The organism is Nonomuraea sp. NPDC000554, assembly GCF_040300065.1.
Lineage (GTDB): Bacteria > Actinomycetota > Actinomycetes > Streptosporangiales > Streptosporangiaceae > Nonomuraea.
Genome location: NZ_JBEPDC010000046.1, coordinates 1 through 55,853, shown reverse-complemented (window position 1 = coordinate 55,853; position 55,853 = coordinate 1). Strand labels below are relative to the sequence as shown.

53 protein-coding genes and 1 pseudogene are annotated in these 55,853 nt (G+C 72.0%); 25 read left to right on the top strand and 29 right to left on the bottom strand.

The features are described from left to right. Positions 1-197: 197 nt before the first annotated feature. On the top strand, positions 198-1,166 hold the full coding sequence (locus tag ABT294_RS48240; protein ID WP_502912238.1) for an acyl-CoA desaturase: 969 nt from the start codon (positions 198-200) through the stop codon (positions 1,164-1,166). 184 nt (positions 1,167-1,350) lie between these two features. Continuing rightward, entirely contained in the window at positions 1,351-2,376 is a 1,026-nt protein-coding gene (locus ABT294_RS48235; RefSeq protein WP_350813273.1) for a M23 family metallopeptidase, read from the top strand. Between the two features lie 42 nt (positions 2,377-2,418). On the opposite strand, the gene ABT294_RS48230 is transcribed toward ABT294_RS48235, so the two are convergent. After that, positions 2,419-3,294 carry an AEC family transporter gene (locus tag ABT294_RS48230; protein WP_350813272.1) on the bottom strand — a complete coding sequence of 292 codons (876 nt, stop codon included), beginning with the start codon at positions 3,292-3,294 and terminating at the stop codon, positions 2,419-2,421. 152 nt (positions 3,295-3,446) lie between these two features. On the opposite strand from ABT294_RS48230, the gene ABT294_RS48225 reads away from it, so the two are divergent. After that, complete coding sequence (locus ABT294_RS48225; RefSeq protein ID WP_350813271.1) at positions 3,447-5,207, top strand: hypothetical protein; 1,761 nt, start codon at positions 3,447-3,449, stop codon at positions 5,205-5,207. 3 nt (positions 5,208-5,210) lie between these two features. Here ABT294_RS48225 and ABT294_RS48220 read toward each other — a convergent pair whose 3' ends face one another. Both ABT294_RS48220 and ABT294_RS48215 read right to left on the bottom strand, forming a co-directional pair. Beyond that, positions 5,211-6,047 carry a neutral zinc metallopeptidase gene (locus ABT294_RS48220; RefSeq protein WP_350813270.1) on the bottom strand — a complete coding sequence of 279 codons (837 nt, stop codon included), beginning with the start codon at positions 6,045-6,047 and terminating at the stop codon, positions 5,211-5,213. A 45-nt stretch (positions 6,048-6,092) separates the two neighbouring features. After that, complete coding sequence (locus ABT294_RS48215) at positions 6,093-7,427, bottom strand: aminotransferase-like domain-containing protein (protein ID WP_350813269.1); 1,335 nt, start codon at positions 7,425-7,427, stop codon at positions 6,093-6,095. A gap of 53 nt (positions 7,428-7,480) precedes the next feature. On the opposite strand from ABT294_RS48215, the gene ABT294_RS48210 reads away from it, so the two are divergent. Continuing rightward, entirely contained in the window at positions 7,481-8,254 is a 774-nt protein-coding gene (locus ABT294_RS48210; RefSeq protein WP_350813268.1) for an enoyl-CoA hydratase-related protein, read from the top strand. Positions 8,255-8,277: 23 nt separating this feature from the next. Here ABT294_RS48210 and ABT294_RS48205 read toward each other — a convergent pair whose 3' ends face one another. Further along, entirely contained in the window at positions 8,278-9,141 is an 864-nt protein-coding gene (locus ABT294_RS48205) for a LysR family transcriptional regulator (RefSeq protein WP_350813267.1), read from the bottom strand. Positions 9,142-9,221: 80 nt separating this feature from the next. On the opposite strand from ABT294_RS48205, the gene ABT294_RS48200 reads away from it, so the two are divergent. Further along, positions 9,222-10,010, top strand: a complete 789-nt coding sequence (locus ABT294_RS48200; protein WP_350813266.1) for an alpha/beta fold hydrolase — start codon at positions 9,222-9,224, stop codon at positions 10,008-10,010. A gap of 74 nt (positions 10,011-10,084) precedes the next feature. Here the strand turns inward: ABT294_RS48200 and ABT294_RS48195 are convergent, their stop codons facing one another. Genes ABT294_RS48195 through ABT294_RS48175 form a run of 5 tightly spaced genes read right to left on the bottom strand, consistent with a single transcriptional unit; the run spans position 10,085 to position 15,533 of the window. Beyond that, positions 10,085-11,194, bottom strand: a complete 1,110-nt coding sequence (locus tag ABT294_RS48195) for an ABC transporter ATP-binding protein (RefSeq protein ID WP_350813265.1) — start codon at positions 11,192-11,194, stop codon at positions 10,085-10,087. Positions 11,195-11,245: 51 nt separating this feature from the next. After that, the gene (locus ABT294_RS48190) at positions 11,246-12,256 is read right to left on the bottom strand and encodes an NAD(P)-dependent alcohol dehydrogenase (protein ID WP_350813264.1); all 1,011 of its coding nucleotides are present in this window, start codon (positions 12,254-12,256) and stop codon (positions 11,246-11,248) included. A 5-nt stretch (positions 12,257-12,261) separates the two neighbouring features. Further along, the gene (locus ABT294_RS48185) at positions 12,262-13,146 is read right to left on the bottom strand and encodes a carbohydrate ABC transporter permease (RefSeq protein ID WP_350813263.1); all 885 of its coding nucleotides are present in this window, start codon (positions 13,144-13,146) and stop codon (positions 12,262-12,264) included. Next, positions 13,143-14,069 carry a carbohydrate ABC transporter permease gene (locus ABT294_RS48180; RefSeq protein ID WP_350813262.1) on the bottom strand — a complete coding sequence of 309 codons (927 nt, stop codon included), beginning with the start codon at positions 14,067-14,069 and terminating at the stop codon, positions 13,143-13,145. The genes ABT294_RS48185 and ABT294_RS48180 overlap by 4 nt, the downstream gene beginning before the upstream one ends. After that, positions 14,070-15,533 carry an extracellular solute-binding protein gene (locus tag ABT294_RS48175; RefSeq protein WP_350813261.1) on the bottom strand — a complete coding sequence of 488 codons (1,464 nt, stop codon included), beginning with the start codon at positions 15,531-15,533 and terminating at the stop codon, positions 14,070-14,072. Positions 15,534-15,710: 177 nt separating this feature from the next. Between ABT294_RS48175 and xylB the strand changes: the two genes are divergently transcribed. After that, entirely contained in the window at positions 15,711-17,111 is a 1,401-nt protein-coding gene (xylB, locus tag ABT294_RS48170) for a xylulokinase (protein ID WP_350813260.1), read from the top strand. Positions 17,112-17,137: 26 nt separating this feature from the next. Here xylB and ABT294_RS48165 read toward each other — a convergent pair whose 3' ends face one another. Beyond that, complete coding sequence (locus ABT294_RS48165) at positions 17,138-18,622, bottom strand: mannitol dehydrogenase family protein (RefSeq protein ID WP_350813259.1); 1,485 nt, start codon at positions 18,620-18,622, stop codon at positions 17,138-17,140. A 386-nt stretch (positions 18,623-19,008) separates the two neighbouring features. Between ABT294_RS48165 and ABT294_RS48160 the strand changes: the two genes are divergently transcribed. The 6 genes from ABT294_RS48160 (at position 19,009) to ABT294_RS48135 (ending at position 23,545) form a co-directional block, all read left to right on the top strand. Continuing rightward, positions 19,009-20,490, top strand: a complete 1,482-nt coding sequence (locus tag ABT294_RS48160) for an ATP-binding protein (RefSeq protein WP_350813258.1) — start codon at positions 19,009-19,011, stop codon at positions 20,488-20,490. 7 nt (positions 20,491-20,497) lie between these two features. Beyond that, positions 20,498-20,953 (top strand): roadblock/LC7 domain-containing protein, encoded by a 456-nt coding sequence (locus ABT294_RS48155; protein ID WP_350813257.1) that lies wholly within the window; start codon positions 20,498-20,500, stop codon positions 20,951-20,953. Next, positions 20,950-21,300, top strand: a complete 351-nt coding sequence (locus tag ABT294_RS48150; protein WP_350813256.1) for a DUF742 domain-containing protein — start codon at positions 20,950-20,952, stop codon at positions 21,298-21,300. Before ABT294_RS48155 ends, ABT294_RS48150 begins: the two co-directional genes overlap by 4 nt. Continuing rightward, positions 21,281-21,859, top strand: a complete 579-nt coding sequence (locus tag ABT294_RS48145; protein ID WP_350813255.1) for a GTP-binding protein — start codon at positions 21,281-21,283, stop codon at positions 21,857-21,859. Before ABT294_RS48150 ends, ABT294_RS48145 begins: the two co-directional genes overlap by 20 nt. Next, a complete protein-coding gene (locus ABT294_RS48140; RefSeq protein ID WP_350813254.1) occupies positions 21,856-23,157 on the top strand; it encodes a cytochrome P450 family protein in 1,302 nt (433 codons plus the stop codon). Before ABT294_RS48145 ends, ABT294_RS48140 begins: the two co-directional genes overlap by 4 nt. A gap of 64 nt (positions 23,158-23,221) precedes the next feature. Beyond that, positions 23,222-23,545, top strand: a complete 324-nt coding sequence (locus tag ABT294_RS48135; RefSeq protein ID WP_350813253.1) for a hypothetical protein — start codon at positions 23,222-23,224, stop codon at positions 23,543-23,545. 71 nt (positions 23,546-23,616) lie between these two features. On the opposite strand, the gene ABT294_RS48130 is transcribed toward ABT294_RS48135, so the two are convergent. From ABT294_RS48130 to ABT294_RS48120, 3 genes are all read right to left on the bottom strand, one after another. Next, positions 23,617-24,267 (bottom strand): TIGR04282 family arsenosugar biosynthesis glycosyltransferase, encoded by a 651-nt coding sequence (locus ABT294_RS48130; RefSeq protein WP_350813252.1) that lies wholly within the window; start codon positions 24,265-24,267, stop codon positions 23,617-23,619. Next, entirely contained in the window at positions 24,264-24,929 is a 666-nt protein-coding gene (locus ABT294_RS48125) for a glycosyltransferase family 2 protein (RefSeq protein WP_350813251.1), read from the bottom strand. Before ABT294_RS48125 ends, ABT294_RS48130 begins: the two co-directional genes overlap by 4 nt. A gap of 89 nt (positions 24,930-25,018) precedes the next feature. Continuing rightward, positions 25,019-26,101, bottom strand: a complete 1,083-nt coding sequence (locus tag ABT294_RS48120; RefSeq protein WP_350813250.1) for an NAD-dependent epimerase/dehydratase family protein — start codon at positions 26,099-26,101, stop codon at positions 25,019-25,021. A gap of 112 nt (positions 26,102-26,213) precedes the next feature. Between ABT294_RS48120 and ABT294_RS48115 the strand changes: the two genes are divergently transcribed. Then, positions 26,214-27,809 carry a hypothetical protein gene (locus tag ABT294_RS48115; RefSeq protein ID WP_350813249.1) on the top strand — a complete coding sequence of 532 codons (1,596 nt, stop codon included), beginning with the start codon at positions 26,214-26,216 and terminating at the stop codon, positions 27,807-27,809. Positions 27,810-28,073: 264 nt separating this feature from the next. Continuing rightward, on the top strand, positions 28,074-28,877 hold the full coding sequence (locus ABT294_RS48110) for an alpha/beta fold hydrolase (protein ID WP_350813248.1): 804 nt from the start codon (positions 28,074-28,076) through the stop codon (positions 28,875-28,877). A 5-nt stretch (positions 28,878-28,882) separates the two neighbouring features. Here the strand turns inward: ABT294_RS48110 and ABT294_RS48105 are convergent, their stop codons facing one another. Continuing rightward, positions 28,883-29,671, bottom strand: a complete 789-nt coding sequence (locus ABT294_RS48105) for an SDR family NAD(P)-dependent oxidoreductase (protein ID WP_350813247.1) — start codon at positions 29,669-29,671, stop codon at positions 28,883-28,885. A 44-nt stretch (positions 29,672-29,715) separates the two neighbouring features. Here ABT294_RS48105 and ABT294_RS48100 point away from each other — a divergent pair, with 44 nt between their 5' ends. Then, positions 29,716-29,958 (top strand): hypothetical protein, encoded by a 243-nt coding sequence (locus ABT294_RS48100; protein ID WP_350813246.1) that lies wholly within the window; start codon positions 29,716-29,718, stop codon positions 29,956-29,958. Between the two features lie 87 nt (positions 29,959-30,045). On the opposite strand, the gene ABT294_RS48095 is transcribed toward ABT294_RS48100, so the two are convergent. Together ABT294_RS48095 and ABT294_RS48090 are read right to left on the bottom strand one after the other, a co-directional pair. Beyond that, positions 30,046-30,429, bottom strand: a complete 384-nt coding sequence (locus ABT294_RS48095; protein ID WP_350813245.1) for a hypothetical protein — start codon at positions 30,427-30,429, stop codon at positions 30,046-30,048. Between the two features lie 186 nt (positions 30,430-30,615). Then, the gene (locus ABT294_RS48090) at positions 30,616-32,175 is read right to left on the bottom strand and encodes a serine/threonine-protein kinase (RefSeq protein ID WP_350813244.1); all 1,560 of its coding nucleotides are present in this window, start codon (positions 32,173-32,175) and stop codon (positions 30,616-30,618) included. Positions 32,176-32,340: 165 nt separating this feature from the next. Here ABT294_RS48090 and ABT294_RS48085 point away from each other — a divergent pair, with 165 nt between their 5' ends. From ABT294_RS48085 to ABT294_RS48075, 3 genes are all read left to right on the top strand, one after another. Beyond that, on the top strand, positions 32,341-32,928 hold the full coding sequence (locus ABT294_RS48085; RefSeq protein WP_350813243.1) for a hypothetical protein: 588 nt from the start codon (positions 32,341-32,343) through the stop codon (positions 32,926-32,928). Between the two features lie 76 nt (positions 32,929-33,004). After that, positions 33,005-33,427, top strand: a complete 423-nt coding sequence (locus ABT294_RS48080) for an HIT family protein (protein WP_350813242.1) — start codon at positions 33,005-33,007, stop codon at positions 33,425-33,427. Between the two features lie 173 nt (positions 33,428-33,600). Then, complete coding sequence (locus tag ABT294_RS48075) at positions 33,601-35,835, top strand: ATP-binding protein (RefSeq protein ID WP_350813241.1); 2,235 nt, start codon at positions 33,601-33,603, stop codon at positions 35,833-35,835. 49 nt (positions 35,836-35,884) lie between these two features. On the opposite strand, the gene ABT294_RS48070 is transcribed toward ABT294_RS48075, so the two are convergent. Next, entirely contained in the window at positions 35,885-37,312 is a 1,428-nt protein-coding gene (locus ABT294_RS48070; RefSeq protein WP_350813240.1) for an MFS transporter, read from the bottom strand. Positions 37,313-37,413: 101 nt separating this feature from the next. Here ABT294_RS48070 and ABT294_RS48065 point away from each other — a divergent pair, with 101 nt between their 5' ends. Then, on the top strand, positions 37,414-37,911 hold the full coding sequence (locus ABT294_RS48065) for a winged helix-turn-helix transcriptional regulator (protein ID WP_350813239.1): 498 nt from the start codon (positions 37,414-37,416) through the stop codon (positions 37,909-37,911). A 7-nt stretch (positions 37,912-37,918) separates the two neighbouring features. Here the strand turns inward: ABT294_RS48065 and ABT294_RS48060 are convergent, their stop codons facing one another. Beyond that, entirely contained in the window at positions 37,919-38,596 is a 678-nt protein-coding gene (locus ABT294_RS48060) for a VC0807 family protein (RefSeq protein WP_350813238.1), read from the bottom strand. An 87-nt stretch (positions 38,597-38,683) separates the two neighbouring features. Between ABT294_RS48060 and ABT294_RS48055 the strand changes: the two genes are divergently transcribed. Beyond that, on the top strand, positions 38,684-39,472 hold the full coding sequence (locus ABT294_RS48055; protein ID WP_350813237.1) for a PaaX family transcriptional regulator C-terminal domain-containing protein: 789 nt from the start codon (positions 38,684-38,686) through the stop codon (positions 39,470-39,472). Positions 39,473-39,482: 10 nt separating this feature from the next. Here the strand turns inward: ABT294_RS48055 and ABT294_RS48050 are convergent, their stop codons facing one another. Genes ABT294_RS48050 through ABT294_RS48030 form a run of 5 tightly spaced genes read right to left on the bottom strand, consistent with a single transcriptional unit; the run spans position 39,483 to position 44,483 of the window. Beyond that, positions 39,483-40,448 carry a glycosyltransferase family 2 protein gene (locus ABT294_RS48050; protein ID WP_350813236.1) on the bottom strand — a complete coding sequence of 322 codons (966 nt, stop codon included), beginning with the start codon at positions 40,446-40,448 and terminating at the stop codon, positions 39,483-39,485. Then, positions 40,445-41,647 (bottom strand): hypothetical protein, encoded by a 1,203-nt coding sequence (locus ABT294_RS48045; protein ID WP_350813235.1) that lies wholly within the window; start codon positions 41,645-41,647, stop codon positions 40,445-40,447. The genes ABT294_RS48050 and ABT294_RS48045 overlap by 4 nt, the downstream gene beginning before the upstream one ends. Next, positions 41,644-42,429 (bottom strand): hypothetical protein, encoded by a 786-nt coding sequence (locus tag ABT294_RS48040; RefSeq protein ID WP_350813234.1) that lies wholly within the window; start codon positions 42,427-42,429, stop codon positions 41,644-41,646. The genes ABT294_RS48045 and ABT294_RS48040 overlap by 4 nt, the downstream gene beginning before the upstream one ends. A gap of 15 nt (positions 42,430-42,444) precedes the next feature. Further along, the gene (locus ABT294_RS48035) at positions 42,445-43,464 is read right to left on the bottom strand and encodes a hypothetical protein (RefSeq protein WP_350813233.1); all 1,020 of its coding nucleotides are present in this window, start codon (positions 43,462-43,464) and stop codon (positions 42,445-42,447) included. After that, entirely contained in the window at positions 43,461-44,483 is a 1,023-nt protein-coding gene (locus ABT294_RS48030; RefSeq protein ID WP_350813232.1) for a GNAT family N-acetyltransferase, read from the bottom strand. Before ABT294_RS48030 ends, ABT294_RS48035 begins: the two co-directional genes overlap by 4 nt. A gap of 153 nt (positions 44,484-44,636) precedes the next feature. On the opposite strand from ABT294_RS48030, the gene ABT294_RS48025 reads away from it, so the two are divergent. From ABT294_RS48025 to ABT294_RS48005, 5 genes are all read left to right on the top strand, one after another. Next, positions 44,637-45,587 (top strand): NAD-dependent epimerase/dehydratase family protein, encoded by a 951-nt coding sequence (locus ABT294_RS48025; protein ID WP_350813231.1) that lies wholly within the window; start codon positions 44,637-44,639, stop codon positions 45,585-45,587. After that, on the top strand, positions 45,584-46,786 hold the full coding sequence (locus tag ABT294_RS48020) for an ATP-grasp domain-containing protein (RefSeq protein WP_350813230.1): 1,203 nt from the start codon (positions 45,584-45,586) through the stop codon (positions 46,784-46,786). Before ABT294_RS48025 ends, ABT294_RS48020 begins: the two co-directional genes overlap by 4 nt. Next, positions 46,776-47,561 (top strand): hypothetical protein, encoded by a 786-nt coding sequence (locus ABT294_RS48015; protein ID WP_350813229.1) that lies wholly within the window; start codon positions 46,776-46,778, stop codon positions 47,559-47,561. Before ABT294_RS48020 ends, ABT294_RS48015 begins: the two co-directional genes overlap by 11 nt. Before the next feature lie 10 nt (positions 47,562-47,571). Continuing rightward, a complete protein-coding gene (locus ABT294_RS48010) occupies positions 47,572-48,279 on the top strand; it encodes a hypothetical protein (protein WP_350813228.1) in 708 nt (235 codons plus the stop codon). Between the two features lie 115 nt (positions 48,280-48,394). Then, on the top strand, positions 48,395-49,045 hold the full coding sequence (locus tag ABT294_RS48005) for a class I SAM-dependent methyltransferase (RefSeq protein ID WP_350813227.1): 651 nt from the start codon (positions 48,395-48,397) through the stop codon (positions 49,043-49,045). Here ABT294_RS48005 and ABT294_RS48000 read toward each other — a convergent pair. From ABT294_RS48000 to ABT294_RS47975, 6 genes and pseudogenes are all read right to left on the bottom strand, one after another. Next, entirely contained in the window at positions 49,034-49,444 is a 411-nt protein-coding gene (locus ABT294_RS48000) for a hypothetical protein (RefSeq protein WP_350813226.1), read from the bottom strand. The genes ABT294_RS48005 and ABT294_RS48000 overlap by 12 nt on opposite strands. Positions 49,445-49,501: 57 nt before the next feature. Continuing rightward, entirely contained in the window at positions 49,502-51,310 is a 1,809-nt protein-coding gene (locus tag ABT294_RS47995; RefSeq protein WP_350813225.1) for an APC family permease, read from the bottom strand. Positions 51,311-51,332: 22 nt separating this feature from the next. Beyond that, on the bottom strand, positions 51,333-52,001 hold the full coding sequence (locus ABT294_RS47990; RefSeq protein WP_350813224.1) for a response regulator: 669 nt from the start codon (positions 51,999-52,001) through the stop codon (positions 51,333-51,335). After that, positions 51,998-54,556, bottom strand: a complete 2,559-nt coding sequence (locus ABT294_RS47985) for a DUF4118 domain-containing protein (RefSeq protein ID WP_350813223.1) — start codon at positions 54,554-54,556, stop codon at positions 51,998-52,000. The genes ABT294_RS47990 and ABT294_RS47985 overlap by 4 nt, the downstream gene beginning before the upstream one ends. Continuing rightward, positions 54,553-55,407: a potassium-transporting ATPase subunit C gene (locus ABT294_RS47980; RefSeq protein WP_350813222.1), complete on the bottom strand. Its 855-nt coding sequence runs from the start codon at positions 55,405-55,407 to the stop codon at positions 54,553-54,555. Before ABT294_RS47980 ends, ABT294_RS47985 begins: the two co-directional genes overlap by 4 nt. Continuing rightward, positions 55,408-55,853: pseudogene (locus ABT294_RS47975) on the bottom strand (potassium-transporting ATPase subunit B); the annotation flags it as partial.

Below are 55,853 nucleotides of genomic sequence, written 5' to 3'. Positions count from 1 at the left end.
TCCCGCCTGAAGTCGGAACGAACAGAGATCATCACGGTGTGTAAACCCCAACAATCTAGGGACGTGATGCACGCTCCCCGATGACTACCGTATGGATTCTTTTGATTCCGTTAAGTGATTGATTCGTTACCCCCAGGCCATTGCCGTGGTCTGGGGACCCGGCCGTTCAATGAGGAGCCGGGCGGTCTCCGTCGATCATGGGAGGTAGCGTGAGCTGGTCATCCGTGCCGCGACCGGGCTCGGGCACGGCGGAGACGGTGGCGGTCACCACCGGCCGCCGAACCGCCTACCTGGTCGTCCTCGTGGTGCTTCCCGTGCTGCTGCCGGCCCTCGCCGTGCCCGCCGTCTGGGGGTGGGGCATCGGCCCGCGCGACGTGCTCATCGCGGTCGTGATGTACCTGGTCAGCATCTTCGGGATCGCCATCGGCTACCACCGGCTCTTCACCCATCGGGCGTTCAGGTGCCGCAGGCCGCTGCGCATCGCGCTCATGCTGGCCGGCGGCATGGCGGTCGAGGGCCCGGTCACGCTGTGGACGGCCGAACACCGCCGTCACCACAAGTACGCCGACCGTGACGGCGACCCGCACTCGCCGTGGCGTTACGGCGACGACGGCCTGGCCCTGCTGCGCGGCATGATGCACGCGCACGTCGGCTGGTTCTACACCGCGCGCCACCGCTCCAGCCGCCGGCACTGGGTGCCGGACCTGCTGGCCGACCCGGACATCCGGCGGTTCGACGCCGCCTACCCGGCCGTCGTGGCGCTGTCGTTCGCGCTCCCCGCCGCGGTGGGCGGGCTGTGGTCGATGTCGTGGACGGGCGCGTGGACCGCCTTCTTCTGGGGCGGACTGGTCCGCTACGCCGTGGTGCACCACGTCACGTGGTCGGTGAACTCCATCGCGCACACCTTCGGCGAGCGTCCGTTCCGGACCAGGGACCGGTCGTCGAACGTGTGGTGGGTGGCGGTGCTGACGCTGGGCGAGGGCTGGCACAACTGGCATCACGTGGAGCCGACCTGCGCCCGGCACGGCGTGCTCAACGGGCAGCTCGACCCGAGCGCCCGGCTGATCCGCTGGTTCGAGCGGGCGGGCTGGGCGTACGCCGTGCACTGGCCGGACCCCGGCCGCCTGGCCGCCCGCCGTACCGAGGAGCGCGACCCGCGCTCGTGACCGGCCCCGACCGCGGCGGTCTTGGCTGCTTACCGGCCACTCCCGCGGATCCTGTGCGGATTCTGGATGTTCTCTGTATGGATCACTCGCAACCTTGATCTACGGCAAGAGCGTTTCGAGAGAGCCAACAGACAGTGCGGGTGCCACCCGGGACGTGTCCCCGGCACCCACTGAAAGGATTCGTATGAGATCCAAAGGCATGCTCGCGGTGGGCTTCTTCCTGTTGGTCGGCCTCGCGTCGGGCCAGGCCGCGTCGGCGAGCACGGTCTTCGCCGGCCAGACGGCGACCGCCACGCCCACCCCCTCTCCGTCCCCGACGTCGTCGTCCGCGCCGGAGGACGAGGGCCCGGGCGGCGACCCGGAGAACACGGTGAACGTCCCGTTCGCGGCGACCGCCGCGGCTCCGAGCCTCCAGCTGCCCTTCCCCTGCGGCCAGTCCTGGACGGGTAACTCCAGCGGCAGCAGCGCCCACAAGTCGTGGGAGATCGACTTCAACCGGGGCAGCACCGCGAACGCCGACCTCGGCGACACCGTCGTGGCCACGGCGGCCGGCACCGTGGTCATCTCGGCCCACCAGGGCTCGACCAACGGCTACGGCAACCTCGTCAAGATCGACCACGGCGGCGGCTGGACGAGCTACTACGCGCACCTGCGCGTGCGTTCCGTCTCCGCCGGCGCCCGGGTCACCCAGGGCCAGAAGATCGGCGAGGTCGGCAACACCAGCAAGCCGGGCAACAACATCAGCCCGCACCTGCACTTCGAGGTCCGTCAGGGGACGAGCTACCCCTCCAACGTCCGCAAGGCCGTCTTCAACGGGGTCACGTTCGGCTACCCGATCCAGACGCTCACCTCCAGGAACAAGTGCGGCGGAGGCGGCGGCGGCACCAACCCGCACACCGCCGAGTCCGTGTGCGGCAGCGGCTACAAGGTGATCGACTCGGCCGCCCTGGGCACCGCCGGCACCGTCTACCTGACCTACAACAGCAGCAACGGCAACAACTGCGTGGCCACCATCAAGAAGACCTCCCTCGGCCAGAAGACCGCCACCAGCGCCTACCTGGAGGTGCAGGGCAAGGCCCGCGCCACTGACAGCGGCGACTTCACCTACTACGCGGGACCGGTGCGCGCCAACGCGTCCGGCAAGTGCGTCAGGTGGGGCGGCAAGGCCGGGTCGGCCACCTACAACAGCCCGTCGGAACACTGCGGTTGACGGACTTGGTGGTGGCCGGGCCCCGGCCACCACCACGTCGTCTCAGGCTCCGCCCAGCAGGGCGATCGCCGACAGCGTGGCCAGAGACAGGACGCTGGAGACCAGGATGGCGTCGCGCGGCAGGTCGGTCGGCCGGCCGTACTCGGCGGCGTAGACGTAGGTGTTCTGCGCCGTCGGCAGCCCCGCGAACAGGACGGCCGCGAAGAGCGCGGGGCCGTCGAGGTGGAAGAGGAAGCGGCCGACCGCGAAGGCCAGCAGCGGGTGGACCAGCAGCTTGAGCGTCACCACCAGGGCGACTCCCCGCCAGGCGACGGCCGAGCCGTTCAGCGACATGCCGAGGGCGAAGAGCGCCAGGGGCACCGCCGCGCCGCCGAGGATCTCCAGCGGCCTCAGCACGGGTGCGGGCAGGTGCCAGCCCAGGGCGGACATGCCCAGGCCGAGGACCGAGGCCACCACGATCGGCGTCCGCAGCGGGGCCAGGAAGGACGAGCGTTCGACGCCCAGGCCCACGAAGATCAACGGGGAGAGCACCAGGACCTGGAAGATCAGGACCGACACCACGAACGTCGCGTCCCGCAGGACGTACAGGCCGATGGGGATGCCGAGGTTGCCGGCGTTGACGTAGGCCGACGACATCGCCCCGATCACCCGGTCGGGCAGCTTGCCACGGAGGGTCACGAGCGCGATCAGGCCGACGACGACGGTGCTGATCGCGAAGGCGATCAGCGGGCGCGGCTGGATCTGGCTGAGCGGGGTACGGCTGAGCGTGGTGAACAGCACGGCGGGCATCGCGACGGTGAACGCGAACTCCGTGAGGGCCTGCTGGATCCGTCCGCTCGTCACGTGGAAACGGGCGGCCAGCCAGCCCAGCAGGCCGATGGCCCAGATCGGGGTAAAGGCCGCCAGAACCGTCTGCACTCGGCTCACCGTAGCCCGCCACGGGACGCACGCGGACGGCGGGCCACCTCGTCCGACCCGATCGGCGGGTTCGCGGCGCACCGTTCGCGGGGCATGAATACCGGCGTCGAGCCGGAGCGGCCGCGGGTCGCCGCACTCTCAGGAGGTAGCCGATGTGGGTGCGCCGCGTACCGGTGGCAGTGGCGTTGGGCCTCGCCGCCATCGCCCCACTACCGCAGCCGCACGGGCACGGCTCCACGGTGACCTACCCCGGTTGGACGTACGCCATGAAGGTCTGGCCGTTCGACATCCTCGGCCCGGACGACACCAGGGCGTCGATCCGCGAGCGCCTCGACACCGCGAAGGACAGCGGCGCGAACACCGTCATCTTCTACCTGGAAGAGGAGCAGATGTACGACTCCTTCGTCGACGAGACCGGCTTCCAGAACATGCTGACGAAGGTCCGCTACCTCCTGGACCAGGCACATGCACGCGCGCTCAAGGCGGTCTGCTACCTGAACGGCCTCGAGGTCATCACCCGCGACGCGGTGGACTCGAACGGCCGGCCGACCGGCAGGCCCACCCTGGCGAGCACACATCCGGACTGGCTGCAGCAGGACGTCTCGGGGCGGCCGATGGCGTTCACGACGAAGACCCGGGTCGACTGGGTTCCCGCGAGGGCCGCCGACGACTGGGCCTCGCCTTACAGCGGCTGGAGGGACTTCTTCAAGGGCCGTCTCACCGCGCTCGGCCAGGCCGGGCTCGACGGCGTCTACATCGACGCGACCAGCCTCCCGGGCACGCCTTTCGGGACCTTCTGGGCATCGTCCGATCCCGGCTTCGCGCGGGCGTTCAACCAGGCGTACGGCCTGGACGTGCCGCGGAACGTCGACTGGAACTCCCCCGCGTGGCGGAAGTTCGTCCACTTCCGGCACGAGGCCGTCCGGGACTACCTGGCCGACCTCGCCGGCACCGCTCGCGCCAACGGGGTCACGCCGTTCTTCGAGATGTCCTCGCTCGACAACGAGACCGGCACCGAACTGGGCAACGACAACCAGTTCACCGTCGGCGGCGGAATCGCCGTCTCCCCCGAGGTCGAACCGGCCTACCTCGACGGCGGGTACAGGGAGGCCTTCCGCGCCGCCAAGGCGAGCCGGGACGCCGACCAGACCTTCCCCCTGTGGTTCCTCGGCTGGCCGGAGACCGCCGCCCAGGCCCGGCGCGAGTACGCGATCACCGTCGCGCTGTCCGGCAACTACTACCCGACGGCCGACAGCCCGTACCCGTCGAACGCGTTCGCGTTGCTCGACGTCCTGCGGCCGATCCTCGACCGGCGGGTGCCGTACGCCAGGGCGGCGCTCCTCTACCCGATGCGCAGCAAGGACTTCACCTATCCCGGCTCGGCGGCGCTCTCGGACTACGACGCCGCCTTCACCGCGCTCGCGCAGCGGCACGTGCCGTTCCGGATCGTCCCCCAGGACGGGTTGACCGCCGCGGACCTGGCCTCCGCCGACACCGTGGTCCTCGGCGGCGCCCGGTCGATGAGCGACCAGGAGCACGCCCTGGTGGCCGCGAAGGCCGTGGCCCTCGTCGGCTCGGGCAACGCGACCAGGGACACCTGGTTCGAGCCGAAGGCCCGGTCGTTCCCGGACACCGTGCCCGTGACGGGCATCGGCCAGGGGCTGCCGTTCTCCGTCTCGGCCCCCGCCGGCTCCTTCATCGAGTACTACACCGACCGGAACGACCCGAACCGTTTCTACCTGTTCTCCTACAACGACACCCCTTCCGGCGCGATCGAACTCACCCGTGCCCAGGGAGTGAGCGTGCAGGTCTACAAGCTCGACCAGCCGCCCACCACCCGGAGCGGATCGACGGTGACGTCGAACATCGCCGCGAACGAGTACCTCACCGTCCTCGACGTGTCGCTGAGCTGAGCGCTAGGCCACCTTCGAGGAGGCGGCCGCCCAGGTGTTGCACGAGCCCGGGTCGCCGGTGGCGAATCCGCGCTTGGTCCAGGCGACGACGTTGGCCCTCTTGCCGTTCCAGCGCTCCGCACCGCGAGCGTCCCCTGAGCGGAGGCTCTGCAGGTACGTCCAGTCCTTCGTGGTCCTGCCCTCAAGCGGCCAGACGCTCTTCAGGAAAGCGGTGCCGAAACAGCCGAGTTGGAGACTGTTGCGCCGTTGCAGTTCCCTCACCTCGGCCTTGCTGTGGGCCGGCGCCGCGTCAAAGGCGTCGTAAATTCCGACGAGCTTCTGGACGTGGTTGCCGTACGCCTCGGCGGTCGTGCTGAACAGCCAGAGGTCCGAGGGGTCGCTGAGCCAGTCCTTGCCCAGTTGGAAGGCGAGCGTGTGGGTTTGTTCGCAGTAAATGACGTGGGAATCGTTGTCGGAGGGGTAGATGCCGCAGTACTTCTTGGGCATCTTGTCCATGTACCGCACCTTGACCTTGCTGAAAGGCAGGCCGGCCCCGGTGAGGTGCTGTTCCCAGGTGGTTTCCAGGCAGCCGATGATCGCGTTGATATAGGTCCGGGCCGCCTTGCGGTCGTTGCGCTTGAGCGGCGGCTCCGTGCAGGTGGACGTGGGCAGTGCGCCGGCTTCGTAGAGCGGGTTGGCAATGAGCTTCGGATGCTTGACGGGATATGCCGCCGTCGCGGCGGTGGCCGTACCCGATAAGGACAGGATCGAGGCGGCGGACAGCGCCGTGATCAGAATTTTCTTCACGACGCGTGACAATAGGGCCGCGCCCGCTTCCAGGCAAAGGGTTTCGGCGCCCAATGTTGTTATCGCCATAAGTCGTAATAAACGTCGGTGACTTTGAGGTCACGGCGGGATCGCCTCGATCGCCTCCCGGAGACGGCGCAGCGCGGGCCCGAGAACCTCCAACGCGGGCGTCCCCAATGCCAGCCGTAGCGCACGAGGACGGTATGAGCCGGTGGCGAACGCGTCCGCGGTGGACACGAGGATCCCTTCCGCCGCGAGCACCGCCGCCACCTGGTCGGGACGCTGGTGCGGCTCCAGCCCGAGCCACACCAGGTAGGACGCCGGGTGCGCCGTGACGTCCATCCCGGCCAGCTCGGCCCTGGCGATGTCCTGGCGAGCGGCCGCGTCCCTGCGGCGGTGCTCCTCCAGCCGCGTCACCGTCCCGTCGGCGATCCAGCCGGTGGCCACGGCGGTGACGAGCCCGGGCACGCCCCAGCCCGCCGTACGCAGACTCCTGGTGACGGCGCCGACGTGCCGGTCAGGCAGTACGGCGAAGCCGAAGCGCAGACCGGTCGCCACGTTCTTCGACAGGCCCGCGATGTAGCAGGTGCGTTCGGGGGCCAGGGCTTGCAGCGGAGGCGGCGGCGCGGCCTCGAGGAACGCGTACGTCCCGTCCTCGAGGATCACGCAGTCGTGGGCGCGGGCGATGGCCACCAGGCGGGCCCGCCGGCGCTCGTCCAGCACCCAGCCGAGCGGATTGTGCACGGTGGGGACGGCGTAGATCACGCGGACGGGCCGCAGGCGGCACAGCCTGTCGAGCGCGTCGAGATCCGGCCCGGTCGCCGTCACGGGGATCGCGGCGAGGTCGAGACCGCGTGCCGAGGCGGCGAGCTTGACGCCGGGGTAGGTGAGCGCGTCGGCGGCCAGGACGTCGCCGGGCCGGGTGAGGGCGCCCAGTACGGCGTCGAGCGCCTGCTGGGCGCCGCCGGTCAGCAGGACGTTGGCCGGCGCGGTGTCGATCCCGCGGCCCAGCAGGTGGGTGGCGACCACGGCCCGGTCGTGGCGGCGCCCGCCCGGCGGGTGCTGGCGCAGCAGCGACTCGATCTCACCTGAGGTTGCCAGGTCCCGCAGGGCCAGCCGTAGCAGGTCGGCCTGCCCGCGGGCCAGCGGCTGGTTGAACGACAGGTCGGCCACGCGCGCCACCGGCAGGGCGCGCGACGGCTCGGGACCGTCGTAGCCGGCCAGGTCCCGCACGAACGTGCCGCGCCCCGGCTCGCCCACGACCAGGCCCATCGCGGCGAGTTCGGCGTAGACGCGGGTGGCTGTGGCCAGCGCGATCCGCCGCTCCCGCGCCAGCTTGCGGTGCGTCGGCAGCCGGGTGCCCGCCGTGAGCTCGCCGGCGCGGATCGCCGCGGCGAGCTCGTCAACGATGGGCTTGTAGGTTGGTGGTCGCATGTATCTAGGACAATAAGTGGATTGTCGTAGTTTAGAGCTTCTAGCCTCGGGCCATGACGGTCCACCTTGCTCAGGACAACGGGCTCGCAACGATCACCATCGACAGGGAACGCAAGCTCAACGCCCTCGACTACCCGACGATCGACGCGCTCCTCGCGACCCTCGACCGCGTCGACGCCGACGACTCCGTCCGCGCAGTCATCCTGACCGGCGCGGGAAGCAAGGCTTTCAGCGCGGGCGCCGACATCCCGTCCCTCTCCGAGAGCATCTCGGGCGGTCCCGAGCGTGCCCTGCGCGAGATCGTACGGCGCGGCCACGGCCTGACCCGGCGCATCGAGGAATTCTCCAAACCAGTGATCGTCGCCGTCAACGGCCTGGCCTACGGCGGCGGCTGCGAGATCGTCGAGGCCGCCCCGCTCGCGATCGCCGCCGACCACGCGACGTTCGCCAAACCTGAGATCACGCTCGGCTTCCCGCCGCCCTTCGGTGGCTCCCAGCGCCTGCCCCGGCACATCGGCCGCAAGAGGGGCCTGGAGATGATCCTCACCGGCGACCCGATCCCCGCCGTCCGCGCCGCCGACCTCGGCCTCGTCAACGCCGTCGTCCCCGCCGCCGACCTCCTCACCGCCGCCCGCGACCTGGCAGCCAGGATCGTCCGGCACGCCCCGACGGCCGTGGCCGCCTGCCTGCGCGCCGTGACCCGAGGTCTCAACCTGCCGATCGACGAAGGCCTGGCCGTCGAGGCGGCCGCCTTCGCCGCCACCGTCCCCACCGACGGCGTCCAGGCAGGGTTGCGCCGCTTCCTCGACCGCTCCTCTGGCGCCTGACTTCCACGCCGCCGCGCGCGGGCTTACCGGGTCAGGTGCGCGACGAAGCGTGCCGCGGCCGCCGTGGGAGACGGCAGAGGATTCCAGGCGAGGCCGATGGGACGCTGTTGCGCCGGCACCAGGGGACGGTAGGCGGGGTCGTCGTGCTCCAGCGTGGCGGGCCGGGGCAGGATGCCCACGCCCAGCCCGGCGCCGATGAGGCCGCGCACGGTGGCGATCTCCTCGCTCTCGAACGCGATGACCGGTTCGAACCCGGCCTCGCGGCAGAGCCCGTCAATGGCCCGGCGCAGGTCCGTGGTGGGAGGGAGGGCGATGAACGGCTCATCGCGCACGTCCCGGAGGGTCAGTTCCTGGACGGCGGCGAGCGGGTGGTCGACGGGCAGGGCGATGCAGAGCTGCTGCTCGCGAAGCCGGTGCCAGCGCGCGCCGTCGCCCTGCGGGGGCGGGGTGACCAGGGCGGCGTCGATGTCGCCGCCGTTGAGCCAGGCGAACAGCTCTCGGGCGAACCCCTGGCGCAGTTCGAACCGGATGCCGGGGGTGACGGCCCGATAGTCGCGCAGGATCTCGGGGACCAGCCAGCGTCCCACGGAGTGCAGGAACCCCAGCCTGATCAGCCCGGTGTCGGGGTTGGCCAGGGCGTCGAGGCGCCGGCGCGCGTCGTCCACTTCGCCGACCGCGCGGGCGGCGTGCTCGCGGAACAGCGCGCCGAACCGGTTGACGGCGAGCCGGCGGCCGTGCCGGTGGAACAGCTCGACGCCGAGGTCCGCTTCCAGCCGGGCGAGCGCGCGCGACAGCGTGGACTGGTTGACGCCCTCGATCGCCGCCGTGTCGCGCATGTTCTCCGTGTCACACAGCGACAGGAACCAGCGCAGCGTTTGCACGTCCATCTTGCGATGATGCTCAGCGGGCATCAGCTTCGTCAAATGCTGCATTTTGAGCATCAGTGCTGATCAGGCAGGATCGAACCGTGCCAGTAGCCATCAGCCGGGACGGCGTCGCGCTGTCCTACCAGACCCGCGGCCGGGGCGAGGCCCTCGTCCTCCTGTCCGGCCAGGCCAACAACCACCACTGGTGGGACGGCGTCAGGACCGACTTCGAGAACGACCACCTCACGATCACCCTCGACTACCGCGGCACCGGCGCGAGCGACAAACCCGACCAGCCGTACAGCACGCGCGGGTTCGCCTCGGACGTGATCGCCGTCCTCGACGACCTGGGCGTCGAGCGGGCCCACGTCTACGGGACGTCGATGGGCGGGCGCGTCGCCCAGTGGCTGGCCGCCGACCACCCCGACCGGGTGCGGTCGCTGGTGCTGGGCTGCACCTCGCCGGGAGGCGGGCACGGCCTCGAACGCGACAACGCCGTCAGGAAGTCGCTGGCCCAGCCCGACAGGCGGGCGGCCCTCCAGGCCCTGCTGGAGCTGATGTACACCCCTGGATGGCTGGCCACCCACCCCGGCCCGCACAACACGGTCGGCGACCCCGGGATGCCCGCCTTCGCACGGCGCCGCCACCTCGCGGCCAGCGCCGGACACGACGCCTGGGACGCGCTGCCCGGCATCACCGCGCCGACGCTGGTCATCCACGGAACCGACGACCTCCTCAACCCCGCGGCCAACGCGTCCCTGCTCGCCGAACGCGTCCCGGGGGCGAGGATGGTGCTCATCGCCGGCGCCAGGCACGCCTACTTCGAGGAGTTCCGCGACTTCGCCGGCCCCGTCGTCCTCGACTTCCTGGCCGGCCTCATGCACGGGTGACCGGGGCGCGTCGCGGCTCCGGCCGGAGCGGCGGGGGAGCCTCGCCGCAGGCCACGATCGCCTGGTGCCGCCCGTCAGGTGGGGAGCCGCCGGCCGGTGAGCGCGGAGAAGAGCCGTTCCTTCCCCGGCGTGATCCGCAGCCGGACGCGGCCGCCCTTGGCCGGCGGCGCGTTCGGGTCGACGCGGGCGATGACCGTCTGGTCGAGCAGCGCCTGGTCGGTGGTGTCGGCGTACTGACCGTAGAGGAAGGCGTCCGAGCCGAGCTCCTCGACGACGGTGACCGTGATCGGGAAGCCGGCGTCGTCGTCGCCGCCCACCACCTCGACGCCTTCGGGCCGGAAGCCGAGGATGACGCGCTCGCCGCCCTCCTCCTTGAGCGCCTGGAGCGTCTCGCGGGTCAGCCGGATCCGCGTCCCGCCGAGCACCGCCTCGTCGCCTTCGACGCGGTACTCGGCGAGGTTCATCGACGGAGAGCCGATGAAGCCGGCGACGAAGACGTTGGCCGGGTGCTGGTAGAGCCGCAGCGGCGTGTCGACCTGCTGGAGGACCCCGTCCTTGAGGACGGCCACCCTGTCGCCCATCGTCATGGCCTCGACCTGGTCGTGGGTCACGTAGACCGTCGTCACGCCGAGCCGGCGCTGGAGGGCGGCGAGCTGGGTGCGGGTCTGCACGCGCAGCTTGGCGTCCAGGTTCGACAGCGGCTCGTCCATGAGGAACACCTTCGGCTCGCGGACGATCGCCCGGCCCATGGCCACGCGCTGCCGCTGCCCGCCGGAGAGCGCCTTGGGCTTCCGGTCGAGGAACTCCTCCAGGTCCAGCAGGCGGGCGGCCTCGCGGACCCGCCGGTCGCGTTCCTCCTTGGGCGTCTTCATCACCCGCAGCGCGAAGCCCATGTTGTCGGCGACCGACATGTGCGGGTAGAGCGCGTAGTTCTGGAACACCATCGCGATGTCCCTGTCGCGCGGCGGCAGGTGGGTGACGTCGCGGTCGCCGATGCTGATGCGTCCGCCGTCGACCCTTTCGAGCCCGGCGAGCATGCGCAGCGAGGTGGACTTCCCGCAGCCGGACGGGCCCACGAGGACGAGGAACTCGCCGTCGTCGATCGAGAGGTCGAGGGCGTCCACCGCGGGCCGTTCGGAGCCCGGGTAGACGCGGGTCGCCTCGTCGTAGCGAACTTTGGCCATCGGTCTCTCCTTAGGACTCCTTGACTGCCCTCGGATCGGCCTGCCATGCCGTCACTCCTGCGGTCGCACGACCGCCTTGACCAACTCGGGGTCGCGCGCGCCCGCCGTGAGCGCGTCCTCGACCTGGGCCAGGCCGTAGTGGCCGGTGACCAGGGGGTCCAGGTCGACCCGGCCCGAGGCGGCCAGCGCGATGGCCTGCGGCCAGGTGTTGGCGTAGCGGAACGTCCCCGTCACCTCGAGTTCGCGCCTCTGGACGTGGTTCAGCGGCAGCGGGATCTCGTCCGCGCCCATACCGACGAGGACGACGCGCCCGGCCCGTCCCATCTCGCGGATGGCCTGCCCGGTCGCGGCCGGATGGCCCGAGCATTCGAGCAGCACGTCGGGCTCGTAGGCGGCGTCGGCCAGGCGGTTCTCGCGGACGTCGAGGGTCGCGGCGCCCAGCTCGCGGGCCAGCCGGAGCCGGGCCGGGTTGACGTCGGTGACCAGGACGTCGGTGGCGCCGAACGCCCGCGCGGCCTGCATGCTCAGCAGCCCGACCGGCCCCGCGCCGGTGACGAGCACGCGGGCGCCCGGCCCGACCCGCGCCTTCCGGCACGCCCACAGGCCCACCGACAGCGGCTCGATCAGGGCGGCGGCGTCGTCGGACAGGGAGTCGGGGACGGGGTGGGCGAACTCCTCGCGCAGGACGACGTACTCGCGGAAGGCGCCGTCGATCGGCGGGGTGCCGAAGAAACGCATCCGCGGGCAGAGGTTGTAACGTCCGGCCCGGCACTGCGGGCAGGTGAAGTCGGGCACTCCCGGCTCCAGCGAGACGCGCTGCCCGAGGCGGTGGCGGCTCGCTCCCGGCCCGGCGGCGACCACGGTGCCGGACGGCTCGTGGCCGAGCACCAGCGGCGAGTCCACCACGAAGTCGCCGATCCGCCCGTGTTCGTAGTAGTGCACGTCGGAGCCGCACGTCCCCACCGACGCGACCCGCACGAGCACCTCCCGCGGGCCGGGTACGGGCTGGGGCCGCTCCTCCAGGACGATCTTGCCGACACCGTGCAGCACGGCTGCGCGCATGGCTCTCACTCTCCTGTGACGGCGCCGAGGGTCAGCCCGGTGACCAGCCAGCGCCGCACGGCGAGCCCGGCGAGCATCATCGGGACGACCACGATCGTGCCGATGGCGGTCAGCTGGCCCCAGTCGACGCCCGTCTGGGTGACCAGCTGCGACGCCGCGATGGGCAGCGTCTGGGAGTTCGGCCCGGAGAAGACCACGGCGAAGGCGTAGTCGTTCCAGGCGAAGACCAGGCACAGGACGAACGTGGTGACCAGCCCGGACTTCGTCAGCGGGAGGATGACCAGGTAGAACGCCTGCCAGCGGGTGCAGCCCGCGACGAGCGCGGACTCTTCCAGCGACGGCGGCACCTCGGCGAAGAACGCGCTCATCAGCCAGATGGCGAACGGCAGGTTGAAGGTCAGGTAGGCCAGCACCAGCCCGGGGATCGAGTCGATCAGGCCGAGCCCGCGGAAGATGATGAACAGCGGCACCACGACGGCGGCGATGGGTGCCATGCGGGTCGAGATGATCCAGAAGGCCAGGTGCCTCTTGCCGCGCATCGCGGTCCTGGCCAGGCCGTACCCGGCGAGCGCTCCCAGGCCGACCGCGAGCACCGCGGAGATCCCGGCGGCGAGCACGCTGTGCCAGATGTAGGGCGTGAGGTTGTTCGAGCCGGTGAACAGGCCGACGTAGTTCTCGACGGTCGGCGAGAAGACGAGCCGCGGGGTGGCCGCGGTGACGTCGGTGCGGTTCTTGAACGACGACAGCACCATCCAGACCAGCGGGACCAGCGTCCAGAGCATGGCCACCGCCAGGAGCAGCGCCACCAACCAGCGCGTGCGCCTGCTGCTCTCCTCCAGCGGCGACTGGGGTGTCCCCCGCGGCGCGGCGGCGACCGCTCGCCCGTTCATCGGGTCAGCCCCCTGACGTCCAGCAGGCGGACGAAGGTGCGCGCGATGAAGATCGAGAAGGCCAGCATCGCCAGGCCGATGGCGGCGGCGTAGCCGAGGTCGAAGAAGCGGAACGCGGTCTCGTACAGCCGGACAGGGACGATCTTGGTCGCGTCCGCGGGGCCGCCGTTGGTGGTGACCCAGATGATGTCGAAGTAGCGGATGGCGTCCATGGACCGGATGAGCAGGGCGACGAGCAGCACGTTGGAGATCGCCGGGAAGATGATGTACCGCAGCGTCATCCAGCCCGGGGCGCCGTCGACGGCGGCGGCCTCCCGCACCGACTGCGGCACGCTGGACAGGCCCGCCAGGGCGATCAGGGCGATCAGCGGGGTCCACTCCCAGACGTCCATCAGCACGACGGCGAGGAAGGCGCTGGTGGGGCTGCCGAGAATGTCGCCGCTGTAGCCGAGGCCGGCCAGCACCCACGCGTAGAGCCCGAAGGTCGAGTCGGTGAGGTAGCGGCCGAGCAGGCCGACGATCGAGGGCGCGGCGAACATCGGCAGCAGCAGCAGGCTGAGCAGGAGGTTGCGGCCGTGCAGCACGCGGAACAGCAGCAGCGCGACGCCCACGCCGAGGGCCATCTCCAACCCGACGGTGAGGACGAAGTAGACGATCGTCCGCAGCCACGACATCCACATGTCGGCGTCGGTGAAGAAGCGCGCCCAGTTGTCGAGGCCCACCAGGTCCAGCCGCACCCCGCCCAGCAGCCGGACGCGGGAGAAGCTCATGGCGATCAGGGCGAGGAACGGCACGATCGACAGCGCGGCCAGCAGGAGCAGGCCGGGTGCCATCATCCTGCCCTCGAAGCCGACGCGCGGCTCCCGGGGAGCGGCGGTCTTCCGCCTGGTGGCCTCGCCGAGCGCCGATTCGGCCTGCGTCATCTAGGCCACCCACCCTCGCGCCACGATCTGGTCCACCCGCGACTTGGTCGAACGCATCGTCTCCTCCGGCGACGCCTCCCCGCTGAGCATCCGGGACAGCTGGGTGAAGATCGCGGTGTTGCACTCGTTCCACATCGGGATCTTGGGCCGCAGGCCGATCCGGTCGGGCTGCCACGCCTGCCGGACCGCCGCGGCCGTGAGCATGTTGGGCATCGCCGAAGGCCGCTTCTCGGCCGCGCGCACCTCGGGCAGTTCGTACACGGACGTGCGCGTCGGGGTGCCCCCGCCGGCCTTGCTCCTGAGGTTGGCGAGCTGCGTCGCGGGCGAGGTCGCCCAGACGATGAACAGCCAGGCGGCGCCGCGCTCGTGCGGCAGCGTGTTCGCGCTGATCCCCACCCCGGTGCCGCCGTACATGTTGGCCGTGCCGGCCGGCCCCCTGGGCAGCGGCGAGTAGCCGACCTTGCCGGGCAGCACCTGCTCGTTGCCGGCGGCGAACTCGTGCCAGTTCGGGCACATCGCCAACCGGCCGGCGCGGAACGCGGCACCCAGGCCGTCCCAGTCCCACGTCTTCGAGGCGGGATCGGCGATGCCGAGCAGCCGCTGGTAGAACTCGGTGCCCGCGATCGCGGCGGCGGAGTCGAGGCGGCACGGGCCCGGGTCGCGCGAGCCCAGGCGGCCCACTTCCTTGCCGTGGTCGAAGTACTCGCCGCCGTAGGACCACAGGACGTTGCTGAAGTCGTTCATCAGGGAGTCGTGCTGGCGGGCCTGGTGGCCGGTGCCGTACCTGACGTCCGACTTCGCGTGTTCGTTGAACCACTGGGCGATCCGGAAGTACTCCTCCCACGTCCGGTCGCCGCTCGGGGTGGGGTCGAAGCCGAGGTCGTGCGCCATCCGCTCGTGGTACTTGGCGAACAGGTCCTGGCGGTACTGCCAGATCATCGTGGGCGCGTCGTACGGCAGGGCGTAGAACGCGTTCCGGTCGACGAACCGGCCTGCGGCGTCCATCTGGACGGGGATGAAGTCGGCCGTGCCGCCGGGCAGGTCGGGCAGGTTCGGGTCCGCCTGCAGGGTCCGCAAGTCCACCAGCCCCCGCTGGTACGGCGCGAGCACCTGGTAGGGGTCGGCGTAGATCACCTGGTACTGGGCGCGCCCCGAGGCCAGGTCCAGGGCGACCCGCTGGACCAGCGCGGTGAGTTCGAGCGTCACGATCCTGACGTCGATGCCGGTCAGCTCGGTGAACGGGCGGACGTTGGCGGCGATGGCCGCGGTGGGGGCGGTGTTCTCCGAGATGAAGTTCAGGGTGGCGCCCTGGAACTGACGCCACCGGTCGCCGACGGCGGCTCGTGGCGAGTCTTCGCGTGATCCGCAGGCGCTCAGGCTCCCGGACAGAGTAAGCGCCGCTCCGGCGGCCAGCGCGCGTCGAAGGACGTCACGCCTACTCGGCTCGGGCGGATGGCGGTCCACTGTCCCCTCCACCCCCCGTCCAGCAGGAATGGGCAATGAAGCCACGTTTATCCCGACGAAAGGCCGATGTAAACGAATATGTACGATTTTCTCGTAAATAATATGAAACTTTGGCTTTTCTCTGACCGGCTAAACTGGCAGGTGATCGGGCTCGTACGTCAATGCTGTGAGACAACAATGGCACTCGTCGCGGGCGTCGATTCGTCGACCCAGAACTGCAAGGTCGTGATCCGAGACGCCGACACCGGAAATCTCGTCCGCTCCGGCAAGGCCGCCCACCCGCCAGGCACCGAGGTGGATCCGGCGCGGTGGTGGGAGGCGCTGCGGGCGGCGGTCGCCCGCGCCGGCGGGCTCGACGAGGTCGCGGCGATCGCGATCGCGGGCCAGCAGCACGGCCTCATCCCGCTCGACGGCGACGGCCGCGTCATCCGTCCGGCGCTGCTCTGGAACGACACCAGGTCGGCCGCCGCCGCGCGTGACCTGGTGTCCGAGGTGGGCGCAGAGACCTACGCGCGCAGGACGGGAAGCGTCCCGGTGGCCTCCTTCACCGCCGCCAAGCTGCGGTGGCTGCGCGACACCGAACCGCACAACGCCGCCCAGGTCGCCGCCGTCGCGCTGCCGCACGACTGGCTGACCTGGCGGCTGCGCGGGTACGGCCCGGCAGGTTCGAGCGCGCTCGGGCCGGACCTCGGCGCGCTCGTCACGGACCGGTCGGACGCCAGCGGCACAGCCTACTGGGACCCGGCCACCGGCCAGTACGACCTGGAGCTCTTCGAGCGGGCGCTCGGGCACGCGGCGGTCGTGCCGCGGGTCCTCGGCCCGTCGGAACGCGCGGGCACGGTCTCCGGGACGTCAGCCGTCGTCGGCGCCGGCGCGGGCGACAACGCGGGAGCGGCGCTCGGCCTCGGCGCGGCCCGCGGCGACGTCGTCGTGTCGATCGGGACGAGCGGCACCGTCTTCGCCGTCACCGACCACCCGACACGCGACGAGACGGGCACCGTCGCCGGGTTCGCCGACGCCAGCGGCCTGTACCTGCCGCTGGTCGCCACGTTGAACGCGGCACGCGTCCTGGACGCCGTGGCGGGCATCCTCGACGTCGACCACGGCGAACTCGGCGAACTCGCCCTCGAAGCCCCTCCCGGTGCGCACGGCCTCGTGCTGCAGCCGTACTTCGAGGGCGAGCGCACTCCCAACCTGCCGGACGCCACGGCCACGCTCTTCGGGCTGACGCTCGGCTCGGCGACCCGGCCGGGCCTGGCGCGGGCGGCGATCGAGGGCATGCTGTGCGGACTCGCCGACGGTCTCGAGGCCGTCCACAGGCAGGGGGTCGAGACCGGCCGCATCCTGCTGATCGGCGGGGCGGCCCAGAACGCCGCCGTGCAGCAGATCGCCGCGCAGACGTTCGAGCCGCCCGTGGTCGTCCCGCGCCCCGGCGAGTACGTCGCGGACGGGGCCGCGATCCAGGCGGCATGGACGCTCACGGGGACGCGTCCGCACTGGCCGCCGTCGATCGCCGCCGAGCCCGCGCCCGACTACCGGCCGATCATCCGCAAGCAGTACACCCGGTACGCGCGCTGACCCGGCCGGCACGCCGCGCGCGGCGCTCAGCCGCGTCCGGCGAGGTCGCGTACCGTCGCGCGGGCGCCCCGCTCGTGCAGCGAGTCGAGCGTGCGCAGGTACGGCTCGACGAACCGCTTGTCGTCGACGAGGTCGCCGAAGAGTTCCCGGTTCTCCAGGAAGGCCGTGGGGTGGCTGTGCTGCGTCTTCGCGACGGCCGTCAGCTGGTCCTTCAGCCGGTCGACGATCGCGATCGGCTCGCCGGACTCGTCGACCCCCTCGGCGTAGCGGGCCCAGCTTGCCACCACGGCGGCCGCGCGGGTGACCTCGCCGTCGCCGGCCAACTGCTCGCGCACGACGGGGAGCAGCCACTTCGGGATCCGGTCCGACGACTCCGCGCACAGCCTGGCCACGGTGTCCCGCACCTCGGGGTTGGAGAACCGTTCGATGAGGGTCCGCTTGTAGGCGTCCAGGTCGACGCCCGGCACCGGTCTGAGCGTCGGCGTGGCCTCGATGTCCATGTAGTCGAGCAGGAACGCGGCGATCGCGGCGTCGGTGGCGGCCTCGTGGACGTACCGGTGGCCGCTGAGGTAGCCGAAGTAGCACAGCGCCTGGTGCGAGGCGTTGAGCAGGCGCAGCTTCATCAGCTCGTACGGCTCCACGTCCGGGACGACCTGCACCCCGGCCTCCTCGAAGGGCGGACGTCCGACAGCGAAGCGATCTTCGAGCGCCCACTGCGTGAACGGCTCGCAGACGACCGGCCAGGCGTCGCGGACGCCGAACCGCGCGGCCACGTCCGCGCGGTCCTCGTCGGTGGTGACCGGGGTGATGCGGTCGACCATGGAGTTGGGGAAGGCGACGGTCTCGTCGATCCAGGCCGCGAGCTCGGGGTCGAGGAGCCGGGCGAACGCGGTGAAGCTGCGGCGCGCGACGTCGCCGTTCCCCTGGATGTTGTCGCACGACATGATCGTGATCGCGGGGACGCCCCGGTCGCGGCGGCGGCACAGCGCCTCGGTGACGAGCCCGAACACCGTGGCCGGGACCGCGCCCGGCGCCAGCTCCGCCTGGATCGCGGGTGCCTGGGCGTCGAACTCTCCGGTTACGGGGAGAAAATTGTAGCCACCCTCGGTGACGGTGAGCGACACGATGCGTACGGCCGGGTCGGCGATCCGCTCGATGACCGCCTCCGGGTCGTCGGGGGCGAAGAGGTACTCGGTGATCGAGCCGATGACGCGGGCCTCGCGGGTTCCGTCGGCGTGCTTGAGGACGAGCGTGTAGAGGCCGTCCTGGGCGGTCAGCGCGTCTCGCATCCGCGCGTCGCCGGGCAGGAGGCCGACACCGCAGATCGCCCAGTCGTGCGCCTTCCCCTCGTTCATCAGCCGGTCGAGGTACATCGCCTGATGGGCGCGGTGGAATCCGCCCACCCCGAAGTGGACGATGCCGACCGTGAGCCCCGACCGGTCGTAGGACGGGGTCGCCACCTCCGCCGGGAGGCTCGCCACTGTCTCCTGCGTCAGCGCCGTCACCGCCATCGCTCTCCCCTTCGACGTTCCCGTTCCGGGCCCATGGCCAGGCATCGGCGGCGTCATACCGTCACTCTGAGTAATATCTCATGATCATTCGCGGCCTATCGGACAATTGCCAGGTGGTTGACTATCTACTCGCAACGGTAATACTGGTTTCCTGATCAGCCGCCGTTCACTGATTTCCGAGGATGTCCATGCCGTATGGCCCCACCGCGCCCGAGGGGAAGCCGCGCCAGGCGTGGAGCCGTTCCGGCAGCTCAGGGAGGCCGGGGCGGCATCGGCGCGGCCTGATCCGGCAGCCGCGGGCCAGCAACAGACCTCGCTAGCGCACCCCCTCTCCGGCGGACGGCATCCCGCCAGCTCTCTCCTTCCCCCAACCCCCCAGGATTGTCATGCCGCCAGACTCCTTCAGCGTCGCCGTCGTCATCGGCGTCGCCGTCATCGTCCTCGCGGGCGTGCTGCTCCACCACAACCGGGTGCGCCGCGATCTCGTCCAGACCCGCAGGCAACTGGCCCAGGCCCGGCAGGCGCAGGAGCACCTCTCCCGCGAGACCGGCGCGGGCGCGCAGCGGCTGGAGCGGGCGGAGCAGCAGGCCAAGAAGGCCGCGAAGCAGGTCCGTGAGGCCCGCGCCCAGGAGGACATGGTGCGGGCCGAGACCGCGCACCTGCTGTCCGCACGCATCCCCGCCCTGGTCTCGCACCTGCGATCGCCGCACGTGATCGTGCCGGGCCTGCAGAACCAGACGCTGGCCGGCACGGACGTCGACAAGCTGCACCGCGGCATCCTGGACGCGGTCGCCGGCGGGATCCGCGAGGAGGGCGAGCGCATCGACGAGGCCGCCCAGGCGGTCGTCCGGGGCGCGATGTCCCGCGTGCAGACCCAGGCGCTGCGAGCCCAGGACCTGCTCGCGGGCGTGCAGCGGCGCTACAGCGGCGACGAGCACACGGCGCTGCTGCGCGAGGTGCTGGGGCTCGACATGTTCAATGAGCTCGTCGTCCGCCGGGTGCAGGCCACCGGCATCGCCTGCGGCGCCACGCCCGGCCTGTCACGTGACGACACCTACCTGGTGGACCTGATGGTGGGCGCCATCTCCCGGGTGGAGAACTTCGAGCAGCGCATCGAGGGGCCGGCCAACCACCTGCGCCGCCGGATCGGGGTGGCCGCCCGCGCGGCGGAACCGATCCTGTTCATCACCTCCGAACTGCTGGCCAACGCGGTCCACCACTCCCACGGCACGCTCAAGGTGACCATCGCCGTGCACGAGACGAACACCGGCGCGGCCATCGTCATCGACGACGCCGGGGTGGGCCTGAACGAGGAGCAGTTCGCGCGGGCGACCCGCCTGCTGAGCGGGAAGGACCCCGTGCGGCTGGTCGACCTGGGCAACCCGCCCCGCACCGGCTGGGCGGCGATCGGCCGCCAGGTCGCGCACTACGGCATGCAGGTCACGGTCAAGAAGAGCGCCTTCGGCGGCGTCCAGGCCGTGGTCAGCGTCCCCGCCGGCCTGCTGGTCGAGATGGCGGAGAACACCCGGCCGTCGGTGCTGGCGCCCGAGCCCGTCAGGCCCGTCCCCGCCGCGCCGATCCGGCGCGAGCCCAAGGAGACGGCCTCGGACGCGCCGTCGGAAACCACCGCGGACACCGCCCCGGACACCACCGCGGAGTCGCCGCGGCGGGAGCCCGTGACGAACCTCGCCGGGCTGCCGCAGCGCCGTCGCCAGGCTCCGCGCGCCGCCGCCCACACCTCCGGCGACGAGGCGCTCACCACACCCGAGGAGGCCCAGAAGCGGTGGGGAGCCTTCCAGACCGGGGCTGAAGCCGGACGCCGCGAAGCCGTCCCGTCGCAGCCGTATGACGTTACCGAAGGGAACTGACCGCTCCATGGACGCCCACACGACCACCGCCGCCGTTCATGCCAAGGGCCGCCCGCTGGCGCTCGACGTGTCCTGGGTGCTGACGCCGCTGCTGGCACTGCCCGGCGTCGCCCGCGGCGTGGTGCTGAGCCGTGACGGGCTCATCCTCGGCGGCTCCGCCGACGTGAGCGTCGAGGCCGGGGAGCGCACCGCGGCCATGACGAGCTCCGTGCTGGGCGCCGCCCGCGCGCTGTGCGACGGCCTCAGCAACGGCGCCGACGGGGAAGTGGTGGACATCGTCATCTCCGCAGGCACCGGCTACTACTACATCGCCCCCGCGGGCGAGCGCGCCGCCATCGTGGTCGCGGCCACAGGCGCGGTCAACATCGGCACCCTGGCGTACGAGGTCCAGCTCCAGGTGCAGAAGCTGATCAAGGCTCTCAACGACGCCAGCGCGGCCAGGACACCGGACATCCCGACATGACCTCCGGACGGCAGCGGCGGCGGGTCGTCCCGGACTACATGGCCGCCGCCAAGTTGGCCGTGCCCGAGCACATCCACGTCGAGCGGACCACCCTCGTCTTCGTCGCGCCCGCCGTGGTCGCCAACGGGCTGAACCCGCCGGGGTCGCACCTGCTCGCCCTGCTGGAGGACGGGCCGCTGTCGGTCTACGAATGCGCCGCGCACCTGGGTCTCCCGTACTGCGTGGTGCGGCTGCTGGTGGCGGGGCTGGCCGCCACCGGAACGCTGGTGACCCGGGACCCGCCCCCGGCGGACCTGCCCGACATTGAGATCTTGGAGTTGGTACTCAGTGGCCTCCGCGCTCTCTGACAGCCGTATCAGTACCGATCACATACCGGTCAAGCTGGTCATCGCCGGGCCGTTCGGCGTGGGCAAGACGACCATGGTGGACGCCCTGTCGGAGATCAAGCCCCTCAACACCGAGGAAGTGCTGACCGAGGCGGGCACCCTGGTCGACGACCTCACCGGCGTGAACGAGAAGACGACCACGACCACCGCCATCGACTTCGGCCGCCTCACCCTGCCCGGCGTGGTGCTGTACCTGTTCGGAGCCCCCGGCCAGGCCCGGTTCCAGATCCTGTGGCAGGAACTGGTCCGCGGGGCGCTGGGGGTGCTGGTACTGGCCGACACCCGCCGTATCGACGACAGCTTCGCCGTCCTGGACCTGGTGGAGAGCGCCGGGATCCGCTACGCGGTGGCCGTCAACCACTTCCCCGACTCGCCGGAGTACCCGCCCGAGGCCCTGCGCCAGGCGTTGGACCTGGACCCGCGCACGCCGCTGCTCGTGTGCGACGCCCGTGACCCCATGTCCGCCCGCGCCTCGCTGATCGCGCTGGTGGAGCACATCAGAGAGCTGGTGCTGTCTTGACCCTGCGCTATCTACCCGACGCCGGCCGCCTGTACGGGCCCGACTTCGCCCGCGACCCGCAGGCGGTCTACGCCGCGCTGCGCGAGCGGCACGGCGCGGTCGCCCCCGTCGAGATCGCCCCCGGCATCGAGGCGCACCTGGTAATCGGCTACCAGGCCGCCGTGGACGTGCTCACCAACGCCGACGGCACCTGGAGCAAGGACGCCCGCGACTGGCAGGCACGCCTGCCGGACACCCCCGAGGCCGCGGCGATGATCGGCATGCTCGGCCACCGGCCCACCCCGGTGTACTCCGACGGCGCGGACCACGCCCGCTACCGCAAGGTGACCACCGACTGCTACAGCATGATCCAGCCGCACAAGCTGCGAAACATGGTGATCGAGGTCTCCGACTCGCTCATCCGCCGGTTCGCCGCCACCGGCAGCGCCGATCTGGTCGTCGACTTCGCCAAGCCCATCCCGCTGAGGATCTTCAACCGGCTCCTCGGACGGCCCGACGCCGACAGCGCCGACCTGATCTCCGCCCTGTCCGACATGATGGAGGCTGACGGCGAGGCCGGCGCGCGCGGTACCGAGGCGTTCAACCGCTATATCGGCGAGGTCCTCGCGTCGAAGTACGCCGACCGGGGCGACGATCTGACCTCCTGGTTCATCGACCATCCCGCCAAGCTCGACACCGAGGAACTGGTCCAGCAGGTCGTCGTCACCGTGGCCGCCGGCTTCGAGCCCATGGCCAGCCTGATCTCCAACACGATCTCGCGGATGGTCAGCGACGACCGCTACTACAACTCGCTCTCCAACGGCGCTCTGAGCACCTACGACGCCCTGCTGGAAGCGTTGCGCGCCGAGCCCGCGATCGCCAACTTCGGCCCGTACCTCGTGCGCAAGCCCATCGAGTTCCACGGCACCTGGATCCAGCCCGGCGAGCTCGTCCTGGTCTCCTACGCGGCGGCCAACACCGAGCCCACCGGCCTGCCCGACGAGCTGCGCTCCGACGGGGGCGCCTACCTGGGCTTCGGGGCCGGGCCGCACCGCTGCCCGGCCAGCGATCCCGCGATGCTCATCGCGATGACCGCGATCGAGCGCCTGACCGCGCACCTGAGTGACCTCGAACTGACCGTGCCCCGCGAGGAGCTGCCGTGGCGGCCGGGCCCGTTCCACCGGTCCCTGGCCAACCTGCCGGTGCGGTTCACCCCCATCCGTCCTGACCGGCCCGGGGAGTCCCCGTGGTCGGCGTCCTCGGCCGCCACCGACCAGGCCCCTTCCGGCTACGCGACCTCGGCCCCGTGGTCCTCGTAGGGCCGGCGGAGGCCGTCCCGATCACCGCGCCGACCGCCGCAGGACGCTGCCGTGGCTGGAACGCGTGGTCGGGGTCGTCCACGACGTCACCGCGGGGTACGGCTACCGGTCCTGGCTGGCCGGCATCTGGCTGGTCGCGTTCCTGGCGGCGGGCGGCGCCTACTTCCTCGCGTCTCCCCCGCCGCCGCTCAAACCCGCCGAGCACCCCGACTTCAACGCCCTCGCCTACGCGTTCGACCTGATCATCCCCATGATCGACCTCGGCCAGACCGGCGCCTGGAACCCGCACGGTCTCGACCAGCTCGTCGCCTACGTCCTCATCCTGGTGGGCTGGCTGCTCACCGTGTCGGTCGTCGCGGGCATCACCCGGGTCCTGGTCCGGGACTGACCGCGCTCCACGGCGGCGCATAAGCGCAGTCGGGGACGGGACCCGCGGCAGCGCCTACCGGGGTCCAGGTGTCAGAGCGTCGCGGTGAACTCGTTCAGCTTGGCGGCGAAGAGGGATCGCGGGGCGAGCGCGGCCACGGCGAACACGTCCTCGGCGGTGTCCACGTCGGTCAGGCAGGGCATCGAGGCCACGCTCAGCCCGGCGTCCTTGAGCCGCCGCAGCTGCGCCTCGCCGGTGGTCCGCTCCGACATCGGGACTCCGAGCAGCAGCGCCGGATCGGGCGCACGCAGGCCGAGCAGCCAGAAGCCGCCGTCCGTCGCCGGGCCGAACACCGCGTCGTGCGGGCCGAGCAGAGAGAGCGCGGTGACCAGCAGGTCCGCCGTTATCTGCGGGGTGTCCATGCCGATGAGCACGACGGGTGCGGGCAGGAGCCGGTGGGCGTCGTCGAAGGCCGCCGCGAGCCGCTCGTCCAGCCCGTCGCCGCGCTGTGGCAGCACCGTGAAGCCCTCGGGGAGCCAGGGTCCCGGAGTGCCGTCCAGCGCGATCACATGGCGGGCGGCCGGCACGCGGGCGACCGTCCGCAGGGTGTCCTGCAGCGCCGCGGCGGCCAGCGCGGCCGCTTCGCGCGGGGTGAAGGGCGGGGTCAGCCGGGTCTTGACCCGCCCCGGCACCGGCTCCTTGGCGATGACCACCACCTGGGCCGCGGGCGTCTCCCCGCTCATGCCCTGCTCTCCCGTCCGGCCATGACCCGGCGCATGTCGCCGATGGCGCGCAGCGTGCCGCGCACGGTGCCGGTCACCTTCGAGCGGCCCGCCCGGGGCAGGTAGTCCACGTCGGCCTCGCCGATCCGCCAGCCCGTGGCCGCCGCGCGCAGGACCATCTCCAGGGGGTAGCCGCAGCGGCGGTCGACCAGCCCGAGCGACAGCAGCCCGGCGCGCCCGCACGCCCGCATCGGGCCGAGGTCGTGCAGGGGGACGCCGGTCCGGCGGCGCAGCCTCCTGGCCAGCAGGGCGTTTCCCAGCCGGGCGTGCACCGGCCAGGACGCGCCGGGCCGGAGGACGCGGCGGCCGAGGACCAGATCCGCCTCGCCGGCCACCACCGGCCCGGTCACCCGCGGCAGCTGCTCGGGGTTCAGCGACGCGTCGGCGTCCATGAAGCACACGACGTCCGTGGTCGCGGCGGTCAGCCCCGCGTGGCAGGCGGCACCGAACCCGCGCCTGGGCTCGGTCACCACCGTCGCGCCGAGCTCGGCGGCGATCCGCGCCGATCCGTCGGTCGAACCGTTGTCGACCACGATCGGGTGGAAGCCGTCCGGCATCCGTTCGAGCACCCACGGCAGCGCCGCCTCCTCGTCGAGGCAGGGCAGCACCACATCGATCCGCATGGTCCGACGCTAGAGCGGTGGGCAGGCTCGACCCGTCCGCGAAGGACGCCTGCTTTCCGAGAAATAACCAGTTCAAGCCCGAAGCCGGGTCATCCGAGTGGTGCCACGGCGAACTCCCGCATCCCCTCGGCGAACCCGATCTCCGCCCGGAACCCGAGGTCACGCGCGGCGCGGCCCGCGGCGGCGACGATGTGCCGGACGTCCCCGAGACGGTACTCGCTGGTCGTGACCGGCTCGGGACCGCCGTGCGCGGCCGCGAGCGCGGCGGCCATCTCGCCGATCGTGTGCGGTTCGCCGCTGGCCACGTTGCAGGTCGTCAGCGCCGCCGGAGGGACGCCGGAGCCGAGGGCCAGGACGTTGGCGCGGGCGACGTCCCGGACGTGCACGAAGTCACGCCGCTGCCGGCCGTCCTCGAACACCCGGGGCGCCCTGCCGGACTCCAGAGCCGACCGGAAGATGGCGGCGACCCCCGAGTACGGCGTGTCCCTGGGCATCCTCGGGCCGTAGACGTTGTGGTAGCGCAGCGCGATCGCCGTGCCGCCCGTCTCCCGCGCCCAGTTGGCGGCCAGGTGCTCCTGGGCGAGCTTGGTGGTGGCGTAGGCGTTGCGGGGCTCGGGGGGCGCGTCCTCGTCGGTCGCGACGGGGGACGGCTCCGCTCCGCAGTACGGGCAGCGGGGCTCGAACGCGCCGCGGGCGAGATCCGGCTGCGCGCGAGGACCGGGCCGGACGCGGCCGTGCCGCGGGCAGTCGTAGACCCCCTCGCCGTACACGACCATCGACGAGGCCAGGACCAGGCGGCCCACGCCGTGCTCCGCCATGGCGGCGAGCAGCACCGCGGTGCCGTACACGTTCACGGACGCGTACTCCGGCATGTCGGCGATGCCGAGCCCGATCCCGACCTTCGCGGCCTGGTGGACCACCGCGTCGACGCCGCGCAGCGACCGGGCGAGCGTCTCCGCGTCGCGCACGTCTCCGACCACGTGCCCGGTGCCGGGACGTCCCCCCGGAGCCTCACCGGAGTGACCAGCCCCAGGACGTTCGCCTGGAGCCTCACCGGAGTGGCCGGCCCCGGGACGGCGGTCGAGGCCGGAGACCTCGTGGCCGGCGGCCTCCAGCGCCTCGACCACGTGGCTTCCGACGAACCCGGCCGCGCCGGTGACCAGCGTCCTCACCACGCCAACCCTAGGGCGGGGGCACCCGCGAATCTCGCTCCACGGCGGCCTTGACCAGATGGAGGGGATTTCCCGACCCGGCCGCCGGGAGTTCGCCGTTAGCGTGACCCGTGTGGGACGTCTTCCGATGATCCGGGACGAACCGTCGTCTCGCGGACTTCCACGCAGGTGGCCCGGCGCGGCGCGGCTTCCGGTTCCGCTGGCCGCGGGCGCGGGGCTCGCCGCGATCGCCGTCTGGGTCGGCACCGCCGCGAGCCGGATCGGCTACCCGTACGCCCTGGAATGGCTGGAAGGCAACTCACTGGTCGAGGTGGAACGGCTGCTCGCCGGGCAGCCGCTGTACACCGTTCCCACGGTCGACTACGTGCCCGACTCCTACCCTCCGCTGTACTTCGCCGCCTCCGCGGCCCTGGCGGGAGTGCTGGGGGTCTCGTATCTCCCGCTCCGGCTGGTCTCGCTGGCCGCCTGCCTCGGTTGCCTCGCCGTCCTCGCCCGGCTGGTCCAGCGCGAGACCGGGGACCTGGCCGCCGGGGTGGCCGCGGCGGGGCTCTACGCCGCGACCTACTTCGCCGCCGCCTCCTGGTTCGACTTCGCCCGGGTGGACTCACTGTTCCTCCTCCTCAGCCTCGCCGGGCTCTACGCGGCCCGGTGGATGCGCGGGCCGGGCGGCGCAGTGGCGGCCGGTCTGCTGCTCGCGGCCGCCTTCCTCACCAAGCAGAGCGCCCTCGCCGAGGCGGTGGCGATCATCGTGGCGCTGCTGTGCGGCGCCCGGCGCCGGCTGGCGGCGGTGCTCGCCGCGACGTTCGCGGGCGTGGTGGGCCTGACCACGCTGCTCTGGGACGTGACAAGCCACGGCTGGTACGTGTTCTACGTCTTCGAGCTGCTCGCCCAGCACCCGGTCGAGCAGGCCGCGGTCGCCGGGTTCTGGACCTGGTACCTGCTGCCCGCGCTCGGCGTCGCCCTGGGGGCGGCCCTGCTCGCGGCCGGGCGGGTCCCGCTCGTCCTCGGCCTGGGTTGCCTCGCGCTGGCCGTCGAGGGCTACGCCGGCCTCCTGCACACGGGCGGCGCGGTGAACAACATGCTCCCGGTGTACGCGGCGGTGGCCGTGCTGGCCGGCATTGGGATGGGCGGCCCGGCGCCGAGCCCGCGCCGGCACAGCACGCCGTCCTCGCCCGGCGCGCGACCGGGGCCGAGCCTGCGGCGGGCGCTGGCCGGCACGCTGGTGCTGGCGCAGCTCGCCGTCCTCGCCGTCACCACCTTCGCCGCCGGCCGGATGATCCCGGACGCCGCCGACCGCCGCGCGGGCGACCGGCTCCGCACGTGGCTGGCGGGGTTCGGCGGGCCGGTGGCGCTCGTCTCCGATCCGGGTCTGGTCGTGCTGGCCGGGCTGCCGCCGGTGGCGCACCGGGCCGCCGCCGGGGACGTCCTGCGGGGCACCGACCGTGCCGTCCGAGCCGGGCTGGAAGGGAGCATCGCCCGCGCGGTGGCCGGGCGGCGGTTCGCCGCGATCGTGGTCGCGCAGCAGGCCGATCTCCAGGGGTTTCCCCCCGACCTGGCGCGGTACTACCGCCGCTGCCCGCAGAGGTTGCTGGCGGACGTCCCCGACGAGGTGTTCCAGCCGATCGGCGGGGGAACGTCGCGGCCCTCGGCGGTGTGGCTCCCCGTGGGGCGGGGGTCCTGCTCGGAGAGCGTCGGCAGGCTTGGCTGACCATCCGGTCCCGGCGCACCCGCCTGCGACCGCCGCGAACCCCGCGGTCCTCGCCGCGCGGCTGACCCGTGAGCGCGCCACCCGCGACGCGACATCGCGGCCGCTTTCACCGGCCGATGGCGCCTTCCACGACATCGCGGCCTGTTCGCCTTCCGTGACACGAAATCGCGGCCTGTTCGCCGACCGATGTCGAGACGCGCGGGACGGCTCCGACTTCACTGCGCGAGGCGGCCCCCGCCTTCGTCCACAGACTCAGGAGGAAACATGACACAGCCCGCCTTCCAGACCGTGACCTCGGCCGACGGCACCCCCATCGCTTTCGAGCAGACCGGCCGCGGACGCCCGGTGATCCTCGTGGGCGGCGCCTTCAACGACCGCTCCACCGTCGCCGCGCTGGCCGCGGAGCTGGCCCCCGACCTCACCGCGATCACCTACGACCGCCGCGGCCGTGGCGACAGCGGGACGGCCGACGACGGTTACGCCGCCGAGCGCGAGATCGAGGACCTCGCCGCGCTGATCGAGCACGCGGGCGGCTCGGCCGCCGTGTTCGGGCACTCCTCGGGTGCGGTCCTGGCCCTGGAGGCGGCCCGGCGCGGCCTGCCGATCGACCGGCTCGCCGTCTACGAGCCGCCGTACGTCGTCGAGGGCACGCGTGCCCGCCCGCCCGTCGACCTGACCGACCGTTTGCGGACCCTGCTCGGGCAGGGCCGCCGTGACGAAGCGGTGGCGCTCTTCCTGACCGAGGCGGTGGACGTCCCGGCCGAGATGGTCGAGGGCATGCGGGCCGAGCCGGTGTGGAAGTGGTTCACCGGGCTCGCGCACACGCTGCCCTACGACACCGCGCTGTGCGGCCCCGGCAACGTCCTGCCTGCCGACCGGCTGGCGACCCTCACGGTGCCGACGCTCGCCATCGGCGGCGGCCTCAGCCCGCAGTGGCTCACCGCCGCCGCCCGCGCCGTCGCCGACGCCATCCCCGGCGCCCGCTACCTCACCCTCGACGGGCAGGATCACGGCGTGCTCAACCAGCCGGAGGCGCTCCGCCCCCTCCTGGTGGACTTCCTCACCTGACGTCCCTAGGCGCTGAACCCGCCGTCGCAGGGCAGCACGGTCCCGGTGGTCCAGCGGGACTCGTCCGACAGCAGGAAGAGCGCGGCGCGGGCCATGTCGTCCGGGTGGGCGATGTAGTTGAGCGGGAAGCGTCGGGCCATCTGGGCCCTCGCCTCCTCGGTGGACATCCACCGGTCGAACATCTCCGACCGGGTCGGGCCCGGGGCGATGGCGTTGACTCTGATCCCGTCCGCCGCGTAGTCGAGCGCCGCGGACCTCACCAGGCCTTCGAGCCCGAACTTGGCGGCCGCGTAGTCGGCGTTGCGCGTCGTGCCCGCCAGGCCGGCCACGGAGGAGGTGTTGACGATGGCGCCTCCTCCGCCGCCGAGCATGGCGCGGATCTCGTACTTCATGCACAGGAAGACTCCGCGCAGGTTCACCGAGGCCGTGCTGTCGAAGGCGGCCGCGGGGATCTCGTGCAGCGGCAGGTGCGCGCCTCCGACTCCCGCGTTGTTGAAGGCCCCGTCGAGCCCGCCGTACTCCCGCACCACCGTGTCCACCGCCGCGCTGACGGCTGCTTCGTCCGTCACGTCGCAGGTCACGGCGATCGCCTCGTGCCCGTCCTCGCGCAGTTCGGCGGCGAGCCGCTCCAGCGCGTCCGTGCGGCGGGCCGCCAGCGCCACCCGGGCGCCTTCGGCGCAGAAGCGTCTCGCCGCGGCGGCGCCGATCCCGCTGGACGCGCCGGTGACCAGGATGGCGCGGCCGGCGAGCCGGTGGCTGACGAGTTCCAGCGGTTCCGGGTGGCGATAGGTCACGGTGATCCCCCCTCGTGGTTGACGTTGTCAACCTAGGCTGGGGGGTGGACGGTGTCACCCGGGCTGGCCGAGCTGCGGGCGAGCTGCGTGACGGCGATCCCGACCGGCTGGCGGCCCTGCTGCTCGCCCTCGCGCACGGCGCGGTCGACCTGGCGCTGGCCGGGCACCTGTCCCGCGAGGGCAAGGGCCGCGCGCATCCGGACGACCTCGTCGACGATCTCTTCGACCACCTGACCCCGGCCGTCACGCGATCATCGGCGGACTCGCCTGAACCGACGCACCCCTGAAAAACGTCACCACCACGCCGTGCCGCTTTTCCGGCGCGGCCACCCGGTAATTCCCGGCCGGCTGGCCGGGGCTTTCCGAAATGCGATTCAGCGGCAACCCGCGCGGGTGCAGTCGGCGCTGTCGAGCAAGGTCCAGTCGCTGTTCTTGTTCGACTGGTAGAGGGAGACGGCGACTCTGGTGACGCCTCCCGGCTGGTCGTACTGGCGCCGGAAGCCGTGCCCCTTGGTCCGGGAGCAGGAGACGCGCTTGGCCTCGCCGACCTGGCTCGACCCGTGGAAGAACCGGTACTCCGCCATCGCGCAGTTGTCCTCGGTCGCCTTGAGCGAGGCACCGACCTGCACGGTGCGGTCGTACCAGATGAGATTTCCCTTGAGCGTGTACTCCCCCGTGCCGTAGGACAGGCTGTAGTGCGTTCTCGGATTCGTGGCCGCATGGACGGGCTGCGCGACGAAGAATGGAATCGCCGCCATCGCCGCAACGACCAAACCGGTTCCGAATTTCATCTCGATGAACCCTTCTGCCGTCTTGCTGCTTGCTGACCTCCCCCCTTTCGATGTGCATCCGTCCGGCGATGTTCGTGAACATTTCGTTGACTTTGCCGCACGATTCCGTGACTGCTTTTCCGCCGAAATTCGCGGCGTCAGAGGGGACCGGCGCTACGGCTTCGTCGGGCACATGGTGAAGCTGACGGACTTGGCCCTGGCGACCGGCGAGGTGAGGCGGAAGGTGACCGTGTGCCCCCCGTCCGACGGGGTGAAGACCTTCTTCGAGGCCAGGTAGTCGTCGCGGGCGTAGGACGGCAACCGCGACGAGCCGCTCTCGATGACCTTCCCGTCGAAGATCCATTGGTAGGAGTACGGCGCCCCCATCTTCGTGGACCCCAGCCCGACCGCGAAGTTCGCCGTTCCGACGTAGCAGGTCACGCCCTCCTGGTTGATCTTGCTACCTCCCTGGACACGCACGTAGTCGAGGGTGAACGAGGCGCTCCCCGTCGCGGTCCTGCTGGAGGTGGGAGTCGGGCGCTTCTTCGTGGGCGTCGGCGTGGGTGTCGGGCGCTTCTTCGTGGGCGTGGGCGTCGGCGTCGGGCGCGGCCGTGCGGTCGTGCGCCTCACCGACGGAGTGGGCGTGGAGGTGGGGGTGGGGCGTGGCCGGGCGGTCGTGCGGCGCGCCGAGGGCGTCCCCGGCTTCTTCGGTTCGGACGTCCCGCTCTTCGTCGGAGTCGGTTGCGTCGGAGTCGGCGAGGAGGCCTTCGACCCGCTGGAGTCGGCGGCCAGCACCGCCGGAGCCGCCTTGCCGGTGGAGGCGGACTTCCACACGGCGACGCCCGTCAGGGCCACGCCGACCGCTCCGGCCACGGCGACCGCGCCCACGACGCCCGCGACCAGCGGGAACCGGGTGGGCGCCGGCTTCCTGGCGGGCTTCGGCGCCGGGGATTCCTGCCCTCCGAGGAGCCGCAGGAGCACGTCCCGCATGGCCGGGCGCCGGTGCGGCTCCTTGTCCAGGCAGGCGTGGACGATCGAGCGCAGCGGCTGCGGCAGGTCCCCCAGCTGGGGCTCGTGGTGCAGGACGCGGTTGATGACCGCGGGGACGGTGTCCTGGCCGAACGGCGGCGAGCCGGTGGCCGCGAACACGATGACGGACGCCCAGGCGAAGACGTCCGCCGGCTGCCCGACGACGGCGCCCGCGAGCTGTTCTGGAGCCATGTAGGCGGGGGTGCCGACGATGCTGCTGGTGACGGTGGCCGAGGCGTCGGCGGCGCGGGCGATGCCGAAGTCGATGACGCGCGGCCCGTCCCGTCCGAGCAGCACGTTGGCGGGCTTGAAGTCCCGGTGCACGATGCCCGCCTGGTGGATGGCGGCCAGCGCCGTGGCGGTGCTGACGGCCAGGCGTTGCAGGTCTGCGCCGGTATGCCGGCCCGCCTGCTGCAAGGAGGGCCCTTCGACGTACTCGCTGACGATGTACGGCCTGCCGCCCAGGGACGCGTCCAGCACCTGGGCGATGCAGAACGGCTCGACCCGGCGGGCCGCGGCGATCTCCTTGGCGAAGCGGTCGTCGCCCGCGACTACCTCGCGCAGGACCTTCACGGCCACGGGACCGCCGTCGGGGGCCTGGCCGAGGTATACGACACCCTGGCCGCCCGCTCCCAGCCGGCCGACGATCCGGTAGGCGCCCACCGCCGCCGGATCACCGTCACGCAGAGGCTCGACATTCGGCATGAGGGAGTGACTCCTGAGGCGGCCGGGATCAACCTCATGCACCCTAGCGGGATAAATCCGGATTTGTGGGCGCGTTGGGCCGAAGCCACCGAGCCGGGGACGTCAACGCGGTCGATTCATCACAAAGGGCGATGGAGGCGCCCGCCAAGCACTATCTTCCTGATCATGCTTTCCTGGCACGCATCCGTCGACGACATGGCTCCCACGTTCCCGCACCCCGTCCAGCTGCTCGACCTGGCGTTCCTCGGCAGCCCCTTGCAGCCAGACGTGCAGGCCGACCTGGGGGACTGTCTCAGAGCGCAGTTGCAGGCCGCCGAGAACCTGCTCCGTCCGGGGCAGGGGCAGGCCATGCTCGTCCCCAGCGGCGTGACCATGGACGCCACCGGCGTGCTGTCCACCGCGGCCGACTACGAGGTCGACTACGCCTACGACGACGAGGCCGTGATCACCGCGCTCAACAACATGTCGGGCGAGATCCGCCGCCAGGCGGAGAAGCTGCGGTGCTTCGCCCTCGGCTACTACGTGCGGATGCGGCCGGAAGGCGGGCCACAAGAGGTCAGCCTGCGCAGGTCGACCGAGTGGCAGCAGAAGGACAGGACGCCGCCCCACGGCACCCTCGACGCGGTCGCCGTCGACCTGGAGCACCGGGCGGGAGTCGCGATCACCGTCTTCATGCCTTACGGGTGGCAGGAGTCGGCTCTCTTCGTCGGCCGCCCGCTCGCCATCCCGTCCCGGCGGCGCATCTGGGCCTGACCGGCGCGCCCTGCCCGTACGAAGGAGACCCCGCGCCAAGGCGCCGAGCCGTCCTGGAAATGAAAAAGGAGGCCAGATGGCCGACACGTGCACGTTCTGCGACATCGTCAACGGCGTGATCCCGGCGGAGATCTTGTACGAGGACGATCACGCCGTCGCGTTCCTCGACCTCGCCCAGGCGACTCCCGGGCACACCCTGGTCGTCCCGCGCGAGCACTGTCGCGATCTGACGGACATCGGCGCCGACCGGGCCGCCGAGCTGATGCGGGGCGCCGTGCACACCGCGGCCCTGCTGCGGCGCGCGCTGGAGCCGGGCGGGATGAACATCTGGCACGCGACCGGCCCCACCGCTTGGCAGACCGTGTTCCACTTCCACCTTCACCTGCTCCCCCGCTATTCGGCCGACGACCTCACGCAGGCGTGGACGCACCGCGAGGTGCCGCTGACGTCCCTGACGCCGCTCGCCGACCGCATCCGGCAGCACGACGCCCGGCGATGATCATCACGGGCTCAGATGCCCCGGAGCGGGCCTGACACCCCGGCTGACCTGGCGAAACATTTGACCGGGTTTGCGGCTGAAACCTACTGTTAACCATGGCAGTAGCGACGCGAAAGCGGCCCGCCGGTAACCTACCCGCCGACCTGACGGGGTTCGTAGGCCGCCGCAGGGAAGTGTCGGAGACCCGGAGGCTGCTGGGCGACACGCGCATGCTGACGTTGACCGGCCTCGGCGGGGTGGGCAAGACCCGGCTGGCGTTGCGCGCGGCGGCCGAGGCCCGGCTGGCCTTCCCCGACGGCGTGTGGCTGGTCGACCTGGCCCCGCTCCGGGACGGGGAGCTGCTCGCACGCACCGTGGCCGACGCCCTGGGCCTGCGTGACGAGTCGTCCCAGCGTCCGCTGTCGGGTCTGGTGGAGTTCCTGGAGGACAAGCGGCTGCTGCTGGTGTTCGACGGCTGCGAGCACCTGACGTACGCGTCCGCCATACTCGCCAGCAAGCTGCTGGGCGCGGCCCCCGGGCTGCGGATCCTGGCGACCAGCCGGGAGACGCTGGGCGTCGAAGGGGAGCATGTGCTGGCCGTGCCTCCGCTGGCCGTCCCGGAGCCGGGCCGGCCGCTGGCGGCCCTGACCCAGTCCGACGCGGTGAGCCTGTTCGCCGAACGGGGCGCGTCCGTGTTGAACGGCTTCACGGTCACGGAGGCCAACGGGGAGGCGGTGGCCGCGCTCTGCCGGCGCCTGGAAGGCATCCCGCTGGCCATCGAGCTGGCCGCGGCCCGGCTGCGGGCGCTGTCCGTGACGCAGATCCTCGACCGGCTCGACGACCGCACCTCGGCGTACCGCAAGCGGGCCTCGGTGCCCCGCCACCAGACGATGCGGACGGCGATCGACTGGAGCTACGACCTGTGCACCCCGCAGGAGCGGACCCTGTGGGCCCGGCTGTCGGTCTTCTCCGGCGAGTTCGACCTGGAGGCCGTCGAACACGTGTGCGCGGGCGACGGCCTGCCGCGGGAGCAGATCTTCGACCTGGTGGCGGCCCTGCTGGACAAGTCGATCCTGGTGCGCGGCGAGTACGTCACGCGCGCCCGGTACCGGCTGCTGGAGACCATCCGCCAGTACGGCCAGGACGTCCTGGCCGAGTCCGGGGACGAGATGGCGCTGCGCCGCCGGCACCGCGACCACTTCCGCGTCCTGGCCGAGCGGGCGGAGGCCGACTGGTTCGGCCCGCGCCAGGCGGAGTGGATCGCCCGGCTGCGGCACGAGCGCGCCAACCTGCGGGCCGCGCTGGACTTCTGCCTCCGCGAGCCCGGTGAGGCGCGACACGTCCTGGAGATCGTGGCGGCGTTGTGGAACTACTGGGTGTTCGTCGCCGGCTCCTTCGGCGAGGGGCGCCACTGGCTGGAGCGGGCCCTGGAGCTGGACGCCGAGCCCACCGCCGCCCGGGTCAAGGCGCTGTGGGCGGACGCCTGGTTCGCCCTCAGGCAGGCCGACCTGACCGCGGCCCCGCCGCTGCTGGACGAGTGCCGAGAGCTGGCGCGGCGGCTCGACGACCCGGTCGCCCTCGCGTTCGTCGCGCACTTCTCCGGGCTGACCGCCTACCTCCGGGGCGACACGGCCAGCGGGATCCGGCTCCTGCGCGAGGCGCGGGACCTCCACGCGGCCAACGGCGACCAGGACGGCGTGTGGATGACCCTGTTCCACCTGGTCATCGCCTACTCCAGCGCCGGAGACGGCGACCGCGCCGACGCGCTCGCCGCCGAGTGCCTGGCGATGTGCGAGGCCAGGAGCGCCTACCTGTCGAAGTCCAACGCGCTGTGGGTCGTCGGCCTCGCACGGTGGTTCAGGGGCGAGCAGGACCGAGCCTCCGCCCTGGTCAGGAACGGGCTGACGATCATGCGGTCGCTGGACGACCAGTGGGGCGTCGCCGCCTGCCTCGAAGTGCTGGCCTGGGTCGAGGCGGCCGACGGCCGGGACGAGCGCGCGGCCCGGCTGTTCGGCGCCGCCGGCACGGTCTGGCAGGTGATGGGCACGTCGCTGCCGGCGTTCCAGCCGTTCGCCGAATTCCACAACCTGTGCGAGACGCAGCTGCGCATGTCCCTGGGCCATGCCGGCTACACCGCCGCCTTCCAGCGCGGCGCCGAGCTCACCGCCGACCAGGCCGTCGACTACGCGCTGGACACCGGGGCGCGGGTCCCCGCACCCCGCCAGGCGGAGCCCGGGGAGGCGTCCGTGCTCACCCCCAGGCAGCGGGAGGTGGCCGACCTCATCGCCGCGGGGATGAGCAACAAGGACATCGCCGCGAAGCTGGTCATCGCGCAGCGCACCGCCGAAGGCCACGTCGAGAGCATCCTGACCAAGCTGGGCTTCACGTCCAGGGTGCAGATCGCGACCTGGGTCAGCAGCCGTCGGTGACGCGCGCGAACGTCGTCAGACCCGCCTGCGCCTGTGAGAAGACGGCGCGCTATCGAGCCGATGCGCCGACGGGGTCGGGGGCGGGGGTGGGCTCGGCGGCTGCGCGGGTGCGGAGGCCGAACGCGGTGATGACCGCGCCGAGCACCGCGGCGGCGATCGGGACGGCCAGGGCGGCCTGGATGGCGTCGAGCCCCGCCTCGCGCGAGTCGCCGGCGAGCGCCGCGACGTTGACGGCGGTCACCGCCGACAGGCCGATCGCCGTGCCGAACTGGATCGCGGTGTACAGCAGGCCGCTGGCCAGACCCTGCTCGTGCTCGGCGACGCCCTCGGTGGCGGCCATGGTCAGCGGGCCGTAGGCCAGGGAGAACGCCAGGCCGAGCAGCAGCATGGTCGGCAGCATGGCGGTGTAGGTCCAGTCCAGCCCGAGAGGCAGGAACAGCACGTACGCCAGGGCCGCCAGCACCACCCCGACGAACAGCACCGGGACGTTGCCGAACCGGTTGACCAGCCGCGGCGTCAGGGTCGGGGCGAGCACGGTGTCGAGGCCGATCAGCAGCATGGCCAGGCCCGTCTGCATGGTGCTCCAGCCGCGCAGCTCCTGTAGGTACAGGGTGGCCAGGAACTGGAAGCCGGCGAAGGAGCCGACGAACAGCAGCGCCCCGAGGTTGGCGCGGACGAGCGGGCCGGAACGCAGGATGCCCAGCCGCACGAGGGGGTTGGCCGACCGCCGCTCGACCGCGACGAAGACGGCCAGCAGCGCCAGCCCGGCCGCGAACACCCCGGCCGTGCCGGCCCAGCCGTTATCGGGGTGCTCCAGGCGCACCACCCCGTATACCAGCAGCAGCATCGCCCCGGTGACGCTGAACGCGCCGGCCAGGTCGAAGCCGCCCGCCGGGCGCTCCGGCGCCGCCGCGTCCCTGATGAGGGCGACGGCGGCCGCCAGGATCACCGCCGACAGGATGACCGGGGCGAAGAACACCCACCGCCAGCCGAGAGAGGTCAGCAGCCCGCCGGCGACCAGGCCGAGCGAGAACCCGCCTGCCGCCGTTCCCGCGTAGACGCCCAGCGCCTTGGTGCGCTGCGGCCCTTCGGGGAAGGCCCCGGTGACCAGCGACAGCCCGGCGGGGGCCATGAACGCGGAGGCGACCCCGGTGACGAACCGGGCGACCAGCAGCATCCAGCCTTCGGTCGCGAGCCCGCCCAGACCGGAGAAGACCAGGAAGACGGCCAGCCAGAGCAGGAACATGCGGCGGCGTCCGAGCAGGTCGGCGGTGCGTCCGCCCAGCAGCATGAACCCGCCGTAGCCGAGGACGTAGGCGCTGACCACCCCGCTCAGCATCCCGGTCGACAGGCCCAGGTCGGCCCGGATCGACGGCAACGCCACGTTCAGCATCGCAATGTCGATCCCCTCCAGGAAGATCGCGGCGCACAACACCAGCAACACGCTCCAGGCGCGCCCGCTCATGTGTGTGGACATGGGTCGGCTCCTTTCGGGAAAACGGAACCGGCCCTTGGTTCCCTAGATGACTGCCGGTTCCCTCTTGTAACCAGCAGCATCTTTCGGCACCATCGGGGAGCATGGAAGACGGCACTTCAAAGTCCCCCGATTACTGCGCGGATACCACCGTCGACTACGACATCTCCCAGTGGGACACCCGCGAGGACTGCGAGGTCCGGCAGATCCTCGACCGGATCGCCGACAAGTGGTCACTCCTGGTCATCGCCCTGCTCGACCAGCGCAAGCTGCGCTTCACCGAACTACGCAGAGAGATCGACGGGATCAGCCAGCGGATGCTCGCCAGGACCCTGCGCCACCTGGAGCGCGACGGCCTGGTGGGGCGCACCGTGCACCCGGCCGTGCCGCCGCGCGTCGACTACGAGCTCACGCCCCTGGGCGCGACCCTGCACCACACCATCCGCGCCCTGGTCACCTGGACCGAGGAGCACCAGGAGCAGATCGCCTCCGCCCGCGCGGCGTACGACCTCCGGGTGGCGGCCGAGCAGGAGGCGGCGGAGAAGGAGGCCGCCGAGCGCGACGCCATCGCCCGCGACGTCCTCGCCTCCCGCCACCGCTGACGGCGGGCTAGTGATCGGCGGGGGCCGCGCCCTGGGCCGCCGCCATGCGGGCGCGCCCCCGCTTGCCGACGGACACCGTCCAGGTGACCAGGGCCGCCACCACGACGAGCGGGAGCACGTTGTTGACCAGGACCATCACCGCGGTCGGCAGCAGGTACGTGAGCGCCACCCGGACGACGGCCTCCAACAGGAAGCCGACGCCCCACACCACGGTCAGCTGGTACTGGACGCGACGGAAGCCCGGGTACTGCCACAGGCCGTTCCAGCCGGCCAGGCCCTGCGGGGTGCCGTCGGTGCCGAACTTGCGCCCCAGGTAGAACATCAGCGGCCGGCGCAGTGCCAAGCTGCCGAGGAACGCCAGCCCGAGCAGACCGGTGATCGCCGAGTCCTTGATGAACACCAGCCTGGTGGTGTTGTAGGCGACCGCGCTCAGCGCGCCGAGGAGCAGCAGCACGAGCATCATCACGCCGAACTCGTCCACGCGGCGCTTGATCGCGAGGTACAGGACGTTCTCGACGGCGGGCCACAGCGAGATCAGCAGCAGCGCGTGCACCTCGCTCACCCCGCGGTCGGTGAGCAGCCCGTACGTGACGAACGGCAGGACGACGCCGAACAGGATCGCGGGCCCCCAGTTCAGCAACAGCGCCTTGGTCCTGCCGCCGTTCCGCTCCCGTGTCGCTTCCATCGCCGAGCCTTTCGTGTATCGCATATCCTCACGATCGTGAATAAAACAGTAACAGGACGGCCTGGCGGGGTAAATGTCTCGCGCGGGGTGAATGTCGGTCTGGTGCCGTTCCTGTACGGGGTCGCGGGCCGCGAGGAGATGCCCGGCGCCGCGCTGGTGCGGCTGCTGACCGTCCTCGGGCTCACCACGGGGGCGGCGCGTTCGCTCATCGCCCGCATGCGCCGCGACGGGCTCATCGCCGCGACCCCGCGAGGCCGCGGCGCCGACTACCGGCTCTCGGGCGCCTTCCTGCGGTCGTTCAGGCAGATCCGCGACGGCCGCCCGGAGCCTCCCGCCTGGGACGGCCTCTTCCACGCGATCTTCTACACGGTCCCCGAGGCCCAGCGGGCCTACCGCGACCAGCTACGCCGGGCCGCGACGCTGGCCGGATACGGCCTGATGCAGCCGGGCGTGCTGATCTCGCCGGCCGACCAGCGGGACCGTCTGGCAGCCGAACTCGGCTCGGCCCCCCGCGCGGGGACGGTGTACTTCGGCCGCGTCGAACTGTCCACCGCGGACGCCGCGACGGTCGCCTTTCGCGCCTGGGAGCTGGACGAGCTGGACCGCCGCTACCGCGAGCACGCCGCCCGGCTGCGCGCCGCCGTCAGGGACCGCCCGATCCCGCCGCCCAGCGCGACCGCGCTGGTGGACTACGTCCAGCTCTTCGGCGGGGCGCTGATCGACACGTTGCGCACACCGCCGGCGCTGCCGCCCGAGCTGCTGCCCGGCGACTGGTCACTGCCCGCGCTGCTGGCCGCGACCGGCGCGGCGTACGCGCACTTCGGCCCGCCGGCGACCGAGTACGTCCAGAGCGTGCTCGCCGGACACGGCGCGTGAACCGGCGGCGTCAGGCGTTCGCCGCCGTGCGGCCAGGCGGAGGCGGGCACGGCCGGCCGCCGGTCAGCGTGTCCTCGGGAAGCAGGGGCAGGTTCGAGTCACGGACGAAGTAGGGGCGCAGGCTTCCCGAGTCGCGCAGGAGCCGGTGCAGGTAGCGTCCCACCAGGGCGACCGCCGCGAGGGCCAGCCCGGCGAGCAGGAGCTGGGTCGCCCCCAGGACGGCCCCGTCCACCAGGCCCAGGTAGCCGAGCACCGCGAGCGCCAGGGCCAGGACGCCGCCCAGGGCGGCTGCCGCGTACACCATCGTGAGCGGTCGCCAGGAGAAGCCGAAGAACAGCTCGAAAGCGTGCCCGGCCAGCCTGACCAGGCGCAGCTTGGAACGGCCCGCCGTGCGCGGTCTGTGCGCGACCGGCGCGACGGCGTACCTGGCGCCGACGAGAGGCACCGCCGGAATGAACCAGGGCAGCCGCAGATCGGTGATCGTGCGGGCCACGCCGGTGCTCACCAGCCTGAAGGTGGACGCGCCCCTGGGCATGTCGATGCCGAAGACCCGCCGGGCCGCCCAGTGCAGCCCCGCCGAGCCGCCCTTGCGCACCAGCGGGTCGCGACGGCCCTGCCGCTCGCCGAACACCACGTCGTAGCCCTCTTCGGCCTTGGCGAGCAGGGTCCAGATCTCCTCGGGCGGCACCTGGAGGTCCGCGTCGCACTGGACCGTCCACGGCTGGCCGGCGTAGCGGAACCCGGCCGCCATGACCGCGTCGATCCCGAAGTTGCGGGTGAAGGAGAGGTACCGCACCCGCGGGTCCGTCTCCGCCAGGCGGCGGATCCGGTCGAGGGAGTCGTCGGTGCTGCCGTCGTCGACGAAGAGGATCTCCAGGTCGCCGATCTCCTTCAGCGCCTCGACCAGCTCGCCGTGGGCGACCTCCACCTGCGCTCCCTCGTTGTAGCAGGGAACCAGCACGGTCAACCCGGTCACATCCGCCTCCTCAGTACGAGTCCCAGCACGAACCCCTGCGCGCCCAGCGCGTACACCGCCCCGGCGGCCCCCGCGAACGGGATCACCATCGCGCCCAGCGCGCTCACCACGGCCCAGGACAGGACGGCCGCCTTCGCGCTGCCGCGCAGCTCGCTCTCGCCGGTGTTCTCCAGCACGAATATCCCGAAGCTCGCCAGCGCGTTGGCGGGGAGCAGCGACACCAGCAGGCCGCCGAGCGCGACCAGGGAGCGGGTCCCGGCCAGGCCGCCGACCAGCGCGGCTCCCGCGACGACCAGCCAGAGGGCGCTCACCCAGACGGACAGCCGCGCCACCCGCCGGGCCAGCGCGCGGACCTGCGCGGCGCCCTCCGACGCCATCCGCAGCGCCAGCCGGGGCTGGTAGATCCGCTGCAGCGTGTAGATGACGGACGCGGCGAACCCCCATCCGAGGGTCATCACGTACAGGTCGCCGCTCTGGCCGGCGTGGGAGGTGAGCGACAGTTCCACGAAGAGCGTGCCGACCATGGCGTTGCCCAGCACGTCGGCCGCGCCCATCAGCACCACCGTGCGGGCCAGGATGCCGCCCAGCGCCCGCCGCGGCGGCCAGGCGCCGCGCGGCAGCCCCCGCAGCAGCGCCAGGTTCAGCGCGGTGACCAGCACGAGCAGTCCGGCCAGGTAACCGGCCGGCCGGATGTGGACGGTGAACGCCAGCCCCGCCATGCCGAGCATCCCCAGACCGAGCAGCGAGAAGTGCACAGTGTCGCGGTTGTAGCGGCCGAGGGCCCGGTGGAGTGCCACGCCGAGCATGCCGCAGCCGAGGGAGATGTAGTAGGCGATGGCCAGCAGGTAGACGGTGACGGCCGAGCCGGGCGCGAGGACGAGACCGGCCACGGCGGCCACGGTGAAGGGCAGCGGCACGTGCGCGACGACCGCGCGCAGCATGCCGGCGATCTCGTCCCGGGTGCGGCGGGCACGCGGGATGAGCGTGAGCGCCGCCTTCTCCGGCCCGGACTGGACCGCCATGCACAGCCAGGCCGCCGCGCCGACCGCGGCCGCGTACCTGTTGAAGTCCTCGCGGCTCCACGCGGCGACCAGGACGGCCGCGGAGCCGTACAGCAGGAGGCGGAAGGTGGCGCGACCGCCCAGCAGCGTCAGCAGGCGGCGCGGGCCGATGCGGTGGGACGTGGCGGCGGCCGTCATGGCGCGTCCAACTCGTCCGAGACGGCCTCGCGCAGCGGGCGGGCACCGGTCTCCAGATAGGTGAGCAGGGCCTGGCGGATGCGCTCGTCGCCGAACCGGTCGCGCACCCCCGGGACGGACGGCCCCTTGTCGACGCCGAACAGCGCGGTGAACAAGGTTCTCACCTGGTCGGCGGTGAACGAGTCCGGCAGTGTCAGCAGCTCCTCGACCGCCGCGGCGGCGGGAGCCGGAGCCGGTGGGGCCTCCAGCCAGGTGGTGGACCGGCCCGCGGTGGCGAGCCAGTGCCGTAACCGGCTGACCCGTTCGACCACGAAGGCGGAGTCCTGCCCGCCCAGCCTGGACGCGGCGAGCCCGGCGTCGTAGCAGGTGGCATGCAGCGCGGCGCACACCTTGTTGAACGCGGGAGGTTTGCCGGGCAGCTGGTCCAGGGGGAGCTCGCTGACCCGTTCGACCACCGCACGCGCGTCGGGCGAGGTCCTGGCGCCGGCGACGAGCGCGTCGAACTCCTTGTACCAGCGCGCGAGCGTCGCCCGGTCGGGCTTGTCGGCGACGGTGGCCTGTCCGGCCTCCTCGCGCACCCAGCGGACCATGCGGTCGGGCATGAACGCTGACAGCGGGTCGCCGTCCGCCGGCGCGGGCCGCTCCTGGTCGGGGGCAGGATCGGGGGCGGGAGGCGGGCCGGGTCGGAAGAGCGCGCCGCAGGACCGGCAGGAGTAGCGCGCCGACCGCAGCCGTCTTCTGATCGGCACGGGGTGCGGGTGCCCGCATTGCACGCAGGTCATGGTCCTGTCCACAGGTCAGAGGGGTACGGCGAGAGCGGAGGAGGGGACCAGGTCCGCGCCGAGGTCGCGTTTGGCCTCCGCCTGCCCCTTGCCGAGGACCAGTCCGGCCTTGCCCGAGCTGATGGACCACTCCACCATGCGGACGTAGCCGTCGAAGTACAGGTGCTTGCGCCCGCCGTCCTCGGGCAGCAGGGCGCCCCAGCTCAGGCAGACGGGCCACGCGGGGTGGTCCAGGATCAGGGAGAGCCCGAGCAGCCGCCGCCCCGGTCTGTCGCGGTAGGCGATCGCCACGACCTCGTCGCCGCCGACCAGGGCCTCGAGGTAGGGCAGCGGGAGCGGGGCGAGCGGGAAGAGCCTGCTGCGGTGCTTGAGGTCGTTCTCGGCGCGCAGCGCGGCCGCCTCGGCCGCCGTCACCAGCTCGCGTGCCGGTCCGATCTCGACCGACAGGCTGGGGTCGGCGGTGAAGTTCCTGGCCCGCCGCCTGAGTGAGTCCCTGCGGGCGCGGTCGAGGAGGGCGTACCAGTCCTCGACGCCGGTCCAGGGAGTGGCCAGCTTGGCCAGCGGCGCCGTGGGGAGGCGGACCTTGACCGTGCCGGGCAGCAGCGCGGGTTCGCCGGGCGACACCTCCCGCCACACGACGCCGCGCCAGCCGGTGCCCAGCTCCCGGCGGATGCCGCGCACGTAGCCGTCCAGCAGGTCCCGCTGCCGCTGCGGCTCGGGGTCGCCGGTGAACCACCATCCCTTCTGGGAGCGGTTTCCCGGCGCGTGGACGTCCACGAGGCCCGCGGGGTCGCGGCCGGAGGCGTAGGCGCCCCGGTGCGGTCGTACGCCGCGTAAGGACGCCGACACCGCGCCGACCGCGGCGTCTTCCTCCCTGAGGACGGCGAGCAGGACCGGTGCCTGGGCGGCCCAGGCGTAGGCCCGCAGCAGGTCGTAGCGCCAGGTCACGCACTGGCCCGCGGCGGTGCGCAGCCGCTCCCAGTCGGAGGGCTCCGGGTCGTGGCGGGGGTCCAGGATCTGGAGGGTGAGGCTCATCCCATCACCCACCGGGGGACGACGACGAACTTCATCGGGACGTGCTCGAAGCCCAGTGACAGCTTGATGTCCACCCTGCCTCTGCCGAAGAGCACCTGCTTGGCGCCCGCCTCGATCGCCCGCCGGATGATGCGCACGTAGCTGTCGAAGTAGAGGTCCTTGCGTCCGCCCTCCTCCGGCCGCAGTGCCGCCCACGGCCCGCTCACCGGCGAGGTCGGATGCTCGTACACGATGGAGAAGGCCAGCAGCCGGTCGGCCTCGTGATAGGAGATCACCCGCACGTCGTCGCGTCGGAGCAGGTCGCGGAAGTAGGCGGCGGGCAGCGGCGCCCGGGGGTCGAAGCGGCTCGCCAGGCGGTCGGTGTGCCTGCGGTTCAGCTCGGCCAGCTCCGCCGGGTCGAGGTCGAGCCGGGCCCTTCCCTCCCGCACGGTCAGGTCCGCGGCCTCGTCGACCCTCCTGGTCTGGCGGCGCAGCGACTTCCTGCGGTCTCTGCTGAGCGAGCCGATCCAGCCCTCGACCGAGGTCCAGCTCAGCGGCAGCAGCGTGCTGCCCGGGGAGTCGCGGACGATCGCGCCGCGGCGGGCCACCAGAGGCAGGTGGGGTTCGGCGACCATGCGGTAGAGAGTGCCGGCGAGCCCCCAGCCGAGCAGGCGGGCCACGGCACGCTCGAACCGCAGGAGCAGGCTCCGGCGGGCCTCGGGCGGCACGTCGGCGCTGAAGTGCCAGGTCGGCCCGTTGGAGTGCCCGGGCAGGCGGACGTCGAGGATGATCGGCTCCCGTCGGGGACGTGGGGCTCGGTCGGAATCCGGCCATCGTAGGCCGAGGTAGACCGCGCCGACCGCCCCGGTGATGCGGTCGCCGTCGCGGAACACCGCCAGCAGCGGACGGGCCCACGATCCTTCGGACGACGCGGCGATGACGTCGTAGGCCCAGATGGCGGTCAGTCCCTCGCCCTGCCGGAAGTCCTCCCAGTCTGGCGGCTCCGGATCACGGCAGGGATCTAGTACTTCCAGGTGCACTCGATTGCCCTCGATGGCGAAATGATCACAACATGGCTACAACTGCTGATTCGTGAAGATTGTCGCAGAATATGTCTGCTGTGATCACCTCGTGCGTGTTCTGGACCCACCACGCGCGACCATTCATCGTGCGACTCACACTCAAGAGGTGGCATGAAGGTTGGAGTAACCGGCGGAAACGGATTCATCGGCCGCTACGTTTGCGAGGAACTCGCATCCCGTGGCCACGTTCCGCTCGTGTTCGATCACAGAGGGCGCGCAGAAAGCGGCCTCCCCTGGGAGGTCATGCGGGGCGACATTCGGGACGCTACCGTAATGACAGAACTCGCTGCGCATTGTGACGCAATCATCCATTTGGCGGCTGTTCTCGGTACTCAGGAAACCATCACCAATCCGCGCCCGGCCGCTGAGACCAATCTCATGGGCGGTCTCAACTTCTTGGAGGCCGTCGCCCAATACGACCTGCCGGGCGTCTACATTTGCGTGGGCAACCACTGGATGGACAACAGCTACTCCATCTCCAAAACGGCCGTGGAGCGCTTCGTCCGGATGTTCAACGCCCACCGCGGGACCAGGGTGAACAACGTCCGGGTCGTCAACGCCTACGGCCCCCGCCAGCAGGCCGCGCCGCCCTTCGCCCCCGGCAAGGTGCGGAAGATCACCCCTGCGGTCATCTGCCGCGCGCTCGCCGGGATGCCGGTCGAGCTGTACGGCGGAGGCACCCAGGTCTCCGACATGGTCTGGGTCGGGGACGTGGCGCGCGCGCTCGTGTCCTCCTTGGAGACGGCCGCCGCAGGAGAGGTCCTCGACCACGTCGTCGAGGTCGGGCCGACCACCTCGTCCACCATCCGCGAGGTCGCCGAGCTCGTCATCGACCTCTGCGTGGCCCGCGGCTACGAGCGGGTGCCCATCGCGGACCTGCCGATGCGGCCGGGCGAGACGCCCGACACGGCGGTCACGGCGCAGACCAAGACCCTGCTCTCGGTGGGCATCGAGCCCAGTTCGCTGGTGTCGCTCGAAGAGGGCATGGCCAGGACCGTGGACTGGTTCATCGAGAACCGCGGCGTCCACTGGAATGTGCCGGACGTGGCGGCCGGCGCGTGAAGCGCCTGGTGATCCTGGGCGGCTCGGACGGCACGATCAGCTCGTTCCGGGCCGCCCGGCGGCTCGGGCTGGGCACGATCTGCGTCGACATGCGCGCCGACGCCCCCGGCGTGCTGGAGGCGGACGAGTTCCTGCACCTCAGCACCCGTGACGTGGACGCCGTGACGGCGGCGCTGCGCGACCGGGACGACGTGGTGGGGCTGCTCGCCCCGGGAACCGACATCAACCTCCCGTCCCTCGTCGAGGTGACAAGACGGCTCGGGCTGCCCTGCGGGCTGTCGGATCGCGCCCTGCGGGTGTCGGTGGACAAGGCGTACTTCCGCGAGGTCTGCGACCGGCTGGGGCTGGGCGGGCCCGCCTACGTCAGCGGCGCCGCCGGCGAGGTCCTGCGCGACGCCGGACGACTGGACTTCCCCGTCATCGTCAAACCCGTCGACTCGGGCAGCTCCCGGGGCATCACGATCTGTGCCGCCCCGCCGGAGCTGGACGCCGCCGTCCAGGCCGCGGCCGACGCCTCCCCCTCGGCGACCGTGATCGTCGAGGAGCTGGTGACCGGCCGGGACCTGTGCGGGGAGGCGTTCCTCCAGGACGGCCGGGTGGCGCTGCTCGGACTGAGCGACCGGGTGGTGGCGGCGCCCCAGGTCGTCGCGATCGGGCACGACATGGCCCCGCGCGACGACCGGCTGACCAAGGAGGTCGTCCGGCAGCTCGAACTGGTCTGCGCCGAGGTCGGCTACACCGACGGCCCGCTCAACCTCGACCTGTTCGTCACCGGCGACACCGGCGACACCGGCGACACTGTCGTGCTGATCGAGATGGGCGCGAGGATCGGCGGCAACGGCATGGGCGAGGCGCTCGGCCTGATGTTCGGGGTCGACACCGTGGCCGCCGCCGTTCAGCTCGCCATCGGTGAACGTCCCGACCTGGCACCCCGGTGGACCAGGCACGCCTCCGTGCGCATGCTGCGCTCCGACTCCGCGGGCACGCTGGTGGCGCTCGACGGCCTGGCCGACGCGCTGGCGCTGCCCGGAGTGGCCGACGTGGTGGTCACCGCCTCGCCCGGCGCGCACGTCGTCCCCTACACCGAGTGCCGGGCGAAGCTCGGCTACGTGCTGGCCTCCGGGACCTCCGCCGACGAGGTCGCGCAGGTCCTGGCGGCCGTCGAGGACCTGGTCCGGGTCGACGTCGATGCCGGCTGAGTTCTCGCCGAAGCGCTGGGAGCGGGCCTACCGCCGGGTCGTCGCGACGGCCTTCCTGCGGGTGCCGTTCTACCGCGACCAGTGGGTGGCGGCGGGCCGGGCCCTCGACGAGCCGGAGCCCACTCCCTCCGCCGCGCTGACCGGGCAGCTCCACCGCCTGTGCCCGTTCGCGCGGCCCTTCGACGCCTCCCGGGAGCCGTCGCTGTGGATCGGCGACGGGCGGGACCTGCTGGACGCGCTCACCCTGGTGGGCGCGCCGCGCCGGACTCCCGTCCTGGAGGTGCGGCCGGCCGTGCTCGACCGGCGCGCTCTCGGGACGCCCTGGTCCGGCCCCCGTTACGGGGTGCTGCTCGCGCCGGACGCGCAGGTCGTCGACGAGCGGCGTCGCCGGGCGCTGAACGCCGTCGCGCTCGCGCTCGCGGCCGACGCCGGGCGGGCGGTCGTGGTGGGCGAGCGGGCGGCCCTCGACGCGATCCTGCCGGAACTCGACGGCGTCCAGGTGAGCGCCGTCGAACGCGTGACGGCCGCGCGCGCCGGGGACCCAGGTGTCGCGTACGACCCGCACCTCGGCTACCTGGGCGGGCGCGTCCCGGCCTGCGGCAGGACCCACCTGCTGTGGCGGCGCTTCCACGCCCGCCCGGCCGGGCGGGCGCTGGCCGTGACGGCGCTGCGCCGCGCAAGACCCGTGCTGGTCGACGTGGTCCCGGACGGCTCCGGGACGCTGACGACGGCCCTCTGCCCCGAGCACGGCACACCGACAGTCTCGACGCACTGACAGGGATTCCATGCTGTCCTCTTCGTCCACCCGACCGTCCGCCTCGTCGTTCTGGCGGGACAACCGGGTCGCGCTGCTGATGGGAGCCCTGGCGGTGGCACTGGCCGCCATGGTGCGTTTCGTCATCCCCTACGAGCGGGAGATCACCTCGGCCTGGATGCTGCTGGCCAAGCTGACCCCCCAGGTCGCCGCCTGCTTCGCCATCGCCTGGCTGGACGTCGCGTGGGCGCGGCGGCTGCGCCTGCACTTGGTCGCGCTGCCCGCGATCTTCCTGGTCTTCCTGCTCTACTTCGTCCCCAAGACGTTCATGACCGCGCTCGACATGGTGGACAAGTCGGCCGCGTTCGAGGATCTCTACCTGCACGTGGTCGTGTTCGTGCCGTTCCTCATCGTCGCGCTCGCCCTGTCCTACCGGCTCGGCGGCGGCTCCCGCGAGGGCGTGCTGCGCATCGGCGCGGCCATGACGATCCTGCAGATGTCGGGCCTTGAGGACCTGGTGGCGGTCCTCATGAACAGGCGGCTGGACGGGATCCCCGAGGTCTGGGACTGGGCGCACCACATGACGGTCCGGCTGGGGCACGTGGCGACGCGGAACGAGGCGTACGCCTTCATCGCGGTGCACGTCGTGCTCGCGGTGCTGGCCCTGGCGCTTCCCCGGCGGCTGTTCACCGCGCTCGGCCGCCGGCTACGTCCCGGCCGGGCCCGTTCCGAAGGCTGACCGGGTCGCATCAAGGAGGCGTGGCGATTGCGGCCGGAGCCGTATGGGTTCCGTATGGATCGCCGCAGGCGGGCCGGCGGGTGCCTGAGGCTGGAGGCAGTTCTCAGGAGGAGCCGTGGCCGTGCACATCCCGCAACCGAGCATCCCCTCAGCCGCCGTGGACGGCGTGGGCTGGGGGATGGAGCAGTTCCACCATCCCCGTCCCGTCCGCAACCGCCGGGAGGCGACGCCGCAGCGGAAACAGCTGGTGGAGGGCCTTTCAGGACGGGTGCTGGAACTCGGCGCGGGCGACGGCGTCAAGCTGACCTGCTACCCCTCCGCCGTCGGCGAGATCGTCCTGGCGGAGGCGGACCCCTTCCTGCGCGCCGCCGCCCGGCGGGTGGCGGACGACGTCGCCGCGACGGTGCGCGTCCTCGACGGGGACGCCACACGCCTCCCCGTGGAGGACGCGTCCTGCGACGCGGTGGTCTGCTCACTGGTGCTGTGCTGCGCGCCCCGGCTCGACCCGGCGCTGGACGAGGTGCGCCGGGTGTTGCGGCCCGGCGGCGAGCTGCGGTTCTACGAGCACCAGCGGTCCGGCAACCGGGCCGTGGCGTTGGCCGAGGAGATGGTGACGCCGCTCTGGTCGCGGGTGTGCGGCGGCTGTCACCCCGCGCGGGACGTGGTCGCCGCGATCGAGCGGGCCGGTTTCGTCCTCGACCGGGTCGAGCGGTTCACCCTCTGGCGGGTCTCCCATGTGACCGGCAGGGCCGGGCTAGCGCCGTGACGTCCCGGTCGGGGCGGGGTGGCTCAGCCGGCCGGCGAGGACGGGCGGACGACCCCTGTCACGCATGCGGCGGCGGCGCGGCCTCCTGGCCATCCCCCAGGCGCTTCCCGCCGCGCCGACGGCCAGGAACGCGACCAGCCTGACGCCGTCCGGGGCGGTGAACGTCAGCGTGCCCATGTCGTTGACCAGGAACCCGGTCGCGAAGCACCACGCCATCGCCCCGCTCGCCAGGCCCGCCACCAGGTGCCGCGACCAGATCGAGAAGGCCCCGACGACGGCGGCCAGCGCGACGACGCCCTCGGCGGCGGGCACGATCAGCGCCGCGACCGCGCAGGCCGCCACGACCAGCGCGAAGGCGCCCGCGATCAGGAACTCCAGCGGCGGCCTGGATGATCGCATCTGCCCTCCTCCGTTCCATGGTCACATAGCTGATCTCTTCACGACATAGCCAGACCTTCACGACGTGTCCCCCTGTGCCGCCGGGACCTGGCCGACGCGGAACCGCATCCGGCAGACCACCGCGCCGGTGCGGCGGCGCAGCGCCCTGGCCAGGACGGCGCCACGCTGGTTCTGCAGCATGCGCTGCCAGACGTGCTCCGGCTCGACCTCGGCGATGAGGACGAACACGTGCGCCTCCGGCACCCTCCTGAGGAACTCGAGCAGCGGCACGTCCAGCCGTCGATGGGCGTCGTAGAGCTGCACCAGTTCGACCTCCGGGTGCCAGCGTTCCCACTCGTCGACGAAGCGGCGCGCGTCCTCCTCGTCCTCCGGGTGGGTGATGTTGACGGCCACCACCCGGTGGCCGAGCGAGAGGGCGGCCGACAGGGCGTCGTGGGTCAGCCGGTTGACCGCGTGCACCGGGACGACCACCAGGGAGCGGCGCGGTCTGGGCGGTTCGGGGGTCCTGCCGAGTTCCAGCCGCTCGCCGATGCGGGCGTAGGAGCGGTTCACCCACTCCATGGCCAGCACCATCAGCGGCAACGCGATCACGATCAGCCAGCCGCCCTCGGTGAACTTCGAGATCGTCACCACGATGGCGGCCACGAACGTGAGCAGGGCGCCGAAGCCGTTGAGCGCCACCCGCCACCGCCAGCCGGCCGGGCGGTCGGCCGTCCAGTGCCTGACCATGCCGGCCTGGGAGAGGGTGAAGCCGACGAACACTCCGATCGCGAACAGCGGCACCAGCAGGTTCATGTCCCCGCGCGCGGCCAGGAGCAGCACGCCCGAGACGATCGCCAGGAAGGCGATGCCGTAGCGGTGTACGTGGTGGTCGGCGCGCAGCGCGAACAGGTGCGGCAGGTTGTTGTCCCTGGCCAGCAGCTGGGCCAGCACGGGCAGCCCGCCGAAGGACGTGTTGGCCGCCAGCGCCAGCAGCACGACAGTGGAGAACTGGACGAGGTAGAACAGCGGCCCGTCGCCGAGCGCGGCCTGGGTGACCTGGGCGAGCACGGTCACGCCCGCGCTGGGGGCGATCCCGAACTTCTCGATCAGCACGGCGATGCCGATCAGCATGACGGCCAGCAGGCCGCCCAGGGCCATCTCCGCGTTCTGCGCCCGCCTGACCCGTGGCCTCCTGAACGAGGGGACGGCGTTGGCGATGGCCTCGACCCCGGTCAGCGAGGCGCAGCCGTTGGCGAACGCCTTGAGCAGGAGCAGGACTCCGACCGTCTGCAGGCTCCGCGCCGTGTGCGCGACGTCGATGGCGGGCGAGCTCCTGAACAGCCCCACCGCGATCACCAGCACGATCGCGCCGACGTAGATCACCGTGGGGACGATGAACGCGCGGGCGCTGTGCGCGATGCCCTTGAAGTTGACGGCGGTGACCAGGGCCAGCACGCCGAGGCAGAGCCAGACGGTGTACGGCAGGAGTTCGGGGAAGGCCGAGGTGAGCGCCGCGACCCCGGCGGCCACCGAGACGGCCACGTTCAGGACGTAGTCGATGACCAGCGAGGCGCCGGCGACCAGGCTCGCCCGCCGGCCGAGGTACGTCCTGGCCACGCCGTAGGCGCCGCCGCCCTCGGGGAAGGCGGCGATGACCTGCCGGTAGGAGAGGGTCAGCACCGCCAGGAGCGCGGCGATGGTCAGCGTGACCGGGATGGTGAAGCCGAGCCCGGCCCCGCCCGCGAGGGCGAGGACCAGCACGATCGCCTCGGGGCCGTACGCCACGGACGCCATGGCGTCGAGGGAGAGGGCGGCCAGGCCGCCGACGACCGTCAGGCGGTGCTTGTCTCCGGCGTCGAGGGGCTGCTTCGGGACTGTTCTCACGGGTGTCGCCATTGGCGTGCTCTCAGGGGTTGAAGCGGTAGCCCATGCCGGGCTCGGTGATCAGGTGGACGGGGCGGCCCGGGTCGCGTTCGAGCTTCTTGCGCAGTTGCGCCAGGTACTGGCGCAGGTAGTGCGTCTCCTTCAGATGCTTGTCGCCCCACACCTCGACCAGCAGCTGACGCTGGCTGATGAGCTTGCCGGGGTTGCGCAGCAGGATTTCCAGCAGGTGCCACTCGGTGGGGGTCAGCCGGACGCCTCCCGAGATGGTCTTGCTGGTCAGGTCCACCACGTGCTCGCCGACCTGGACGCGCGCGAGCTCGGCCTCGCGGACGGCGGCGCGCCGGGAGACGGCGCGGACGCGGGCGAGCAGCTCCTCGATGCCGAACGGCTTGGTGATGTAGTCGTCGGCTCCGGCGTCCAACGCGTCGATCTTGTCGTGGTTGCCCGCCCTGCCGGACAGGACGATGATCGGGACCTGGGACCAGCCGCGCAGGCCGTGGATCACGTCCACGCCGTCGAGGTCAGGCAGCCCGAGATCCAGGATGACGAGCTCGGGCGACCAGTCGGCGGCCTGCCTGAGCGCGGAGCTGCCGTCGGCGGCCACGGCCACCTCGTAGTGGCGGGCGACCAGGTTGATCCGCAGGGCGCGCAGGATCTGCGGTTCGTCGTCGACGATGAGGACGCGGGTCATGCGCTCTCCTCGACGGGCCGGGACCGCGCCGGGGTGGCGAGCGGCAGCGTGAGCGTCATGGTGAGTCCTCCTCCTGGGGTCTCGTCCGGGACGAGGGTGCCGCCCATGGCCTCGGCCAGCCCGCGGGACAGCGCGAGGCCGAGCCCGACACCCGAGTGGTTGTCGCGGTCGCCCAACCGCTGGAACGGCAGGAAGACCCGGTCGTGCGCCTCCGGCGGAATGCCGGGGCCGCGGTCGATGACGCGGACCTCCACGTTCTCGCCGTGCCAGCTGGCGGTGACGACGACCTGCTGGTCCGGCGGGCTGTAGCGGACGGCGTTGGACATCAGGTTGACCAGCACCCGTTCCAGCAGGGCCGGGTCGGCGACGACCTCGGGCAGGTCGACCGGGATGTCGCCGTCGATGCGGTCGCAGAACGGGCCGAGGTCGTCGACCGCCCGGGGCACGACCTCCTCGAGCGCGACCGGCTCCAGCGCGAGCCCCAGCACGCCGGCCTGCAGGCGGCTCATGTCGAGCAGGTTCGCCACCAGGCGGTCGAGCTTGGCCAGCGACTCGTCGGCGGTCTCCAGCAGTTCGGCGCGGTCCTCGTCGGACCAGTCGACCTCGGTGTTGGCCAGGCTCTCGACGGCCGCCTTGGCCGAGGCGAGCGGGGTGCGCAGGTCGTGGCTGACGGCGGCGAGCAGCGCGGTGCGCATCCTGTCGGCCTCGGCGAGCGGCTTGGCCAGCTCGGCCTCCTCCTCCAGCCGCTGCTGCCGCAGCGCGATGGCCGTCTCGGCGGCGAACGCCTCCAGCACCCTGCGGTCCGAGGCGTCGAGCAGGCGGCCCCGCACGGCCAGGACCAGGGTGTCGTCGATGGTCACGTCCGTGTCGCCGCTGGACGGGCTGGTGCACGGCGCTCCCCCGGACGTGGCGACGATCCGCCAGGACTCCGGCTGGGCCTGGTCCTCCGGGCCCGGCTTGCCGACGTGTTCGAGCAGCGTGACCGACGACAGCCCGAACGTCTCGCGCAGCCGCGACAGCAGCGACGGCACGGCCGCCTCGCCGCGCAGCACATGCCCGGCCAGCGTGGACAGCACCTCGGCGTCGGCTCGGGCTCGGGCCGCCTCTCTCGTACGGCGGGCCGCGATGTCCACGATGGTGCTGACCGCGACCGCGACCACGACGAAGACGACGAGCGCGAAGAGGTTCTCCGGGTCGGAGATGGTGAACTCGCCGATCGGCGGCGTGAAGTACCAGTTGAGCAGGAGCGACCCGCCGACGGCCGCGGTGATGGCCGGCCACATGCCGCCGGCCAGCGCCACGCCGACCGTCATGACCAGGAAGAACAGGATCTCGCTCGGCAGGCTGAGCTCGTCCCTGAAGACGCTCAGGATCGCGGTGAGCAGCGGCATCCCCGCCACCGCCATCGCCCAGCCGGTCAGCCGCCGCTTGCGGGTGAGCGCGGCCCGCGAGCGGGACGGGCGGCGGCGGCCCTTCTTGGCCTCGGCGTGGGTGATCATGTGGACGTCGATCGAGCCGGACCGGGCCGTCGTCTCCACCCCCACGCCCCGGGAGAGGATCTGCGCGAACCGGCCGCGCCTGGACGCGCCGAGCACGAGCTGGGTGGCGTTGACCCCGCGGGCGAACTCCAGCAGCGCCCCGGGGATGTCGTCGCCGACGACCTGGTGGTAGGTGCCGCCCATGTTCTCGACCAGCGTCCGCTGGCGGGCCAGGGTGGCCGGGTCGCCTCCGGCCAGCCCGTCGGAGCTGGTCACGTGGACGGCCAGCAGGTCGGCGCCCTTGCTGCGGGCGGCGATGCGCGCCGCGCGGCGTACCAGCGTGTCGCCCTCCGGCCCGCCGGTCAGGGCGACCACGACCCGTTCGCGCGCCTCCCAGGTGGCGGCGATGCCGTGGTCGGCGCGGTAGCGGTCGAGCTGGTCGTCGACCTTGCCCGCGACCCACAGCAGGGCGAGCTCGCGCAGCGCGGTCAGGTTGCCGACGCGGAAGTAGTTGGCCAGGGCCGCGTCGACCTTCTCCGGCGCGTACACGTTGCCGTGCGCCATCCGCCTGCGCAGCGCCTCGGGCGACATGTCCACCAGCTCGACCTGGTCGGCCCGCCGGACCACCTCGTCCGGGACGGTCTCCCGCTGCGGCACGCCGGTGATCTCCTGGACGACGTCGTTGACGGACTCCAGGTGCTGGATGTTGACCGTGGAGATCACGTCGATGCCGGCGTCGAGGATGTCGTCGATGTCCTGCCAGCGTTTGACGTTGCGCGAGCCCGGCACGTTGGTGTGGGCCAGCTCGTCGATCAGCGCCACCCTGGGCGCGCGGGCGATGACCGCGTCCACGTCCAGCTCGGTGAAGGTGCTCCCCCGGTAGAGCATGCTCTGGCGCGGGATCACCTCCACGCCGTCGAGCAGAGCCGCGGTGCGGGTGCGGCCGTGGGTCTCGACGAAGCCCACGACCACGTCCCTGCCGCGCTCCAGCCCTCTGCGGCCCTCGCACAGCATCGCGTACGTCTTGCCGACCCCGGGCGCGGACCCGAGGTAGACCCGCAGGCGGCCCCTGGTCATGGCCGGTCGAGCGCCAGGTTGAGTTCGAGCACGTTCACCACCGGGTCGCCCATGAAGCCGAGCGCCCTGCCGGTGGTGTTCGCCGCGATCAGGCTCCGCACCCGCTCGATGGGAAGGCCGCGCTCCCTGGCCACCCTGGGAGCCTGGAGGTCGGCGTAGGCGACGGAGATGTGCGGGTCCAGGCCCGAGCCGCTCGCCGTCACCGCGTCGGCGGGGACGGCGGGGGTGCCCGCGCCGCCCCTGACCGGGACGGTCCTGCCCGCCGCGTAGTCCTCGCCTGGCTTGCCGCACTCCACCTTGAGGCCCTTGTAGGTGGCGACGAACGGGGTGGCGGGGCAGGCCTGGTTGACGCTGACGGCCCGGTCGGGGAAGACCTTCAGCACCGCGCCCACGCCGTCGGCGGTGCAGTACGGACGGGCGCCGCTGACGCCTTCCAGCTCTCCGACCGCCTTGGAGCGGGCGCAGACCTGCGTGAGCAGCGACTGCTTGCCCTCCTTCGCGGCGGCGTCGGCGCCCTGGGGGTTCGGCAGGACGTCCAGGACGTCCTCGGGGCCCAGGTTGCTGGCGGCGCTGGACAGCGGGTCGTAGCCGTCGCCGGCGGCCGACGGGCGGCTCTGGAAGTACTTCTTGAGCGGATTGCCGTCCTTGTCGGTGAACTTCTGGCCGATGATCGCGCTGCCGACGGTCTTGCCGTCACGCTCGACCAGCGAGCCGTTGGCCTTGCCGTTGAACACCGCCTGGGCGACCCAGGTGGTGACCAGCGGGTAGACGACGCCGGTCACCACGGTCAGGACGAGCAGCGCGCGGAGCGCGGCCACGTGCTGACGGATCCAGCTGGGTAGACGGTCCATTTATGACATCCCCGGGAGGAACTGAATGAAGAGGTCGATGAGCTTGATGCCGATGAACGGGACGACGATCCCGCCCAGGCCGTAGAGGTAGAGGTTGCGGGAGAGCAGCTTGGACGCGCTGGACGGCCGGTAGCGGACGCCCCGCAGAGCGAGCGGGATCAACGCGATGATCACCAGGGCGTTGAAGACGACCGCCGACAGGACCGCCGACTGCGGGCTGGACAGGCGCATGATGTTGAGCGCGTCCAGGCCGGGGTAGACCGCCGCGAACATGGCCGGGATGATCGCGAAGTACTTGGCGATGTCGTTGGCGATCGAGAACGTGGTCAGCGCACCCCGCGTGATCAGCAACTGCTTGCCGATCTCGACGATCTCGATCAGCTTCGTCGGGTTGGAGTCGAGGTCCACCATGTTCCCGGCTTCCTTGGCAGCGCTGGTGCCGGTGT

Coding starts and splice junctions, on each gene's coding strand:
- ABT294_RS48240 (WP_502912238.1), top strand. CDS start 198: ATGGGAGGTAGCGTGAGCTGGTCATCCGTGCCGCGACCGGGCTCGGGC.
- ABT294_RS48235 (WP_350813273.1), top strand. CDS start 1,351: ATGAGATCCAAAGGCATGCTCGCGGTGGGCTTCTTCCTGTTGGTCGGC.
- ABT294_RS48225 (WP_350813271.1), top strand. CDS start 3,447: ATGTGGGTGCGCCGCGTACCGGTGGCAGTGGCGTTGGGCCTCGCCGCC.
- ABT294_RS48215 (WP_350813269.1), bottom strand. CDS start 7,427: ATGCGACCACCAACCTACAAGCCCATCGTTGACGAGCTCGCCGCGGCG.
- ABT294_RS48210 (WP_350813268.1), top strand. CDS start 7,481: ATGACGGTCCACCTTGCTCAGGACAACGGGCTCGCAACGATCACCATC.
- ABT294_RS48205 (WP_350813267.1), bottom strand. CDS start 9,141: ATGGACGTGCAAACGCTGCGCTGGTTCCTGTCGCTGTGTGACACGGAG.
- ABT294_RS48195 (WP_350813265.1), bottom strand. CDS start 11,194: ATGGCCAAAGTTCGCTACGACGAGGCGACCCGCGTCTACCCGGGCTCC.
- ABT294_RS48190 (WP_350813264.1), bottom strand. CDS start 12,256: ATGCGCGCAGCCGTGCTGCACGGTGTCGGCAAGATCGTCCTGGAGGAG.
- ABT294_RS48185 (WP_350813263.1), bottom strand. CDS start 13,146: ATGAACGGGCGAGCGGTCGCCGCCGCGCCGCGGGGGACACCCCAGTCG.
- ABT294_RS48180 (WP_350813262.1), bottom strand. CDS start 14,069: ATGACGCAGGCCGAATCGGCGCTCGGCGAGGCCACCAGGCGGAAGACC.
- xylB (WP_350813260.1), top strand. CDS start 15,711: ATGGCACTCGTCGCGGGCGTCGATTCGTCGACCCAGAACTGCAAGGTC.
- ABT294_RS48165 (WP_350813259.1), bottom strand. CDS start 18,622: ATGGCGGTGACGGCGCTGACGCAGGAGACAGTGGCGAGCCTCCCGGCG.
- ABT294_RS48160 (WP_350813258.1), top strand. CDS start 19,009: ATGCCGCCAGACTCCTTCAGCGTCGCCGTCGTCATCGGCGTCGCCGTC.
- ABT294_RS48155 (WP_350813257.1), top strand. CDS start 20,498: ATGGACGCCCACACGACCACCGCCGCCGTTCATGCCAAGGGCCGCCCG.
- ABT294_RS48150 (WP_350813256.1), top strand. CDS start 20,950: ATGACCTCCGGACGGCAGCGGCGGCGGGTCGTCCCGGACTACATGGCC.
- ABT294_RS48130 (WP_350813252.1), bottom strand. CDS start 24,267: ATGAGCGGGGAGACGCCCGCGGCCCAGGTGGTGGTCATCGCCAAGGAG.
- ABT294_RS48125 (WP_350813251.1), bottom strand. CDS start 24,929: ATGCGGATCGATGTGGTGCTGCCCTGCCTCGACGAGGAGGCGGCGCTG.
- ABT294_RS48110 (WP_350813248.1), top strand. CDS start 28,074: ATGACACAGCCCGCCTTCCAGACCGTGACCTCGGCCGACGGCACCCCC.
- ABT294_RS48095 (WP_350813245.1), bottom strand. CDS start 30,429: ATGGCGGCGATTCCATTCTTCGTCGCGCAGCCCGTCCATGCGGCCACG.
- ABT294_RS48090 (WP_350813244.1), bottom strand. CDS start 32,175: ATGCCGAATGTCGAGCCTCTGCGTGACGGTGATCCGGCGGCGGTGGGC.
- ABT294_RS48085 (WP_350813243.1), top strand. CDS start 32,341: ATGCTTTCCTGGCACGCATCCGTCGACGACATGGCTCCCACGTTCCCG.
- ABT294_RS48080 (WP_350813242.1), top strand. CDS start 33,005: ATGGCCGACACGTGCACGTTCTGCGACATCGTCAACGGCGTGATCCCG.
- ABT294_RS48070 (WP_350813240.1), bottom strand. CDS start 37,312: ATGTCCACACACATGAGCGGGCGCGCCTGGAGCGTGTTGCTGGTGTTG.
- ABT294_RS48065 (WP_350813239.1), top strand. CDS start 37,414: ATGGAAGACGGCACTTCAAAGTCCCCCGATTACTGCGCGGATACCACC.
- ABT294_RS48060 (WP_350813238.1), bottom strand. CDS start 38,596: ATGGAAGCGACACGGGAGCGGAACGGCGGCAGGACCAAGGCGCTGTTG.
- ABT294_RS48045 (WP_350813235.1), bottom strand. CDS start 41,647: ATGACGGCCGCCGCCACGTCCCACCGCATCGGCCCGCGCCGCCTGCTG.
- ABT294_RS48040 (WP_350813234.1), bottom strand. CDS start 42,429: ATGACCTGCGTGCAATGCGGGCACCCGCACCCCGTGCCGATCAGAAGA.
- ABT294_RS48035 (WP_350813233.1), bottom strand. CDS start 43,464: ATGAGCCTCACCCTCCAGATCCTGGACCCCCGCCACGACCCGGAGCCC.
- ABT294_RS48025 (WP_350813231.1), top strand. CDS start 44,637: ATGAAGGTTGGAGTAACCGGCGGAAACGGATTCATCGGCCGCTACGTT.
- ABT294_RS48015 (WP_350813229.1), top strand. CDS start 46,776: ATGCCGGCTGAGTTCTCGCCGAAGCGCTGGGAGCGGGCCTACCGCCGG.
- ABT294_RS48010 (WP_350813228.1), top strand. CDS start 47,572: ATGCTGTCCTCTTCGTCCACCCGACCGTCCGCCTCGTCGTTCTGGCGG.
- ABT294_RS48000 (WP_350813226.1), bottom strand. CDS start 49,444: ATGCGATCATCCAGGCCGCCGCTGGAGTTCCTGATCGCGGGCGCCTTC.
- ABT294_RS47990 (WP_350813224.1), bottom strand. CDS start 52,001: ATGACCCGCGTCCTCATCGTCGACGACGAACCGCAGATCCTGCGCGCC.
- ABT294_RS47985 (WP_350813223.1), bottom strand. CDS start 54,556: ATGACCAGGGGCCGCCTGCGGGTCTACCTCGGGTCCGCGCCCGGGGTC.
- ABT294_RS47980 (WP_350813222.1), bottom strand. CDS start 55,407: ATGGACCGTCTACCCAGCTGGATCCGTCAGCACGTGGCCGCGCTCCGC.